At 35.0% G+C, this 57,671-nt stretch carries 56 protein-coding genes and 2 tRNA genes (2 of these 58 only partly in view); 30 read left to right on the top strand and 28 right to left on the bottom strand.

Going from position 1 to position 57,671, the window contains the following annotated elements:
• From nhaA to CA2559_RS05385, 4 genes are all read left to right on the top strand, one after another.
• Nucleotides 1-761, top strand: partial view of a Na+/H+ antiporter NhaA gene (nhaA, locus tag CA2559_RS05400; protein ID WP_013186838.1) — the 3' portion only. Its footprint begins 547 nt before the window's first position; the window shows 761 of its 1,308 coding nt (coding positions 548-1,308); its start codon lies beyond the left edge, outside the window; its stop codon occupies nucleotides 759-761.
• Between the two features lie 64 nt (nucleotides 762-825).
• Complete coding sequence (locus CA2559_RS05395; protein ID WP_041240925.1) at nucleotides 826-1,338, top strand: DUF2975 domain-containing protein; 513 nt, start codon at nucleotides 826-828, stop codon at nucleotides 1,336-1,338.
• A 1-nt stretch (nucleotide 1,339) separates the two neighbouring features.
• On the top strand, nucleotides 1,340-1,546 hold the full coding sequence (locus CA2559_RS05390) for a helix-turn-helix domain-containing protein (RefSeq protein WP_013186836.1): 207 nt from the start codon (nucleotides 1,340-1,342) through the stop codon (nucleotides 1,544-1,546).
• Between the two features lie 33 nt (nucleotides 1,547-1,579).
• The gene (locus CA2559_RS05385; protein ID WP_013186835.1) at nucleotides 1,580-2,617 is read left to right on the top strand and encodes a glycoside hydrolase family 113; all 1,038 of its coding nucleotides are present in this window, start codon (nucleotides 1,580-1,582) and stop codon (nucleotides 2,615-2,617) included.
• Nucleotides 2,618-2,642: 25 nt separating this feature from the next.
• Here the strand turns inward: CA2559_RS05385 and CA2559_RS05380 are convergent, their stop codons facing one another.
• Nucleotides 2,643-4,403 carry an aromatic amino acid hydroxylase gene (locus CA2559_RS05380; protein ID WP_013186834.1) on the bottom strand — a complete coding sequence of 587 codons (1,761 nt, stop codon included), beginning with the start codon at nucleotides 4,401-4,403 and terminating at the stop codon, nucleotides 2,643-2,645.
• A 164-nt stretch (nucleotides 4,404-4,567) separates the two neighbouring features.
• Between CA2559_RS05380 and CA2559_RS05375 the strand changes: the two genes are divergently transcribed.
• The 19 genes from CA2559_RS05375 to CA2559_RS05285 all read left to right on the top strand — a co-directional run bounded on the left by CA2559_RS05375 (nucleotide 4,568) and on the right by CA2559_RS05285 (nucleotide 19,993).
• The gene (locus tag CA2559_RS05375) at nucleotides 4,568-5,143 is read left to right on the top strand and encodes a TetR/AcrR family transcriptional regulator (protein WP_238524726.1); all 576 of its coding nucleotides are present in this window, start codon (nucleotides 4,568-4,570) and stop codon (nucleotides 5,141-5,143) included.
• 123 nt (nucleotides 5,144-5,266) lie between these two features.
• On the top strand, nucleotides 5,267-6,340 hold the full coding sequence (locus CA2559_RS05370) for a 2Fe-2S iron-sulfur cluster-binding protein (protein ID WP_013186832.1): 1,074 nt from the start codon (nucleotides 5,267-5,269) through the stop codon (nucleotides 6,338-6,340).
• Between the two features lie 10 nt (nucleotides 6,341-6,350).
• Entirely contained in the window at nucleotides 6,351-7,307 is a 957-nt protein-coding gene (gene paaA / locus CA2559_RS05365; protein WP_013186831.1) for a 1,2-phenylacetyl-CoA epoxidase subunit PaaA, read from the top strand.
• A 3-nt stretch (nucleotides 7,308-7,310) separates the two neighbouring features.
• Nucleotides 7,311-7,601, top strand: coding sequence for a 1,2-phenylacetyl-CoA epoxidase subunit PaaB (gene paaB, locus CA2559_RS05360; RefSeq protein ID WP_013186830.1), 291 nt, complete (start codon nucleotides 7,311-7,313; stop codon nucleotides 7,599-7,601).
• A 48-nt stretch (nucleotides 7,602-7,649) separates the two neighbouring features.
• The gene (locus CA2559_RS05355) at nucleotides 7,650-7,997 is read left to right on the top strand and encodes a four helix bundle protein (protein WP_013186829.1); all 348 of its coding nucleotides are present in this window, start codon (nucleotides 7,650-7,652) and stop codon (nucleotides 7,995-7,997) included.
• A gap of 44 nt (nucleotides 7,998-8,041) precedes the next feature.
• Nucleotides 8,042-8,797, top strand: coding sequence for a 1,2-phenylacetyl-CoA epoxidase subunit PaaC (paaC, locus tag CA2559_RS05350; RefSeq protein WP_013186828.1), 756 nt, complete (start codon nucleotides 8,042-8,044; stop codon nucleotides 8,795-8,797).
• Nucleotides 8,791-9,297 (top strand): 1,2-phenylacetyl-CoA epoxidase subunit PaaD, encoded by a 507-nt coding sequence (gene paaD, locus CA2559_RS05345; RefSeq protein ID WP_013186827.1) that lies wholly within the window; start codon nucleotides 8,791-8,793, stop codon nucleotides 9,295-9,297. The genes paaC and paaD overlap by 7 nt, the downstream gene beginning before the upstream one ends.
• A gap of 154 nt (nucleotides 9,298-9,451) precedes the next feature.
• On the top strand, nucleotides 9,452-10,237 hold the full coding sequence (locus CA2559_RS05340; RefSeq protein WP_013186826.1) for an enoyl-CoA hydratase-related protein: 786 nt from the start codon (nucleotides 9,452-9,454) through the stop codon (nucleotides 10,235-10,237).
• An 82-nt stretch (nucleotides 10,238-10,319) separates the two neighbouring features.
• Nucleotides 10,320-11,483, top strand: a complete 1,164-nt coding sequence (locus CA2559_RS05335; protein ID WP_013186825.1) for a 3-hydroxyacyl-CoA dehydrogenase NAD-binding domain-containing protein — start codon at nucleotides 10,320-10,322, stop codon at nucleotides 11,481-11,483.
• A gap of 82 nt (nucleotides 11,484-11,565) precedes the next feature.
• Complete coding sequence (locus tag CA2559_RS05330; RefSeq protein WP_013186824.1) at nucleotides 11,566-11,976, top strand: PaaI family thioesterase; 411 nt, start codon at nucleotides 11,566-11,568, stop codon at nucleotides 11,974-11,976.
• 48 nt (nucleotides 11,977-12,024) lie between these two features.
• Nucleotides 12,025-12,888, top strand: coding sequence for a KPN_02809 family neutral zinc metallopeptidase (gene ypfJ, locus CA2559_RS05325; RefSeq protein WP_013186823.1), 864 nt, complete (start codon nucleotides 12,025-12,027; stop codon nucleotides 12,886-12,888).
• 56 nt (nucleotides 12,889-12,944) lie between these two features.
• The gene (locus CA2559_RS05320) at nucleotides 12,945-14,159 is read left to right on the top strand and encodes a 3-oxoadipyl-CoA thiolase (RefSeq protein WP_013186822.1); all 1,215 of its coding nucleotides are present in this window, start codon (nucleotides 12,945-12,947) and stop codon (nucleotides 14,157-14,159) included.
• A 131-nt stretch (nucleotides 14,160-14,290) separates the two neighbouring features.
• The gene (locus CA2559_RS05315; RefSeq protein ID WP_013186821.1) at nucleotides 14,291-14,893 is read left to right on the top strand and encodes a short chain dehydrogenase; all 603 of its coding nucleotides are present in this window, start codon (nucleotides 14,291-14,293) and stop codon (nucleotides 14,891-14,893) included.
• Between the two features lie 52 nt (nucleotides 14,894-14,945).
• Nucleotides 14,946-17,456, top strand: a complete 2,511-nt coding sequence (gene paaZ / locus CA2559_RS05310; RefSeq protein WP_013186820.1) for a phenylacetic acid degradation bifunctional protein PaaZ — start codon at nucleotides 14,946-14,948, stop codon at nucleotides 17,454-17,456.
• A gap of 97 nt (nucleotides 17,457-17,553) precedes the next feature.
• On the top strand, nucleotides 17,554-17,856 hold the full coding sequence (locus CA2559_RS05305) for a GIY-YIG nuclease family protein (protein WP_013186819.1): 303 nt from the start codon (nucleotides 17,554-17,556) through the stop codon (nucleotides 17,854-17,856).
• 54 nt (nucleotides 17,857-17,910) lie between these two features.
• The gene (locus CA2559_RS05300) at nucleotides 17,911-18,663 is read left to right on the top strand and encodes an enoyl-CoA hydratase/isomerase family protein (protein WP_013186818.1); all 753 of its coding nucleotides are present in this window, start codon (nucleotides 17,911-17,913) and stop codon (nucleotides 18,661-18,663) included.
• Nucleotides 18,664-18,701: 38 nt separating this feature from the next.
• Nucleotides 18,702-19,022, top strand: coding sequence for a GIY-YIG nuclease family protein (locus CA2559_RS05295; RefSeq protein ID WP_041240924.1), 321 nt, complete (start codon nucleotides 18,702-18,704; stop codon nucleotides 19,020-19,022).
• A 29-nt stretch (nucleotides 19,023-19,051) separates the two neighbouring features.
• Entirely contained in the window at nucleotides 19,052-19,666 is a 615-nt protein-coding gene (locus CA2559_RS05290) for an acyltransferase (protein ID WP_013186816.1), read from the top strand.
• 3 nt (nucleotides 19,667-19,669) lie between these two features.
• Nucleotides 19,670-19,993: a GIY-YIG nuclease family protein gene (locus CA2559_RS05285; RefSeq protein ID WP_013186815.1), complete on the top strand. Its 324-nt coding sequence runs from the start codon at nucleotides 19,670-19,672 to the stop codon at nucleotides 19,991-19,993.
• Between the two features lie 39 nt (nucleotides 19,994-20,032).
• On the opposite strand, the gene CA2559_RS05280 is transcribed toward CA2559_RS05285, so the two are convergent.
• Complete coding sequence (locus CA2559_RS05280; protein ID WP_013186814.1) at nucleotides 20,033-20,506, bottom strand: Lrp/AsnC family transcriptional regulator; 474 nt, start codon at nucleotides 20,504-20,506, stop codon at nucleotides 20,033-20,035.
• A 159-nt stretch (nucleotides 20,507-20,665) separates the two neighbouring features.
• Here CA2559_RS05280 and CA2559_RS13925 point away from each other — a divergent pair, with 159 nt between their 5' ends.
• The 6 genes from CA2559_RS13925 to CA2559_RS05250 all read left to right on the top strand — a co-directional run bounded on the left by CA2559_RS13925 (nucleotide 20,666) and on the right by CA2559_RS05250 (nucleotide 28,083).
• Nucleotides 20,666-22,108 carry a dihydrolipoamide acetyltransferase family protein gene (locus CA2559_RS13925; RefSeq protein ID WP_013186813.1) on the top strand — a complete coding sequence of 481 codons (1,443 nt, stop codon included), beginning with the start codon at nucleotides 20,666-20,668 and terminating at the stop codon, nucleotides 22,106-22,108.
• A gap of 79 nt (nucleotides 22,109-22,187) precedes the next feature.
• Nucleotides 22,188-23,249, top strand: coding sequence for a branched-chain amino acid aminotransferase (locus tag CA2559_RS05270; protein WP_013186812.1), 1,062 nt, complete (start codon nucleotides 22,188-22,190; stop codon nucleotides 23,247-23,249).
• A 225-nt stretch (nucleotides 23,250-23,474) separates the two neighbouring features.
• Nucleotides 23,475-23,777, top strand: coding sequence for a GIY-YIG nuclease family protein (locus CA2559_RS05265; protein ID WP_013186811.1), 303 nt, complete (start codon nucleotides 23,475-23,477; stop codon nucleotides 23,775-23,777).
• Nucleotides 23,778-24,049: 272 nt separating this feature from the next.
• A complete protein-coding gene (locus CA2559_RS05260; RefSeq protein ID WP_013186810.1) occupies nucleotides 24,050-26,116 on the top strand; it encodes an alpha-ketoacid dehydrogenase subunit alpha/beta in 2,067 nt (688 codons plus the stop codon).
• Nucleotides 26,117-26,322: 206 nt separating this feature from the next.
• The gene (locus CA2559_RS13740) at nucleotides 26,323-26,583 is read left to right on the top strand and encodes a hypothetical protein (protein WP_148232779.1); all 261 of its coding nucleotides are present in this window, start codon (nucleotides 26,323-26,325) and stop codon (nucleotides 26,581-26,583) included.
• Between the two features lie 225 nt (nucleotides 26,584-26,808).
• The gene (locus CA2559_RS05250) at nucleotides 26,809-28,083 is read left to right on the top strand and encodes a DEAD/DEAH box helicase (protein ID WP_013186808.1); all 1,275 of its coding nucleotides are present in this window, start codon (nucleotides 26,809-26,811) and stop codon (nucleotides 28,081-28,083) included.
• Nucleotides 28,084-28,271: 188 nt separating this feature from the next.
• Here CA2559_RS05250 and CA2559_RS05245 read toward each other — a convergent pair whose 3' ends face one another.
• The 14 genes from CA2559_RS05245 to CA2559_RS05180 form a co-directional block, all read right to left on the bottom strand.
• Entirely contained in the window at nucleotides 28,272-28,664 is a 393-nt protein-coding gene (locus CA2559_RS05245; RefSeq protein ID WP_013186807.1) for a hypothetical protein, read from the bottom strand.
• A gap of 70 nt (nucleotides 28,665-28,734) precedes the next feature.
• Nucleotides 28,735-29,793 (bottom strand): hypothetical protein, encoded by a 1,059-nt coding sequence (locus CA2559_RS05240; RefSeq protein ID WP_013186806.1) that lies wholly within the window; start codon nucleotides 29,791-29,793, stop codon nucleotides 28,735-28,737.
• A 12-nt stretch (nucleotides 29,794-29,805) separates the two neighbouring features.
• Nucleotides 29,806-30,294: a hypothetical protein gene (locus CA2559_RS05235; RefSeq protein ID WP_013186805.1), complete on the bottom strand. Its 489-nt coding sequence runs from the start codon at nucleotides 30,292-30,294 to the stop codon at nucleotides 29,806-29,808.
• 20 nt (nucleotides 30,295-30,314) lie between these two features.
• Nucleotides 30,315-30,797 carry a hypothetical protein gene (locus CA2559_RS05230; protein WP_013186804.1) on the bottom strand — a complete coding sequence of 161 codons (483 nt, stop codon included), beginning with the start codon at nucleotides 30,795-30,797 and terminating at the stop codon, nucleotides 30,315-30,317.
• 200 nt (nucleotides 30,798-30,997) lie between these two features.
• Nucleotides 30,998-31,951, bottom strand: a complete 954-nt coding sequence (locus tag CA2559_RS05225; protein ID WP_013186803.1) for a hypothetical protein — start codon at nucleotides 31,949-31,951, stop codon at nucleotides 30,998-31,000.
• A gap of 130 nt (nucleotides 31,952-32,081) precedes the next feature.
• Nucleotides 32,082-32,969 carry a hypothetical protein gene (locus tag CA2559_RS05220; RefSeq protein WP_013186802.1) on the bottom strand — a complete coding sequence of 296 codons (888 nt, stop codon included), beginning with the start codon at nucleotides 32,967-32,969 and terminating at the stop codon, nucleotides 32,082-32,084.
• Nucleotides 32,970-32,971: 2 nt separating this feature from the next.
• Complete coding sequence (locus CA2559_RS13540; RefSeq protein ID WP_013186801.1) at nucleotides 32,972-34,303, bottom strand: hypothetical protein; 1,332 nt, start codon at nucleotides 34,301-34,303, stop codon at nucleotides 32,972-32,974.
• Nucleotides 34,304-34,841: 538 nt separating this feature from the next.
• Nucleotides 34,842-35,441 (bottom strand): hypothetical protein, encoded by a 600-nt coding sequence (locus tag CA2559_RS05210; RefSeq protein WP_238524725.1) that lies wholly within the window; start codon nucleotides 35,439-35,441, stop codon nucleotides 34,842-34,844.
• Between the two features lie 183 nt (nucleotides 35,442-35,624).
• Nucleotides 35,625-36,140 (bottom strand): OmpH family outer membrane protein, encoded by a 516-nt coding sequence (locus tag CA2559_RS05205; RefSeq protein WP_041240922.1) that lies wholly within the window; start codon nucleotides 36,138-36,140, stop codon nucleotides 35,625-35,627.
• A gap of 216 nt (nucleotides 36,141-36,356) precedes the next feature.
• Nucleotides 36,357-37,943 (bottom strand): hypothetical protein, encoded by a 1,587-nt coding sequence (locus CA2559_RS05200; protein ID WP_013186797.1) that lies wholly within the window; start codon nucleotides 37,941-37,943, stop codon nucleotides 36,357-36,359.
• Nucleotides 37,944-38,328: 385 nt separating this feature from the next.
• A tRNA-Leu gene (locus CA2559_RS05195) sits at nucleotides 38,329-38,412 on the bottom strand.
• Between the two features lie 69 nt (nucleotides 38,413-38,481).
• Nucleotides 38,482-38,554 (bottom strand) — tRNA-Gly (locus tag CA2559_RS05190).
• A 121-nt stretch (nucleotides 38,555-38,675) separates the two neighbouring features.
• Nucleotides 38,676-41,285, bottom strand: coding sequence for a DNA mismatch repair protein MutS (gene mutS / locus CA2559_RS05185; protein ID WP_013186796.1), 2,610 nt, complete (start codon nucleotides 41,283-41,285; stop codon nucleotides 38,676-38,678).
• A 119-nt stretch (nucleotides 41,286-41,404) separates the two neighbouring features.
• Nucleotides 41,405-41,977 (bottom strand): PepSY domain-containing protein, encoded by a 573-nt coding sequence (locus tag CA2559_RS05180; RefSeq protein WP_013186795.1) that lies wholly within the window; start codon nucleotides 41,975-41,977, stop codon nucleotides 41,405-41,407.
• A 105-nt stretch (nucleotides 41,978-42,082) separates the two neighbouring features.
• On the opposite strand from CA2559_RS05180, the gene CA2559_RS05175 reads away from it, so the two are divergent.
• Nucleotides 42,083-42,619 carry an RNA methyltransferase gene (locus CA2559_RS05175; RefSeq protein ID WP_013186794.1) on the top strand — a complete coding sequence of 179 codons (537 nt, stop codon included), beginning with the start codon at nucleotides 42,083-42,085 and terminating at the stop codon, nucleotides 42,617-42,619.
• Here the strand turns inward: CA2559_RS05175 and CA2559_RS05170 are convergent.
• The 12 genes from CA2559_RS05170 to CA2559_RS05115 all read right to left on the bottom strand — a co-directional run.
• Entirely contained in the window at nucleotides 42,616-43,716 is a 1,101-nt protein-coding gene (locus CA2559_RS05170; RefSeq protein WP_013186793.1) for a DUF4407 domain-containing protein, read from the bottom strand. The genes CA2559_RS05175 and CA2559_RS05170 overlap by 4 nt on opposite strands.
• 221 nt (nucleotides 43,717-43,937) lie before the next feature.
• Entirely contained in the window at nucleotides 43,938-44,552 is a 615-nt protein-coding gene (locus CA2559_RS05165) for a DUF4230 domain-containing protein (protein ID WP_013186792.1), read from the bottom strand.
• Between the two features lie 32 nt (nucleotides 44,553-44,584).
• Nucleotides 44,585-45,532, bottom strand: a complete 948-nt coding sequence (locus CA2559_RS05160; protein WP_013186791.1) for a GSCFA domain-containing protein — start codon at nucleotides 45,530-45,532, stop codon at nucleotides 44,585-44,587.
• A gap of 171 nt (nucleotides 45,533-45,703) precedes the next feature.
• Complete coding sequence (gene pgi / locus CA2559_RS05155; RefSeq protein WP_013186790.1) at nucleotides 45,704-47,341, bottom strand: glucose-6-phosphate isomerase; 1,638 nt, start codon at nucleotides 47,339-47,341, stop codon at nucleotides 45,704-45,706.
• A complete protein-coding gene (locus CA2559_RS05150; RefSeq protein WP_013186789.1) occupies nucleotides 47,341-48,201 on the bottom strand; it encodes a BadF/BadG/BcrA/BcrD ATPase family protein in 861 nt (286 codons plus the stop codon). The genes pgi and CA2559_RS05150 overlap by 1 nt, the downstream gene beginning before the upstream one ends.
• 104 nt (nucleotides 48,202-48,305) lie before the next feature.
• A complete protein-coding gene (gap, locus tag CA2559_RS05145) occupies nucleotides 48,306-49,301 on the bottom strand; it encodes a type I glyceraldehyde-3-phosphate dehydrogenase (protein WP_013186788.1) in 996 nt (331 codons plus the stop codon).
• 93 nt (nucleotides 49,302-49,394) lie between these two features.
• Nucleotides 49,395-50,381, bottom strand: coding sequence for a 6-phosphofructokinase (pfkA, locus tag CA2559_RS05140; protein WP_013186787.1), 987 nt, complete (start codon nucleotides 50,379-50,381; stop codon nucleotides 49,395-49,397).
• A gap of 199 nt (nucleotides 50,382-50,580) precedes the next feature.
• On the bottom strand, nucleotides 50,581-52,017 hold the full coding sequence (locus CA2559_RS05135) for an alpha-amylase family glycosyl hydrolase (RefSeq protein WP_013186786.1): 1,437 nt from the start codon (nucleotides 52,015-52,017) through the stop codon (nucleotides 50,581-50,583).
• A gap of 29 nt (nucleotides 52,018-52,046) precedes the next feature.
• Nucleotides 52,047-54,335 carry an alpha-amylase family glycosyl hydrolase gene (locus CA2559_RS05130; RefSeq protein WP_013186785.1) on the bottom strand — a complete coding sequence of 763 codons (2,289 nt, stop codon included), beginning with the start codon at nucleotides 54,333-54,335 and terminating at the stop codon, nucleotides 52,047-52,049.
• A complete protein-coding gene (locus tag CA2559_RS05125; RefSeq protein ID WP_013186784.1) occupies nucleotides 54,335-55,324 on the bottom strand; it encodes an alpha/beta hydrolase in 990 nt (329 codons plus the stop codon). Before CA2559_RS05125 ends, CA2559_RS05130 begins: the two co-directional genes overlap by 1 nt.
• Before the next feature lie 5 nt (nucleotides 55,325-55,329).
• Entirely contained in the window at nucleotides 55,330-57,159 is a 1,830-nt protein-coding gene (locus CA2559_RS05120) for a glycoside hydrolase family 13 protein (protein ID WP_013186783.1), read from the bottom strand.
• A gap of 54 nt (nucleotides 57,160-57,213) precedes the next feature.
• Nucleotides 57,214-57,671: the final stretch of a glycoside hydrolase family 65 protein gene (locus tag CA2559_RS05115; protein ID WP_013186782.1), read on the bottom strand. 1,849 nt of this gene lie beyond the right edge of the window; only the last 458 of its 2,307 coding nucleotides appear in the window; its start codon lies beyond the right edge, outside the window; it ends in the stop codon at nucleotides 57,214-57,216.

Genomic DNA, 57,671 nt, shown 5'->3' with positions numbered 1-57,671 from the left:
TTCATGTTGAATACTTAAGTGTTGCTATTGGCCTATTGCTCATATTATGGTTACTTAATTATTTACAAATATTCTCCAAGTACCTATTCTTAATATTTGGTCTTGCCATTTGGGTATTATTTTTAAAATCTGGTGTGCACCCAACTATTGCAGGAGTATTACTTGCGTTTGTACTACCTTCAGTTAGATATGTGAATTTAAAGGATGTTTTTTCAAACCTTAACAACAACTTAAAACGCTTAAAAGAAAGTGATCCTAAAAAGCATGTCCTTACAGAAGAACAACAGGTTGCTGTAGATGAGATTAATGCTGTAACAGATCAAGTACAATCTCCAATGCAACAATTAGAGCATGGCTTAAGTGGTTGGGTTGCAATTGTTATCATGCCATTATTTGCTCTTGCAAATGCTGGCATCACTATAAATTTAGATTCTCTTAGCGCTACGCATTTAATTTCACAAATAGGAATTTCAATGGTTGCAGGTAAGGTTATTGGAATTAGTCTCTTTAGTTACTTGGCTTATAAATTAGGGATAGCCAGACTTCCTGCAGGCATACAGTTTAAAGACATATTTGCAGTAAGTATTTTAGGAGGTGTAGGATTCACAATGTCATTATTTGTAGCAGAGCTGGCCTTTAGAGAAGACGATTTACTAACAGCCTCTAAATTGGGTATTCTTATAGGTTCATTTGGAGCAGGTATTGTTGGTTATTTTGCTTTAAGGATACAGCTTAAACGCAAGACAAAACAAACAGATTAACAACTTAAATTATTGTTTTTCGATAAATTGCATATATTTGTTATCGTTAATCGATAATTTAAATATGCGACTTACTACTTTATTCAAATCACTTATAGACATAGCTTATGTCTTAATGATACCTATTGTTATCTTTTTTCCTGGTACAATATTATATCTAATATTTTTCCCTCAACAAACTATTTTCAAAACCAATATACCAATTGAAAGTAACGGTATTCCCGCATTATATATCCTAGCTTTGTTTATAGGATTTTTAGAGTTTGTTTTATTTTTTGCAGGTTTTCATAACCTTAGACAATTGTCTAAGCATATTTTAAAGAAGTCATTAATTAGTAAAACTTCTGTAAATTATTTGAAACGAATTGGACAGTTTTTCTCTATCTCTGGAGGCTCATCTTTAGTGCTCTTATTTCTATTTAATCTTATAAAGGATTCTAAAGTTAGCATTGAATTCGGCATTTCAAATTATCAATTACTTTTATTTTTATTTATTATTGGAGTATTCTTTTTACTTCTCAATCAAGCTTTTGACAAAGCATTAAAGATAAAATCTGAAAATGATCTAACAGTTTAGTATGGCAATCATAATAAATTTAGATAGCATTCTTACTGCGCAAAATTTAAAAGGAAAAGAATTAGCTGAAGCTATAGGTATTACAGAAGCCAACTTATCTATTTTAAGGTCTGGTAAAGCAAAAGCCGTTCGCTTCTCTACACTTAACGCTATTTGTAAAACACTAAAATGCCAACCAGGTGACATTTTAAAATATACTGTAGATTAATTCGTCTTATATTTAGAGCATTAAAGCTTCTATATGCGTTATCATGTTTCAATTATAATTTTAGGGATTTTAAGCCTTATATGCATTTGGTCTTGCGAGAGCCAACCTAAAGACACAAAAAAGTCTGCTAAAATTAATGGTGTAAGCTTAGTGGCTTCTCGAGACGCAATAGATAGTTCTCATATTACACCTATTACTAATGTAAACGCAAATTACGCTTCTGTTATGCCTTTTGGGTTTATACGTAGTTTAGAGTCTGCAGAGGTTCTTTACAACACAGACAGACAATGGCGAGGTGAGCGCGTAGATGGTGTGACAGAAACCATAAAGCATCTTCACAATGCTAACATAAAGGTTATGCTTAAACCTCAAATTTGGATTTCTCGCGGAGAATTTACAGGAGATATGATGATGGCTTCTGAAGAACATTGGACAACGCTTGAAAACAGTTATGAAGGATTTATTTTATTATACGCACAGTTAGCTCAAGACACCAATGCAGAATGGTTTTGTATAGGTACAGAACTTTATAATTTTGTAAATGCTAGACCTAAATTTTGGTCTCAACTCATTAAGAAAATTAAAACTATTTATAGTGGTAATTTAACCTATGCAGAAAATTGGGATAAAGTAGACAAGGTTACATTTTGGAATGAGATGGATGCTATCGGTGCAGACGCTTATTTTCCAATTTCCGAAGATAAGACTCCAACTATAAAAGCATCAAGACAATCTTGGCAACCTTGGAAAACAACTCTCAAGAACTTAAGTGACACCTATAATAGGCCTATTTTATTTACAGAATATGGATACAGAAGTATTGATTATTCCGGAAATAGGCCTTGGGAATCACAACGTGAAGATGGCAAAATAAATCATGAAGCGCAGCTTAATTTAACTAACGCTTTATTTAAAGAATTTTGGAATGAGCCTTGGTTTGCAGGTGGTTTTATATGGAAATGGTTTCATAATCATTCAGAAGTTGGCGGTATGCAAAACAATAGGTTTACACCACAGAATAAACCTGTTGAAAAACTTATAAAAGAGCATTACCAGCAATACTCTAATTAATTAAGCTTAAAAAAATGATTGAAACCTAAACATGCTCTGGCGTTTCTAAAAGCTCTAAACCACCTTCAATTAAATGACTAACTTCTGGTCTGCGCTCTTTTAATTCATTTAAATATCTGAACACCTCTTTTGATAGAGTTGTGTTTCGCTCAACTTCTAATTCATAAATCTCTAAAGGTAGTAACCAATCTTCATTATGGTGTTTCTTCAAGATATCAAAAACAGCATCTGGTGAAAACTTAGTGGTTTCACCGTTGCGGTAATTCCTAATAGCCTCATACAACTCGATAAGTTCTTTTTGTTTTGCAGAACGTTCTGTTTTTATCGTTGTCGTTGTTGAAGGATTATGTGTGTTTACATTAAAAGATCTGTAATCTGCCATACCTGCAAAGGCTGAAACAATGTCTTTTCCAACGGCAAAATCAAAATCGCCATCCTCTGGACTAAACAATACCTCATCTTTATATTTCACGGTACAATCTGTAAATTGAATCAACATCAATTCACTTTTTAGGTTTCTTATACCTGTAACGTTCATACCTTCTACAGTAATGCCACTTTCAAACTCAAATTGAATGTGCTTACCGTCATAAAAATTATAAGCTTGTAAATCACGTGGACCCATATTTTCAATGGCGAGATTAATACCTTTTAATTTCCCTAAAGGCGATCGAAATCCATTGATATGGCGCTCTATACCATGACCTATCAATTCTTTTTCACGGTAAGATAATGCGGTTTCACCTTCGGTTTCAAAGTAAACAACTTCATTATCCTCATTCTGTATCATTCGCTTAAACACACCTGAGACTTGCAAGCCAGTACTCAATTCTATAGTACCTAATTGTTTGCTTTCAATAAGTTTTTTAAGGCCGCGCCAACCACCTTTTCTTACTGCCATTGTATTGGCAAACTCCTCTAAAACCTCTTGTAAATAAGCAAAATCTGGAGTTACAAATAGTTGCGGTTGTTGTTTTGTGATGTCAAAATCTTGGTATGCTGCATCAATAGAATATGGTATTTTTTTCACGGCATCTGTCATACAGTTCTTGCTTTCTCCAATAGAGGACAGCAAACCTGCGCCATATATCTTTGGGTCTTCGACTGTTCCAACAAGACCATACTCTACAGTCCACCAATGTAAATTTCTAATTAATGAAATTTCACTTGGCTCAACCTTTTTATTCTGAAGCTCCTCAACAAGTGCTTCAGCAGCATCAATTTGCTCTTGTGGTGTACCTTCTGCTTCTTTTAGTATAGAAACCGCTCTTACTGCTTCATACATCTCAATATCGTGAGCACTAGAAATTGCTTTACTTCCAATTTCACCAAATCGACGCAAGTACTCTGCATAATCTGGACTTGCGATAATAGGTGCGTGTCCTGCACCTTCGTGAATGATGTCTGGTGCTGGTGTATACTCAATATTTTCTAATTGTCTAATATCACTAGCAATCACTAACACCTTATAAGCTTGAAACTCCATAAAAGCGTTTGGTGGTATAAAACCATCAACAGCAACTGCTGCCCAACCAATATCTTTAAGGATACGGTTCATACCATACATACTAGGGATTTCATTTATAGAAATACCTGTTTTCTTTAATCCAGACAAATAACTTTCGTGTGCAACCTTACCTAAATATTCAACATTTTTACGCATTACATAACGCCATACTGCTTGATTAATAGCTGTATAATCGTCGTAGTTTTGAGGTTTTATAAATTGCTTTAAGTGTGGTGGCAATCTATCTATAAGTGGGTTTGTCTGTATGGTTTCGTTCATCCTGTCATTATTATGAAATCATGCAAAGCACAAAATACATTCAAAAGTAAGAGTTGTCGGTGTAACACACCATTTTTTACAGTGAAACCTTTAAATTTTAGAAGCATTAATTTGAATAATAATATGGAGCTAACTAACAAGTGTTAGTTTTTAGTATATTTGTAATGATGAAAGTATTAAATCGTAAATCTGAAATTCTTAAAGTAGCTAAAGACCTTATCACAGAGAAAGGCTACAATGCTGTATCTATGCGAGATTTGGCAAAGGCTTTAGATATAAAGGCAGCTAGCCTATACAACCATATTGCAAATAAGCAGGAAATACTTTCTACAATTATACTTGAGATTGCTGAAGCCTTTACTGTTGGTATGACTCAAATTTTTAATGAAGAGACCACTTCAATAAATAAATTACAGGATTTAATAGGTCTTCATATTGATATTAGCATAAACAATTCGGGCGCAATGGCAATGATGCATAACGACTGGAAACATCTTGAAGCAGATGAGTTAATACGTTTTGTAACCTTAAGAAATGCCTATGAAAATAATTTCAGAACTATAATTAAACAAGGTATTAACCAAGGAGAAATAATAAATAAAAACCCAGAAGTTATTGTGTTTTCTATGCTTTCTACACTTCAGACTATGTATTTATGGTATGAAAAACGTGGTAAAATGGATGTAAATATCCTTAAAACAGACATGGTTTCTGTGCTTTTAGATGGTATAAGAACTTAACCTTAACAGCATAATTACAACGGGAATAAATATAACAGAGTAGATAATACTTGCACATCTAACTAACGTTTGTTAGTTTTGGAATAATAATTGAACATAAAGACATATAATTTACACCTCTAAATGGCTAAATTTCATAATATAAGAGTTAAGGACATCTATAAAGAAACTGACGATTGTTCGGTGATTACTTTTGATGTACCTGAAGACCTACACAATGCCTTCAACTTTTCTCAAGGTCAACACCTTACATTAAAAGCTATTATAAATGGCGAAGACACAAGAAGATCATATAGTTTATGTTCTAGCCCAATAGATAAAGAATGGAAAGTAGCTGTAAAGAAAATTCACGGCGGCAAATTCTCTACATATGTAAATGATACCCTAAAATCTGGCGATATGCTAGAAATTATGGAACCAAGTGGCACATTTGGTGTAGACATAGATAACTCAAAACGCAAAAACTATTTAGTATTTGCAGCAGGAAGTGGTATTACTCCTATCTTATCTATGATGAAAACACATTTAGCACTAGAGCCAGAAAGTACATTCAAGCTATTCTATTTGAATAAGAATGCAAAATCTATTATCTTTAAGGAAGAGATAGAACAGCTTAGAAATCAATATTTTGGACGTTTAAACATCTTTTATTTTCTAACAAGAGAACAACGAGATATTGAATTATTTAACGGCAGGTTTACACCAGAGAAAATTCAACAAATAACACACACCTTTGTAGATATTCAAGATACTAATGAAGTATTTATATGTGGTCCTGAAGATATGATTTTTATGATCCAGGATGAGTTAGTGAAAGCCGGCTTACCAAAAGAATTAGTGCATTATGAATTGTTTGTCACAGGATTAAGTGATGAAGACAAAGCAAGAGCAGAACGTCTTGCACAACAAAGTGTTGAAGGAAAAGAAATTACTATTGTAGATGGTGGAAAAGAATTTCACTTTACAATGACTAAAGATTACGACAACATTCTCGATGCAGCACTTGGCGCAGGTGCAGATTTACCTTTCGCCTGTAAAGGTGGTGTTTGTAGCACGTGTAAATGTGAGGTAAAAGAAGGAAGTGTCGAGATGAAGATAAATTATGCATTAGATGATAAGGAAGTATCTCAAAATTTAGTACTAAGCTGCCAAGCTGTTCCAACAAGTGATAAAGTAACTGTCGATTTCGACGTATAAACAAAATATTATGAGCAACGCAGAAATAAAGAATTTAGAAGACATCTTTGAGCAACGCATTGCCAATGATGAAAAAATTGAACCAAAAGATTGGATGCCAGAAAAGTATCGCAAGACACACATCAGGCAAATGTCTCAGCACGCACATTCTGAAATCGTTGGAATGCTTCCTGAAGGTAATTGGATTTCACGTGCACCTTCATTAAGACGCAAGGTTGCGTTATTAGCAAAAGTGCAAGATGAAGCTGGTCACGGCTTATACTTATACAGCGCTTGTGAAACTTTAGGTGTGTCTAGAGAAGAATTATACCGTCAACTACATTCTGGTGAAGCAAAATATTCTTCAATCTTCAACTACCCAACATTAACTTGGGCAGATATGGGTGCAATTGGCTGGTTGGTTGATGGCGCAGCGATTATTAATCAAGTGCCATTGTGTAACACATCATATGGACCATATGCAAGAGCAATGGTGCGCGTGTGTAAAGAGGAAAGTTTTCACCAACGTCAAGGTTATGAAATTATGTTGACGCTTTGTAATGGAACACCAGAACAAAAGGAAATGGCGCAAGACGCTTTAAATAGATGGTGGTGGCCAAGCTTGATGATGTTAGGCCCAACAGATGATGCTTCAGTACATACAGAACAATCTATGAAATGGAAGCTTAAACGTAAAACCAACGATGAATTACGTCAGCAATTTATTGACCAAACTGTCCCTCAAGCAGATATTTTAGGGCTAACTATTCCAGACCCAGATTTAAAATTTAATGAAGAGACAGGAAGCTATGACTTTGGAGAAATTGATTGGGATGAATTCTGGCAAGTTGTAAAAGGTCACGGTCCTTGTAATAAAGAACGCATGAACGCCAGAGTTAATGCTTGGAATGAAGGCGAATGGGTGCGCGATGCAGCTGTTGCCTATGCAGAAAAACAAGAAAATAAAAAAGTAGCGAAAGCAAGTTAAGATATGAGCACTAAGAAAAATTGGCCCGTTTGGGAAATCTTCGTGAGAAGTAAAAATGGATTAGAACACCGTCACTTTGGAAGCCTTCACGCAGCAGATGCAGAAATGGCTTTAGCAAATGCGCGTGATGTTTACACAAGGCGTAGCGAAGGCGTAAGCATTTGGGTTGTAGAGAGTCAACACATTACAGCGTCTAATCCAGATAATAATGGTGAGCTATTCGAGCCAGCACAAGACAAAGTGTACCGTCATCCAACATTTTACGATTTACCAGACGACGTGAAGCATATGTAAGCTGACGAAAACTGAACTTGAAATTGAACTCGAAATTGAAAAGGCTATATGGAAAAGAAATATGATTTAAGTGAACGCCTAGAAGATTTTGCTGCAGAAATAGTTCAGCTTTATGATAAAAAACCAGTGTCATTTGCTAGAGAATATCTTGCAAAACAATTAATTCGGTCAGCTTGTTCTTCTGCTCTTAATTATGGAGAAGCACTAGGTGCTGGAACACAAAAAGACAAAATCAATAAACTAAGGATAGTTTTAAAGGAATTAAGAGAGAGTTTGAGAAACTTAAATATTCAGTTTAAAGCTAATCTTATTTCAGAAAAACAGGCATCACCTTTAGTTGATGAAAATGACCAACTTATAAGAATTATAGTAACTCGAATTAAAAATTTGGACTGAACTATTTCAAGTTCATTTTCAAGTTCGAGTTCAATTTCAAAACTATGAGCAATCAAACTTTAATAAATTATATCCTTGGCATCGCCGATAACTCACTCATCCTTGGGCAACGCCTAGGAACTTTAACTGGTCATGGACCAAGCTTAGAGACAGATATCGCTTGCACTAACATCTCATTAGACTTGTTCGGACAAGTTCGTGGCTACTACCAATACGCAGCCGATTTATCTGAAGAGGACAAAACTGAAGATGATTTCGCATTCCTCAGAAAAGAACGTGAGTATAAAAATGTGCTTTTGGTTGAGCAACCAAATCGCGATTTCGCTTACGTCATCGCAAGACAGTATTTGTTTGATGTTTTCCACATTTTACAAATGCAAGAACTTCAGAATAGTAAAGATGAAAACTTAGCTGCAATCGCTAAAAAGGGAATTAAAGAAGTAAGTTATCACGTGCGATTTTCTGGAGATTGGATGAAACGTTTAGGCGATGGAACTGAAGAAAGCCATAATAAAATTCAGGAAGCCGTGAATAATCTTTGGGGTTATACCAATGAATTATTTATGATGACTGAAGCAGACAAAGAAGCTGCTGAAGCTGGTATTGGTGTAGATGTTTCAAAACTAAAAGATACCTATTACAATCGCGTTGAGAATCTTCTAAAAGAAGCAACTATCGAAATCCCTGAAAGTAAATACTGGCAAAAAGGTGGCAAAGAAGGTATTCATACAGAACATCTTGGTTATCTATTAAGCGATATGCAATATATGCAACGCACCTATCCTAATATGAAATGGTAGCCGAGCAGCAACCACATATCAACAAAAAACTTATAGACATTCTAGAGTCGGTTTCCGATCCTGAAGTTCCAGTGCTTTCAATTTTAGATTTAGGTGTTGTTCGTTATGCAGATTTTGAAGACGACGGAAAAGTTTCAGTAAAAATCACACCAACATATAGCGGTTGTCCAGCAATGGATGTTATTGGTGACGACATTGAAAAAGCATTGACAGAAGCCGGTTATAAATCAAAAGTAAAATTGATTCTTTCTCCTGCTTGGACCACAGATTGGATGAGCGAGAATGGCAAGAGAAAACTCGAAGAGTACGGCATCGCGCCACCAATGGACGCCACAGCAGATAAAGCTGCGTTACTAGGAAATGCCAAGATTGTAAAATGCACAAACTGCGGAAGTACGAACACACATTTGGTAAGTCAGTTTGGCTCAACGGCTTGCAAAGCAATGTTTAAATGTGACGATTGCCAAGAGCCGTTCGACTATTTTAAATGTTTAACCTAATTCCTGCGTAGGCAGGAATCTCTATGTTAGAAACGAGAACTTTAAAATATAAGCTCGCCGTCATTCTGAATTCGTTTCAGAATCACATTATACTATTCAAAATTTGAAAAATAAGAGAACCTGAATCAAGTTCAGGTTGACAAAAAAAATAAATATGACCGACCAACCCATACTAAAAACCATAAACGGAAACGTTGCCACACTCACTCTAAACCGACCAAAAGGTTTTAATAGCTTTAATCGTGAGATGGCGTTGCTGTTTCAAGATGAACTAAAAGCTTGTGATAAGGATGACAGCATTCGTGCGATTCTAGTAACAGGAGAAGGCAAAGCATTTTGTGCGGGTCAAGACTTGAAGGAAGTTACAACTCCAGAATTAAATCCAGGTTTCAAAAAAATTCTTAAAGAACATTACAATCCAATTATTGAACTTATACGCAATATTGAAAAACCAATAGTTTGTGCCGTAAATGGCGTTGCAGCTGGCGCTGGTGCAAACATTGCTTTGGCTTGTGATATTGTCATTGCGTCAGAGCACGCTAGTTTTATACAAGCGTTTAGTAAAATTGGGTTGGTGCCAGATAGCGCTGGAACGTTCTTTTTGCCAAGGTTAATCGGCTTTCAAAAAGCTTCAGCATTAATGATGTTAGGTGATAAAGTTTCAGCTAAAGAAGCAGAAGAATTGGGAATGATATACAAAGTTTTTTCTGCGGAAGATTATTTTTCTGAAGCTGAAAAAACAGTACAAACCCTATCGCAAATGCCTACCAAAGCATTGGGAATGACAAAGCGTTTGCTCAACCAATCAATGACCAATACACTTACTGAACAACTAGAATTAGAAGGCAAGCTACAAATTGAAGCTGCCCAAAGTGAAGATTACGCTGAAGGTGTGGATGCATTTGTAAATAAGCGCAAACCAGAATTTAAAGGCAGATAAATAATAAACTCAAAATGATAAAAGTAAAATTATAAAGGCATAGAACTTTGAAATTTTACATTTTCAATTTTACATTTTCAAGATGATAAAGAACGTAGGAATCATAGGTGCAGGAACAATGGGAAGTGGTATTGCACAAGTTGCGGCCACCGCTGATTGTAAAGTCAAAATATTCGATTTAAATCAAGATGCTCTTGATAAAGCAAAAACAGCTTTAGAGAAAATATTAAATCGATTAATTGAGAAAGGTCGAATTGATGCTGTTGAAAAAAATCGTATTCAAGGAAACATCTCTTATGTTTCAGATATGAAATCATTTTCAGATGCTGATATGACTATTGAAGCTATTGTTGAAAATATCGACATCAAAAAGAAAGTGTTTCAGGAGTTAGAAAGTATAGTTTCTGAAAACTGTATCATTGCTTCAAACACCTCAAGTTTGTCGATTGCTTCCATTGCTTCATCACTAAATAAACCTGAACGTTGTGTTGGGATTCATTTCTTCAACCCTGCACCACTAATGAAATTGGTTGAAGTTATTCCTGCAATACAGACTTCAGAAGCAACGTTGAAAACTTCAGTAGATACAATTGAAAGTTGGAAGAAAGTCGTTGCAGTTGCAAAGGATACGCCAGGTTTTATTGTCAACCGTGTTGCACGACCATTTTATAGCGAGTCACTCAGACAATATGAAGAAGGCATTGCCGACTTCGCCACAATTGATTGGGCGATGAAGGAATTTGGAGGCTTTAGAATGGGACCATTTGAATTAATGGATTTCATAGGAAACGACGTTAATTATACAGTTACTGAAACTGTTTTTGAAGCGTTCTATTACGACCCAAGATATAAGCCAGCATTCACGCAAAAACGTTTCAGCGAAGCAGGATACCTCGGCAGAAAATCTGGTAAAGGTTATTATGATTATTCAGAAAATGCAACCAAACCAGAGCCAAATAAAGATTCAGAATTAGGGCAAAACATCTTCAATAGAACTTTAGTGATGCTTATTAACGAAGCTGCAGATGCCTTGTTTTGGAATGTCGCTTCAGCAAAAGATATTGATAATGCAATGACCAAAGGTGTCAACTATCCAAAGGGCTTACTCGCTTGGGCTAATGAAAAGAGCATCGATTGGTGCGTTACAGAATTAGACAAATTATACAATGAATACCACGAAGACAGATACCGTTGTTCACCGATGCTGCGTAGGATGAAGGATTCTAATCAGAAATTTAACTTATAATCCATTGTCAGTTCGAGCGGAGTCGAGAACTAAAACCAATTACACTAATACCAAATCCCTATTCCCAAATCCCTATTCCCAAATGCCTATTTCCAAAACCAAAATCCCAAATAAAATGCTAAGTCAAGACCACTTCTCAAGTTGGCTCGGCATAGAAATTATAAGTGTCGAAATAGGTCGCGTTAAGGTTGGAATGACCATTCGCAAAGAAATGCTGAACAGTATGGGAAAAGCACACGGCGGCATTTCATACAGTTTAGCCGATACTGCTTTTGGCTTTTCAGCAAACACACACGGAAAATATGCGGTAAGTATTGAAACTTCGATTAATCATATTGAAGCACTTGAAGAAGGCGATTACATCACTGCTGAAGCGGTCACAGATGTTTCAAAGAAAAAAGTGGGATTCAATATTGTCGAAGTTAAGCGAGGCGACCAACTTGTTGCGCTATTTAAAGGTGTCGTGTACAGAACGAGTAAAGATTGGGAATAAGCATTTAGAAAATTGTATTTTTAAAGGACTAACCATAACCGATTAAATATGAAATGGAAAGGTAGAAGAAAAAGTGGCAATCTCGATGACCGTCGTGGTATGAGTACCAAAGGTAAAGTCGCCGCTGGTGGTGGCGTGATTGCTGTTATTGTCATCTTACTCCAACTTTTTGGAGGCGAAACAGGACAACAGATTGCACCAATTGTTGAGCAAATCAATAATTCCAGAACGACGACTCAGCAAACCACTTCAAGAGAACTCACTTCAGCAGAACAAGAAATGGGCGATTTTATGGCAACTGTTTTAGCAGATACGGAAGATGTATGGAATCAGTTATTCAGACAAAATAATTTGGGCGATTATAAAGAACCACAAATGGTATTATTTACCGATGTTGTAAACACACGTTGTGGAAAAGCAAGTTCAGCTTCTGGACCATTCTATTGTCCTGGCGACCAAAAGGTCTATATGGATTTAGCATTCTTCAAAGAATTGCGAACGCGTTTTGGCGCCAAAGGTGGTGATTTTGCTATTGCCTATGTCACAGCTCACGAGATTGGGCATCACGTTCAAACCTTATTAGGAACATCGCGCCAAGTTCAACAAGCAAAACAAGGGCGTTCTCAGGCAGATGCCAATAAGTTATCAGTCGCTCAAGAACTCCAAGCTGATTTTTACGCAGGTTTATGGGCGCATTACAATAAAAAATATTTGGACGAAGGCGATATCGAAGAAGCATTAAGCGCGGCACAAGCCGTTGGTGATGATGCCATTCAAAAAAGAACCAGAGGTTATGTTCAGCCAGACAGTTTCACACACGGCACAAGCAGGCAACGTATGGAGTGGTTTATGAAAGGCTTCAGAAGTGGTGATATGAGTCAACACGATACGTTTAAGGCCATTTTAAATTAAATTATAATTAATACTGTCTTCGATTTCAAATTCGATTTCAGTTTCAAATTCATAAAATGAAAGAAGCATATATCATAGACGGAACACGCACACCAATCGGAAGTTACCACGGCACATTATCTGCTGTTAGGACAGACGATTTGGGAGCAATGGTCATCAAACACGTACTAGAAAAAAATCCAAACATCCCAAAAGACGCATTCGACGATGTTATAATGGGTTGTGCCAACCAAGCTGGCGAGGACAACCGCAACGTCGCAAGAATGTGTTCACTCCTTGCCGGAATGCCGTTTTCGGTTCCTGGCGAAACGGTGAACAGATTATGCAGTTCAGGTCTTTCGGCAATCATCCACGCTAACCGAGCTATAAAAGCTGGTGACGGCGACTTATTCATTTCTGGAGGTGTTGAGAATATGACGCGCGGACCATACGTGATGAGCAAACCCTCAAAAGCTTTTGGCAACGACAGTAAGATGTACGACTCAAGTTTTGGCTGGCGTTTTGTTAACCCAAAAATGCACGAAATGTACGGCACAGATGGTATGGGAAATACAGCTGAAAATCTTGTTGAGAAATACAATATCAGTCGTGAAGACCAAGATGCCTTTGCTTATAATAGTCAGATGAAAGCAACCAAAGCTCAAGAAAATGGGCGTTTAGCAAAGGAAATAATGACTGTTGAAATTCCCCAACGCAAAAAAGACCCAATACAATTCAGTAAAGATGAATTTGTAAAACCAACAACTACGAAGGAAATTCTTGGTAAGCTTAGACCTGCTTTCAAAAAAGAAGGTGGTAGCGTTACCGCAGGAAATTCTTCAGGATTAAATGATGGAGCGGCAGCAACAATCGTCGCTTCAGAAGATGCAGTAAAGAAATACAATTTAAAGCCATTGGCACGAATCGTTTCATCTGCCGTTGTGGGTGTCGAGCCAAGAATTATGGGAATCGGTCCAGTAAAGGCGAGTAATAAAGCCTTGGAAAAAGCCGGGTTAACTATGGAAGATATAGACATCATCGAACTCAACGAAGCCTTTGCGGCGCAAGCTTTAGCCTGCATTCGCGAATGGGGATTGGAGGACAACGACCCAAGAATTAACCCTAATGGCGGCTCAATTGCCATCGGTCATCCGCTTGGTGTCACAGGCGCGCGCATCGCCTATTCTGCCGCTTTGGAGTTGCAGGAAACCAACAAGCGTTACGCATTAGTCACGATGTGCGTCGGCGTTGGACAAGGCTATGCGGCGATTATCGAAAACGTGAATTTATAGAATTTGGGCGTTACCTAAAGGTCGGGCTTTCGCTACTCACTTTTTTAATGCCGCATTTCGACTGCGCTCAATGTGACATTAAGAAGAGTTCAAACAAACCGCTCAATCCCTAACGCAAAAAACAATACAAAATGAAAATCCTATTAGTTGGTGGTAACGGAACCATCGGAAGATATTTAAATACTACCTTATCTAAGGAACACGAAGTTATTGTCGCTGGTCGCTCAAAAGCTGATGTCATAGTCGACATCTCAGATTCAGAATCTATCAAGGCGATGTATGAGAAAGTCGATAACCTAGATGCTGTAATTTGTGTAGCTGGCGAAGCAAAATGGGAAGTGTTCGAAAATCTTTCAGAAGAAGATTTCTACATCGGTATTAAGAGTAAATTGATGGGGCAAGTTAATTTAGTTCGTATAGGTAAGGACTATTTAAATCATCGCGGTTCATTTACACTAACTACAGGAATTTTAGCAGATGAACCAGTATATATGACAAGTTCAGCAGCAATGGTAAATGGTGGCATTCATAGTTTTGTAAAAGCTGTTGCTCTAGAATTAGGAAATGGCTTGCGTATAAATGCAGTGTCATCAGATTTAGTAGAAGACGCCTACGAAAAATATCGGAGCTACTTTCCAGGAAACATTCCTGTTCCAATGAAAAAAGTAGCAATGGGCTATATTAAAGCCATTGAGAGTAGATTAAACGGACAAATCATTAGATTGCAAGGATAACTTCTCGACGCCGCTCGAGGCGACAAAACGGTTATACCTGAAAAATATTATTATGCAAAAAACACAACATTACATATTAGGCCAGTGGCAAGACGGTAAAGGCAACGGTAACCCAATCTACGATTCGGTGACTGGCGAGCACTTTACCAGCGTCACGACTGAAGGCTTAAACACAGGAGAAATTCTTCAATACGGAAGAGAAAAGGGAAATACGTTACGTAAAATGACCTTTCAAGAGCGTGGATTAATGCTTAAGAAATTGGCGTTTTATCTTCAGAAGAAAAAAAGAGCATTTTACGACATCAGCTACAGAACTGGAGCCACAAAAATTGACTCTTGGATAGATATTGAAGGTGGTTTTGGAAACTTATTCGCCAATGCTTCGCTAAGAAAGTTATTTCCAAATCAGTCATTTCACGTGGAAGGTGACCCAATCGATTTATCTCGTGGTGGTCGCTTTATGGCACATCATATTATGGTGCCTCGTGAAGGTGTAGCAGTTCACATTAACGCATTCAATTTCCCAGTTTGGGGAATGTTAGAGAAGTGTGCGTGTAATTGGATGGCTGGTGTTCCGGCAGTTGTATTGCCTGCTCCACAAACCGCATATCTCACGGAAGCTGTAGTAAAAGAAATCATCGCTTCAGGAATTTTGCCAGAAGGTGCATTACAGTTAATTAGTGGTACCGCTAAAGATATTTTAGATAATACGCAATCTCAAGATGTGGTGAGTTTTACAGGTTCTGCTAAAACAGGCCGTATGCTTAAAAACCACCCACAACTTATTGAAGAATCTGTACCATTCACTATGGAAGCCGATTCATTAAACGCTTGTATTCTTGGGGAAGATGCTAAACCAGGTACTCCAGAATTTAATTTGTTTATCAAGGAAGTCCGTAATGAGATGACTGTAAAATGCGGGCAAAAATGTACTGCGATTCGTCGTATCATCGTACCAGAAAATCTAATTGAAGATGTGCAAATCGCACTTGGTAAACAACTTGATAAAATCACTATTGGCGACCCAAGATTGAAGGAAGTTAGAATGGGTGCTTTGGTAACCAAAGAACAACGTGAAAGTGTTTATAGTCAAGTCAAAGAAATCACAAAAACCGCAAATATCGTTTACGGCGATTTTGACGAAGCACAGACTATAGGTGAAAACACCAAAGGTGGTTCATTCATCAAACCAATCTTACTTCGCGAAGATAATCCGTTGAAAAATGAAGCAGCGCACATTACTGAAGCTTTTGGACCAGTATCTACTTTGATGCATTATAAAGATTTGGACGAGGCCATTCAGTTGTCTAAAATGGGTAAAGGTTCGCTGGTATCTTCCATCGTGACAAACGACAATAAAATTGCTAGAGATTACACAGTTTCTGCAGCAACGCATCACGGTCGTATACTAGTCTTAAACAGAGAAAGTGCGAAGCAAAGTACAGGTCACGGTTCGCCGTTGCCTAACCTAATTCACGGTGGTCCAGGTCGCGCTGGTGGCGGTGAAGAAATGGGTGGAATGCGTGGTATCAAACATTATTTACAGCGTTGTGCCATACAAGGAAGCCCGACAACATTGACTGAAATTACTGGTATTTATCAACCAAATTCAGCTTATAAAGAATCGCCTAAGCATCCATTCGCTTACAATTGGGAAGACATTCAACCAGGAATGTCTTTGGAAACCCACAAGCGTACCATTACTGATACAGATATCGTAAACTTCGGAAACTTGACTTGGGACCATTTCTATGCACATACAGATATCACTAGTCTTGATGGCAGTATTTTCGAGCATAGAACAGCGCACGGTTATTTTGTGATTTCGATGGCAGCAGGATTATTTGTGTATCCAAACAAAGGACCAGTTGCCGCGAATTATGGCTTAGAGGAGATTAGATTTTTACGTCCACTCTATCATAACGATACCGTTTATGTGCGATTAACGTGTAAACAAAAAGTTGACCGAGAGCAAAAAGGTTCAGAATTACCTAGCGGCATCGTGAAATGGTTTGTTGAAGTTTTTGATGCCGAGCCAGATGAAGACCAAGAAACATTGGTGGCTATTGCGACTATTTTAACGATGGTTCAGAAAAAGCAAACGGTTTTTGAAGAGATTTCAGAAGAATTTATTCAGAATTCATTGAGTAAACTTACTGAAGATGCTAAGCCAAAATGGGGAATAATGACACCACAACATATGGTAGAGCATTTAGAATGGAGTTATAAAGTGGCTTCAGGAGAGATTCAGGATTTTGAAATTGCCACACCAGAAGAGCATCTTGAAAAAGTGCACGATTCGTTGTACAACTATAAACCATTTCCGCAAGGTCATCATATGCCTTTAATGAAGAAAGGTGAGTTGATGCCTTTAGAACACGATAACCTTGACGTTGCAAAACAAGCACTGTTAGATGCTCGTGAAGCTTATGTGAAATACTTTAAACAAAATGCAAAGGCTATTACAAAGAATGCCGTTTTTGGGCATTTAGATAGATTTGAGTGGACGCTTTTAGAGCGAAAGCATTTGAATCATCATTTCAATCAATTTAATATTTTATAGCGATGTCAATCCGCATTTATTGCGGATTCGCTTCCAGATTAACTAAATCGTCAACCGTAAATGTCCACAAGAGTTCATATGTATTACACTTATATGTATGACTCACAAGAGAAATCATCTATTCTATGTCGGCGTAACTAATGACATTAAGCGTCGCACCTTTGAACACAAGAGTGGAACTTATGGTTCGCATACTGGTCGATATAATATTGACAAGTTGGTGTATTTTGAAGAACACCAATGGATTCAGGAAGCTATAAAGCGTGTGAAAACGATTAAAAAGTGGAAGCGCGAATGGAAACAGAATATTATTACAGAGTTAAATCCTGAGTGGCGAGATTTGAGTGCTCAATGGGATTTAAGTATTTTTGAAGAACCAAACCAAGAAACGAATAACTAGGTATAAACCGAAAGCGCATCTAGTGCGCTTTGACATACCATTAAAAACAACACCTTGACTAGTCCATACGTAAAACAACATACAGAAAACGGAATTTCAACTATAGAATTTTTTCATCCGGCACACAATAGTTTGCCAGGTGATATTCTTGCCAAATTAGCGAACACAATCACTGAAGCAGGCCAAGACGATAACGTTCTTGTCATCATCTTAAAAAGTGGTGGCGACCGAACTTTTTGTGCTGGCGCAAGCTTTAAGGAATTAATATCAATTGAAGATGAAAAGACAGGCGAAGAATTCTTTATGGGCTTTGCTAATGTGATAAACGCTATGCGTAAATGTCCAAAATTCATCATTGGTCGCGTACAAGGTAAAACCGTTGGTGGTGGCGTTGGCCTTGCTAGCGCGATGGACTATTGTATGGCGACAAAATTTGCCTCTATCAAGTTAAGTGAGCTGAATATTGGTATTGGACCATTTGTGGTCGGACCAGCTGTTGCACGTAAATTAGGTGTCAGTGGAATGTCTCAAATTGCTATTGATGCTAATACCTTTTATAGTCCAGAATGGGCAAAAGATAAAGGCTTATTCACACACGTTTACGATTCAACTGAAGAATTAGATGAAGCCGTTCAAGCCACCGCAGAGCATTTATGCACTTACAACCCTGAAGCAATGAAAGAAATGAAGAAAATCTTTTGGGATGGTTGTGATGATTGGGACACCTTATTAAATGAGCGCGCGAAAGTTTCAGGACGACTTGTATTATCTGAATTTACAAAGGAGAAATTGAAGCGGTTTGCTTAATGCTTCCTGCGTAGGCAGGAATCTCTGACTCGATAACTATGTCCAAATGGACCGTCTACATAATGACAAATAAACCTAACGGAGTTTTATACATAGGTGTTACAGATGACATACATTCACGAGTTGTTGAACATAAAGTAAAATTCTATCCAAAGTCTTTCACAGCAAAATATAACTGTGATAAATTGATTTACTTTGAAGAGTTTAGTGAAGTAGCTGAAGCTTCAAAAAGAGAACGTCAATTTAAAAAGTGGAAAAGAGAATGGAAAATTAATTTAATAGAAGAAATGAATCCAAGTTGGACTGATTTAAGCCTTAATTGGAATTTAGATTTGAATAAACATAGAACTAACCAATAAAAAGTTTCCTGCCTCCGCAGGAAGTTATTATGATATATAGCTTCAAAAACCACATCCCAGTAATTCACGAATCCAGCTTTGTACATCCGCTTGCGGCTGTGACTGGTAATGTGATTATCGGTAAAGATTGTTATATTGGTCCTGGTTGTGCGATTAGAGGCGATTGGGGCGAAATTATTTTAGAAGATGGTGTGAATGTACAGGAGAATTGTACTGTGCATATGTTTCCTGGGAAATCTATCGTTTTAAAAGCAGGCGCACACGTAGGACACGGCGCGATTATTCACGGTGCAAACCTTGGTCGTAATTGCTTAATTGGAATGAATAGTGTCATTATGGACGACGCTGAAATTGGTGATGAGAGCATAGTTGGTGCAATGGCATTTGTTAAAGGTGAAACGAAGATTCCTGCACGAAGTTTAGTTGTTGGCAATCCTGCTAAAATTATTAAAGAAGTGTCTGATGAGATGATTTCTTGGAAAACAGCCGGAACAAAACTCTACCAACAACTACCAGCAGATTGTCACGAAAGCTTGAGAGAAGTTGAGCCTTTACGGGAGATTCCTAAAAACCGTCCGAAGCAGGAGGATTTTTATAAAACTTTGAACACATTCCTGCGTAGGCAGGAATCTCCTGACAATTAAGTAATGACCAAATGGTATGTCTATATAATGGCAAGTAAGTTCGATGGTATTTTGTACATCGGCTACACCAATGATTTAGATAGCCGAGTTCTTGAACACAAACATAAAGTAAACCCGAAATCCTTTTCCGCTAGATACAATTGCGATAAACTGGTCTATTTTGAAGAATTAGAAGATGAGAGTCTAGCCAGTACCAGAGAAAGACAAATGAAGAAATGGAAAAGAGAGTGGAAAATAAATCTCATCGAAGAAATGAATCCAAGTTGGACAGAATTGAGTCTGAATTGGAACTTGGACATCGGAAAATCTAGGCTGTTTCGAAAGTAGGTTCTCCTAACTCAGAGATTCCTGCCTGCGCAGGAATTGTTAATTCAACACACTCAAATCCAACTCATTCGTATGCTTTCCAGTACTCAATGTGATAAAACTCTGCACACTTCCTAAGTACGGTATCAACGTTAACTTTGAGACAATAAAAGTTTCGTAAGCTTCAATATCTTTTACAACAAGTTTCAGCAAATAATCAAAGGTTCCACTAATACGGTGGCACTCTACCACTTCTGGAAAATCATTTATTTGGCTTACAAATTTCTCTAAAAAGCTACGTGTATGGCCTTGCAAGGTAATGGCAATAAATACGGTTTGCTTAAGCCCTAATTTCTTGGCATTCAACTTTGCAGCATAACCATCAATTAGACCTTCTTTTTCTAATTTCTTGATACGTTCAAAAATAGGCGTGGTAGTTTTTCCTAAAATTTCAGCTAGACTTTTAACGGTTCTGTTAGAATCTTCTTGAAGTAATTTCAGTAACTTTTTATCTGTACTATCTAGTTTAATCACAATGAACTTCTATTTAGTTTGGTTTAAAATTCAATATTAAGAATAAAAACATATTTAATTAATATTAGGCAGAATTTTATTCTATTACAAATAGATTGTTTAGTTGATACCTATAGACTTCATTAAGATTAATTAAATTTGTTAGAATTCAAGAAACTTATGAGCGAGACTGCATTTAAAGTCCCTAAAATGGGCGAAAGTATTACAGAAGGTACTATCATAAATTGGGTGGTTCAAGAAGGTGATGCTTTTGAAGAAGGTGATATTTTAGTTGAAATTGCTACAGACAAAGTAGATAATGAAGTGCCTGCACCATTTTCGGGTGTTATGATTTCTCACAAAGCTCAGGCTAATGATGTTGTTGCGGTAGGTTCTGAGATTGCAATACTTGAAGAAGGTTCTTCGGGTTCTAAATCTGAAGAGAAATCGAAATCGAACTTGAAGTCGAAAGAAAAAGAAGCTAGCTCAAAACCATCAATTAAAGTTGAAGCTTCATCAAAATCGTCAGCTAAAAAACCTCTTCAAAAAACCGCTTCAGTAGGCATTCAGAATAATACATTCTATTCGCCTCTAGTCATTTCAATCGCCAAAGAACATCATATCTCATTTGAAGAATTGGCTCGAATCGAAGCAACAGGAAATGATGGCCGATTACGAAAAAGTGATGTTTTTAAATATATAGATGCTGGAAGACCTTATCAATTCTCTGTCATTCCTGCGAAGGCAGGAATCTCTGGCGATATAGGTTCACAGTTCGAAAGTATCGGTCAACAAATGATGCAATTGGGTCAGGAATTAAACGAGACTTTAGCAGAATTAAAAGTCTTAAAAGAACAACCAGCTGTTGAGCAACCAAAACCGTACACAATTCCGCAGTTGAAATTGGATAAAGGTACTGGCAAGATTGTCGAGATGGATCGTATGCGCAGTATGATTGCAGACCATATGGTGTATAGCAAACATACGTCGCCACACGTAACAGCTTATGTTGAAGCTGATATGACTGATATTGTGAATTGGAGAAACGCAAACAAGGTAAAATTTCAGGAAACGTATGGCGAGAAACTTACGTTTACGCCATTATTTGTTGAAGCTGTCGCCAATGCGATTACCGAGTTTCCAATGATTAATGTGTCTGTTGATGGGAGGAACATCATCGTTAAAGAACATATCAACGTTGGTATGGCAACCGCTTTACCAAGTGGGAACCTTATCGTTCCGGTTGTGAAAGATGCAGATAAAAAGAACTTACAGGAACTCGCTACAGACGTTAATCGAATGGCGAATCTCGCCAGAGAAAACAAACTTGGTGGCGATGACATAAAAGGAAGCACATTTACGATAAGTAATGTGGGAACTTTTGGTAGTGTGATGGGAACACCAATCATTAACCAACCGGAAGCGGCGATTCTAGCTACTGGAATTATCAAAAAGCGACCAGAAGTTATTACAAAAGACGGTAATGATACTATCGAAATCCGTTCGATGATGTACTTGTCATTATCCTTTGACCATCGCATAGTGGATGGTTTTCTTGGCGGAAGCTTCTTAAAGAAGATAGCTGATAATTTGGAGCAGTTTGATACTAATAGAGAAATTTAATTGATCTCGACTCCGCTCGAACTGACATCCGTTGTCACATCGAGCGTAGACGAGATGCTTTTCATAATCATATAGAATAATGAAAACTTTAGACATAAAAATAACCAAAGCAACAACTTCAAAATTGGAGACTGTTGACATTAACAATATCCCATTAGGAAAAGCCTTTACAGATCATATGTTCATTTGTGACTATGAGGATGGCGTTTGGAAAGACGCAAGAGTTGTTCCTCTAGACACCATACCAACACATCCAGCAGCAATGGCATTACATTATGGTCAGGCGATTTTTGAAGGTATGAAGGCAACGGTTGATGCAGATGGAAATCCGCAGTTGTTTAGACCAGCAGATAATGCAAAACGACTAAATTTTAGTGCTCGCCGCATGGGAATGCAAGAGATACCTGAAGAAATTTTTGTTGAAGGTTTAAAAGCACTTGTAAATATTGAACGTAACTGGATTCCAAAACAAGACGGTAGCACATTATATTTAAGACCATTTATGTATGCCGATGAGCCACATATTGGTATGCGCGCCGCCACACATTACAAGTTCATAATTATAGCCACACCAGCAGGACCATTTTTTAAAGAACGCATAAAACTTTGGGCAGAAAAGCAATACATACGTGCTGCAGCAGGTGGTACTGGCGAAGCTAAAGCGGCTGGAAATTATGCAGCGGCAATACGACCTACAGAGATAGCCAAGTCTAATGGCTACAATCAAGTTTTATGGCTAGATGCACACGAGCACAAATACATTCAGGAAGTTGGGACAATGAACATCTTTTTCAAGATTGATGGTAAGTTTATTACACCAAAACTTGATGGTTCTGTTTTAGACGGAATAACTCGAAAAAGTGTAATGACGTTGCTTAAAGATTTTGGATTTGATTTAACTGAACGTCGCATCACTATTGATGAAATAATTGAGGCAGAAAAAAATGGTACGCTTGAAGAAGCTTTCGGTACAGGAACTGCTGTAAATATTGCAATGATTGAAAGCATAGGTTATGATGGAGGAACAATTCATGTCTCTGATGATAATCCTATAGGCGAGAAAGTAAACAATACCTTAGATGGCATTAAAACAGGTAAGGTTGAAGATAAATTTGACTGGATGTTGAAGGTGACAAAATAACATTTTGTCATTCTGAACTTGATTCAGAATCTCTTACAACCTTTAAGGTTCAGTTGAAAATAGAGAATGTGAAAGATTCTGTGTCGTAGCACGGAATGACAAATGAAGATGAAAACAGTTGTCATTCTGAACTTGATTCAGAATCACTAATAACCCACAAGGTTCAATTAAAAATATGAAACCTAAAAAGTTCAATCTTAAGCACGGAATGACAAGTGAGACAAAATGTTAAAAGGACAACATCAATATTACGTTTATATTTTAAGTAACAAGATGTATGGTGTTCTTTACATAGGAATGACCAACAACCTTGAACGTCGAATGATTGTGCACAAGAACAAATTGGTTGAGGGCTTTTCCAAACAGTATAATTTGACGAAGCTGATGTGTTTTGAGCAATTTCAATATGTGAATGATGCTATCAAAAGAGAGAAGCAGTTAAAGAATTGGAAGCGTGATTGGAAAATTGAATTGATTGAAGAACATAATAAAGATTGGCACGATTTAGCAATTGATTGGGATTTTTAGCAAGCGATAGATTCCGTGTCAAGCACGGAATGACAAAACAAAAACACTCTTGTCATTCTGAACTTGATTCAGAATCACTAACAACCTTTAAGGTTCAATTAAAAATATAGAATGTGAAAGATTCCGTGTCAAGCACAAAATGACAAAACAAAAACACTCTTGTCATTCTGAACTTGATTCAGAATCTCTTACAACCTTTAAGGTTCAATTGAAAATATAGAATGTGAAAGATTCCGTGTCTTAGCACGGAATGACAAACTTAGGAATAGGAAATGAATATGAGCATAGATAAAAACACACTAAAACAAGCGTTTAAAAATGTTGCGACTGCAAAGACGATGACAGAATTGTATGAGGAAAACTTTAAAGTCGTTTCCAAGTACGTTCACGCCACATCACGTGGTCACGAAGTCATTCAAAATGCTGTGGGAATGCAATTACTGCCACAAGATTATGTGTTCCCGTATTATCGAGATGACTCTATTTTGCTCAGTATTGGGATGACACCCTACGATTTAATGCTTCAGGTCTTGGCAAAGAAAGACGACCCATTTTCTGGTGGTCGCACATACTACTCACACCCAAGTTTAAAGGATGCTGATAAGCCAAAAATTCCACATCAAAGTAGTGCAACAGGTATGCAGGCGATTCCTGCTACTGGTGTGGCTATGGGAATGTGGTACCGCGAAGACCAGAATCTAGGTTATGACTCAAAGACGTCTGAATTGCCAATAACAGTCTGTTCTTTAGGCGACGCCTCAGTTACCGAAGGTGAAATCGCCGAAGCTTTTCAAATGGCCGCTTTAAAACAACTGCCTATCCTCTATTTGGTTCAAGATAATGGTTGGGATATATCAGCAAATGAAGCTGAAACAAGAGCGCAAAATGCTTACGAATATGCAGCAGGTTTTCACGGTTTGGAAGCGGTCACTATAGATGGAACTGATTTTGAAGAAAGCTACAGTACCATTCAAAAAGTCATTAAAACAATGCGTGAAGAACGCAGGCCGTTTTTAGTGCACGCTAAAGTACCATTACTAAACCACCACACGTCTGGTGTACGAATGGAGTTTTATCGTGATGATTTAGACGAAGCAAAGACTCGCGATCCATACCCGAAGCTTCAAAAATTATTATTGGATAATGGGTTTATTGAAAAGGACTTAACTGCAATTGAAACTGAAGTTAAATCTGAAGTTGAAGAAGCTTATCAAAAAGCATTAAAAGCCGAAGACCCAAAACCAGAAGATTTATTTACACACGACTTTGCTCCTACGCCAATTACTGAAGAGAAAGGCGAACGCTCACCGCAAGGCGGCGATAAAGTCGTGATGGTGGATTGTGCCCTATTTGCAGTTGAAGAATTAATGCGCAAACATCCTGAATGTTTGATGTACGGTCAAGATGTTGGTGGCCGTTTAGGTGGTGTGTTTAGAGAAGCGGCAACCTTAGCGCAAAAGTTTGGTGATAACCGTGTTTTCAATACGCCTATTCAAGAAGCATTTATTATAGGTAGTACTGTAGGTATGAGCGCCACTGGTTTAAAACCAATTGTAGAAGTCCAGTTTGCCGATTATATTTGGCCAGGACTCAATCAGCTATTTACAGAGGTTTCACGAAGCAATTACCTCTCAAATGGTAAATGGCCAGTGTCAATGATATTACGTGTGCCTATTGGCGCCTACGGAAGTGGTGGTCCTTATCACAGTTCTTCTGTAGAAAGTGTGGTGACTAATATTCGCGGTCTTAAAATTGCTTACCCAAGTAACGGTGCCGACTTAAAAGGTTTGATGAAAGCTGCTTATTACGACCCAAACCCTGTTGTTATTTTTGAACACAAAGGATTGTATTGGAGTAAGGTAAAAGGCACAAAAGGTGCAACCTCATTAATGCCAGATGAGGATTACGTGCTACCATTTGGAAAGGCGAATGTCCTACAAGAAATCTGGAAACAGGAAGAGAAAGAAACCATTTCTATAATCACTTATGGAATGGGCGTGCATTGGGCTATGAATGCTTCTGCAGAACTTGGATTGCAAGACAGTATTGAGGTTGTCGATTTAAGAACACTTCATCCACTTGATGAAGATACCATAATGGCTTCCGTTAGAAAATGTGGCAAGTGCCTAGTGGTTACTGAAGAGCCTAGCGACAATACTTTTGCAAGAGCGCTTTCAGGAAAAATACAAGAGAAATGTTTCCAATATTTGGATGCACCAGTAATGACCATTGGTAGTGAAAATATGCCTGCGATTCCTTTGAATTCTGTATTAGAAGAGACGTTTATTCCTAGTACGGAGAAGGTGAAGGTGAAGATTGAGGAGCTTTTAGACTATTAAATAATATATGTAATATGGAGTATATGATAGACTTTCAGTTAAAAGGAAGATATCTCATTAATCGGTTTGGTACTCCAATAATTTTGATATCATTTTTACTATTTGGCTATTATATTTATAGTGCTAGTTTTTCAGAATTTAATTTTACTGAAAATATAATATTCATTTTTGTAGTACTTAGTTTATTATCCATAGGTATTTGGTGTATGAGCTATAATACTTTTAAGCGCTCCAAGATGACATTTATAAAACAAGGTTTTATCATTAAAAGTGACATTGGATTTATCCCATTGCATTTTAATGAAGTTGAACGTTTTGACAGTATTAACATTAAGGATAAAAATCAAAAGATTCAATTTGTAATCGTATGCAATGACGGACGTAAATTTAAAATTAGAGCTCATAAAGATATATATGAAGGTCTCATTGCTACATTTCCAAGCAAAGAAGGTTCGTATAGTTTATAGTAATTAAAGTCTAATAAGTTATCAATTTTTGAATTCTTGGGAGGTTTTAGACGATTTGAAATTTTTGTATCTCGTCCCTCATAACTTCTCTAAAGTATTACTACTATTCATTTAGTCTGTTCTCGTAGTTATAAACACTACCTTTGTGCTTTAAACTTACCCTAAACTCTAAGATATTTAATGCATACTTGCCAAAATACTTAGCAGTCTCAAAACATTTGAAGTATGACATTTGAAGATCTAAACATAATTTCCCCTATTTTAAAATCTCTTGATGAACAAGGCTATGAGAAGCCTACCTCTATTCAGGCACGTTCAATTCCACTTATACTAAAAGGTGAAGATGTTTTAGGAAGTGCACAAACCGGAACAGGTAAAACAGGTGCTTTTGCAATTCCTATTATTCAGCATTTAGCAAACGATTTAGAAAATGCTAAAGGTAAGCGTAAAATATTATCACTAATAGTTACACCAACTAGAGAGCTTGCAATACAGATAGGTGAGAATTTTTCTGCCTATGGAAAATATACATCATTAAAAAGCACAGTCATTTTTGGAGGTGTACCTCAACGTGCGCAAACTAATAAGCTTAAAAGCGGTGTTGATGTTTTAATTGCGACACCAGGAAGATTGTTAGACCTTATGGACCAAGGTTATATTTCTTTAAAAGACGTTAAGTACTTTGTTTTAGATGAAGCCGACAGAATGTTGGATATGGGCTTTATTCACGATATTAAAAAACTACTAACAAAACTTCCTAAGAACAGACAGTCTTTATTTTTCTCTGCTACAATGCCAAAGAATATATTGACACTATCTAATCAAATTCTTAAAAACCCTAAAAAAGTTGAAGTAAATCCAGTTTCATCTACTGCAGAAACTATTCAACAGTATTTATACACCACCAACAAAACCAATAAAGGAGACTTGCTGCTTCATATTTTAGAAGATCCTAAGATAGACCAAGTTCTCGTTTTTTCTAAAACTAAGCACGGAGCAGACCGTACGGTACGTAAACTCTTAAAGAAAAAGATAAAAAGTGCTGCCATACACGGAAACAAATCTCAAAATCAAAGACAAAAAGCATTAAAAGCATTTAAAGATGGCAACATAAGGGTAATGGTTGCTACAGATATTGCAGCTCGAGGAATTGATATTGACAAATTAGAGTACGTGATTAACTACGACATTCCTAATGAACCAGAAACTTATGTTCATAGAATTGGCCGATGTGGTCGTGCAGGAGAAGATGGTATAGCTATATCTATTGGTGAGCCAGAAGAAATACAGTTCATAAAAGACATTGAAAAGCTAATTAAGCAAAAAATTACGGTTATAAAAGACAATCCTTTTCCGCAGACAGACAAACCTATGACAACTTCTGAGAAGAAAGCTGCTGAAAAAGAGAAGCAACGTATAAAACAGGAATTTTTTGCAAACCGAAAGAAGAATAAAGGCTCTCAAAAAGGTGGCGGAAATAATAGACGTAAGAAAAAATAAAGCCCAAAACCTCATGATTTAAAAATTTTAAAGTTTTTAAGGCGCAGATTAAAGTTATTCTGCACTACCTATTAGATAAATACAAAACAAGCTTAACGTAAGAATTTGGTATTGTTTGTAGTAGCATTTGACTACTCAGTTACTTTTACAATTAGTAAATCAGAAATACCTTTTAAAGAAACTTTTTCTTATTTAAAAAATTTGATATAATAATCGATAATAGGCACTTCTATAGATTCTTCGTATTCATACTCATAATGAAATAACTCAGTTTCGGCTTTTATAATGCTTTTGGTGTCTATTAATCTTTGACAGGACTCTGCTAACTCAACATCACTTTTAAATACAGACCCTATTCTTAATCTAAACATATTTAAAGCATCTTTTTCTAGAAGTAGAACTCCTATAAGTGCAATAGTTTCAATTTCATTGCTAGGTGATTTTTTTAAAATCTCTCTTTCTGCATTATTGATGACCTTCTTGGTTTTAAAATAATGCTGAAGAATAAACTTTTTTTCAAAGGTTATCATTTCATCTAAAAATTTACTTTTATTTTCCTCGATTGAGAGTTTTAAATTCATTTATTCAAATTTTAAACTTTTTATAAAAGGTATTTCTTTTTAAATGTTTTCATTGCTCTTTGATAACGCTTTAATTTTTTTCAGGTTCGTACGGCGCAATAGCTTTTAGAATATTGTCTGGATGGTTATAATGGTGCACATTTACATTAGGGCTTAAAGATTTATCTCTCACTTTAATTTGTGCATAATTAGATAGGTCTCCAGAACTATAATAGTAGGATTGGTCATCTAACCAAACGTAATTATTATCTGGCAATACGTACATTCTTACATTATTATCATTTAAAGACCTGAAAAAGAATGGTGTACTATTAATCAACGAGATGTCCTGTGCCTCTATATTTTCTAGATTACTATAAAATTGCTTTAAATCTATAGGAGCGAAAATTTGTTTTTTTAAATCTATTATACACCAAAAATTTTCTAAGATATCTGAATCTTCCTTATAGCGTTGAAAATTAATTCGAGCAAAATCTCCTATTTTTATACTACGTTGAAGACTAATTGATCCATTAAAAAATCCCCAAGATTTGTCTTTAACTACCTTGTTATTTTTAACTTCAGAAAGCGTAAGATACCCATTGTTTAAAACAGATAGAGATTGGTTTTTATCTATTCTTAAATAATGTGATGGAAGCGCTAAATTACCTGAAGAACTATAAATACTCGTGACAAATAAATCTTCTGAATTCAATGTTTCGCGATTCTCAATAGTTTCATGAACAACTGACTTAGGGATGAAATAATCGTATTTATCAACTAAATTATTTGCCTTGATACTATCTACAACACTATAGTTAATTTCATATTTATAGGAAACCAGTGTCACGATATTCATATTTTCATCAGCTTTATCAAAATACTCAGGAACTAATGCGATGGTTAATAGCCTATTATTATTTATATCTAATATGAAGTTCTCTTTTATGTTACCTTTTTTAAATGGTAAAACAGCATCTATATTGTAAACATAAGCTGTACTATCCTTAACTAAGACATATGCGTTATTTGAAACCGGCAGAATAACTTCTTCTACATTATGAGAAATAAGATCTGGATTTATGATGAGATGCTGAGCCTGTATTGTAAATGTTATAATTAAAAGACCAACTACATTTAAGAATTTCATAGTTAGTGATTTTTAATTACTACAGGTTTTAAATTTGCTAAAAGGTGTTTCAAAATCTACATCTAGGTCAATAGCTTTTAGAGTAAGATTGCTATAATTGTATTCCATAGCTTTTTCCTTTTGAGCTTCCTCAACCTCACTTACCGATGAAGCTTTCCAATATATCTTACCTACAATACTTTTTTGACGTACCACGCCAGCTTCGACCAGCATTTTAAATGTTGGGTGCTCTAATAGCTTTTCTTTAAAAGCTGTTACAGTTATGCTGCTAGATTCATTCAGGTAATTCTGAAAACACGTATTTTTTTCTGGCTTGTAATAATCATAAAACATATACCGCACGCCTTTATAAGTAACAATATTTGAGCCGCCAAAAACATAGTCTCGTTCCATCCTATCTGTGCACTCACAGTTATCGTATGGGTTATGTATGTCTTGTGCCTGCATCACCGTGGCAAACACTAATAGAAATGTTAAGGTTACAAACTGTATTGTTTTCATATTTGTATTGGTTTTAAAATTTATTTGTTATCGCTTAATTTATTGATACACTCAACTTCCCATTTTAATAAATAAAACAAATCTTCGAACGTTTTATAGGTTTTTAAAGCATTTTCTTTATTTGTTCCGAAATTAATTGTTCCTAGATCTTCATTTGATATAACAGTATATCCTGCTGTAAATAAATCGGAAATATAAATTTTATACTCTCCATTAATACAAGTAAGGGTCATCTTGTTAGTTAATTTATCCTCAAAAGCAACCGTAACTGATTTGTTGTCTTTCGTATCATAAAAATAAAATATATCCCTAACCGCTTCACCAAAGAAAATTTGTTTTGGCTTTAATAGTGTATCGTTTATCGGAACGGTATTTTTAAAACCAAATTTATTTATCCAACTAATTTTTTCTCTAATGGTCTCATCATTTTGTTGTTCTTGTGCATTGCATAAAATTGAAAAGAATAAAAGAAAAGTTGTAGATAATACTTTGGTTGACTTCATAGTTAATGATTATAAAATTCATCAACTTTTATGCACCCCTTTATTATCTTAATATTACAATTCGATATTAATATGTTTAAATAAATCGGTTGTTTTATCTTTTGGGTCATTATTAATGCATAAAAATCACATATGCTCATTAACATCATAATCAGCTTATTTGGTGTTATTTATCTTTTTTTAATACTTATATAGAATACTTACCCTTTTACAAAACTTGGGTAATATCCTGAATTATTTAAATACTTTTTAAAAGCTTCTAAAAATTGTTCGAGACTTTTCTCATTTTTAAAATCAATTGATGGAGAGTAATATTTTTCAGTATGATGAGTTAAGCGTCTTTTAAAATCAAATACTAAACCTCTTTTTTTTCTTTTATAAATTGTTCTATCTATTTCACCATAAAATGTTATATCATAATAACTACCTTTCTTTATGTTAATTTTAACCTTATTTAACTGAGCTAAATAGATTTCATGAACTTCATAAGCTGGACCTTCTCGATAGCTTTCGTTTTTGCCTAATTTCAACATTCCCGTAGATTTTGATAGCTCAAAATCTTTAGGAGACGAATATGATTTGTTTTTGAAATAAAAATCAGTTAAACCTTTGGGTGTTGCTAACTGTTTTTTTGCAAGACGAATTTCTTTAAAACCTTCATCTTCAGTTAGTATTCTTTTAGCTTCAGAGCGATAAAGAGTGTTTTTAGAGTTGTTCAAATAAGTTTCATAAGATTGTATAGTGTGATTAGATGTGGCTTTTAACCAATTTCGTTCATCTAGCTCTTTTTTTCTTTCAGCTTCTAGTTTAGCTTCTTCTATTTTATTATCAATTTTAACGATGTATGATAAAATCTCATTTTTTAGCGCTTCTGATGAATCATAGTTAGAAAATTTATTTAAATACTTTTTTGCATTGATATAATCTTCTGCGCCATAAGAGCTTTTAACTTTTAAAGCTAAAACACGAGCGTTGGTTGCACCTAATATCTCTTCAACCTTATTCAAGTTATTTAAAGAAGATTGATAATTGTTTAACTCATAATTTTTTTCAGCTTCTATATAATAAGCCCTTGCTTGATCATTTTTAGTTTGAGCGAAAATATTGGTGATTGAAATTAATGTGAGTGCTGTTAATATGATAATTTTTTTCATCTTTATAACTTAATTAATAATCATGTGACTTTGGCTTATTTACGAAGTGGTACGCAAATATCATTCAGCCGTAATGGAATACAAACGTTTTTGTAAACAGTTAGTTTTGAATTCTACTGGTATATTTTGTTTATAGCTTAGTGATAAATTTGGGCTTTTTTTTATTATCAGTAGAATTTACATATGCTTCAAGGCCTTCAAAAAATGCTACAGCATCACAATTCGGATTTAAAGTAATTAAACGATTTCCATAAGGACCCCAAATATAATAATCCCCTTTTTTTCCTCCTCCTGTCAGTTCTATTTCACCTTCTAGATATAAGTTATCTGTAAAATATTCTATTTTATTTTTCATAGTTCGCCATTGACTCTTTATTTTAATTACATAAGGTGTTACAGTTGCTGAATAATTATATTTATACAAAGCATGTCCTTTATCCTTATGACCATTTTCTTTAATAAACTTTTCTATCCCTTCAGGCGTCGCTAAGAAGAGTCTTTTTATTTTTTTCTCGGCCTCTATTCTAAAAAGAATATTATTTTCATTTGATAAATAGTTTTTAAAGCTATTAAAGTTATTCTCTGAAAGCGCTTTCTCCCAATTCCCTTTATCTATAGCTTCAGCTTGTTTACTTTCATTTTCGGCAATAATTTCTCTTTCTTTTATACTTAAAGCCTCCTCTAATTTATTATCAACTTTAACGATGTATGATAAAATCTCATTTTTCAGCGCTTCTGATGAATCATAGTTAGAAAATTGTTTTAAATACTTTTTTGCGTAGTCATAATCTTTTGCTTCATAAGAAATTTTAACTCTTAAAGCTAAAACACGAGCATTGGTTGCACCTAATATCTCTTCAACCTTTATCAGATTAGCTAATGAAGATAGATAGTCTTTTAACTCATAATTTTTTTCAGCCTCAATGTAATAAGCTCTTGCTTGATCATTTTTAGTTTGAGCGAAAATATTGGTGATTGAAATTAATGTGAGTGCTGTTAATATGATAATCTTTTTCATATTTATAGTTTAATTAGTAGTAATGTGCCTTTGAACCCTGTATTTATTTTCCATTCGTTAGTGTATAAAACATTGTTATTCGCATCATAAACCGTGAATGAAGCTGTGTTTTGTCCTGCGCTTCCTTGATTTAACGCTTCAAAGCTTATTCTGTTTACTCCTTCTTCTAAATCTAAACTTAAATTTTCATCATAAGATCTGAGAGTCACATTATTTGCTTTCGTTTTTCCATTATGTTTTATATTTATTCTATCTCCATCTATTTCACCGTGGTCATAGTATGAAATAGTAATCCTCTTGGTTAATACTTCTTTTTGACCTATGTATTGGTTTCCTGTTGCAGTCGCAATACTTTTTTGAACATTTACTTCTTCCTCTGTAGACCCTTTTCCACTCCAGAAATCATCTTTTGTTTTCTTTTTAGTCCCACCACTCCAAAAATCATCATTTTCAGCTTTTTCTGCGACTACCTCTTCTTCTCCACTCCAAAAATCATCATCACTTTCAGTTTTTTTTAATTTCTTTTGCTTCTTATAGCGGTCGTAAGTTTTTATGATGTCTATCATTTCCAGCTCTGGCCATTCTAATGTTTTAAGATCTGCCCTTAACTTTATGTGTTTAATCTGTTTCCAAACATCCTTAATTTTTTTAATACGTTGTTTTTGTGCGTTTTCTGAAAGTTTATTAAAGCTAGTTTCTGTAATATTTAAATCAATATCTGGTCCAATACTAGGATCGCTATATGACCATTTGAAAAACTCATTCCAAGTAGAAGGACTTCCAGCAACAGTGGGCTCTCTATATTCACCTTCTTTTGCAATTAGTAAATCAACATCTTTAACGATGTAATCAAACAACATTACGACAGGAACAATTTCTTCAGGAACATTAACTTGTCCAACTTTATAGGTGTTTGTAGAATTTCCATCTCCCGCAACGCCAGAAATCTTAACATCTACTTTAGATGGTCTTATATTTAAGAAACGTTTTTGTAAATCTGGATAATCTTTAAGATCGTCTAAAGACAAATTTCTTATCCTATTATTTACTTTAACGGTATAGCTTTTTTTTCTTTTCCACTGAAATGCATACATTTCCATAGGTTCGCCTAAGTAGTCCCAAATTTTCAACTTTAGGGTAAACTCCTTTAGGAAATTTTTATCATCTGCAGCATCAAGTGTCGCTCTGTTCATTATACCTAACACAGATATATCTCCAATAAAGCGTCCTTTAGAATCTTTTTTTAGCTCTGCATGGTTATAAGCATCATACACTTGAGAACTTGTAGTGAAAAAAGATAGTAATAATGCAATGATTAAGGTAGATTTTCTCATAATTCCTTAATTTTGTTTTTAGAATTTGCTGTTATATGTAATGCCAATAAAATGGCCTATTTTAAATTTTTGGTTTGTGGGTATGTCGTTTGTGCCTATGTCTTCAGGTGTTTTAAATTTAAGGTATTGTATTTTTAATGGTTGGTGTGCTTGAATTTAGGTCGTAATCAATGTTTCTAGAAATAGAGTCATTTTGAGTATTTAAACAAAGTCAAGCAATAAAATGCCAAATAATATTAGATGTTTTATCTATATACCAAATTAAAGCTAACAAGATGAGCCTAAAACTATAAAGAAACAATACCCATTTATAGGTATATTTTTAATACGTTTTAAATTTCAGCTCATTCATGAAAACTAATGCAGTTTAGTTGCTTTAATTTGAATAAAGCACAAGACGACTCCTTATACTCTGTAATTATAAAGCTGTTTTATTAAATCAAGTTTAAAAATTAAGCTACAAAAAACTCACCTTAACTAGCAGATTTTCTAGCTATTGGCTTACTTTTTCAAAAAATGATGGTATTGTAGTCAGTTTTTATTTCTCAACAAAGTTCATAAACTTGTCTTTGAAGCTTTGATAATCTTTTAATGAAGTAGAACCAATGAGTGAAATTTCAATTTCAGAACTTAAACAACCAAGTCTATGACTAAAAAACTCTCGCCACATAGTATTGGTTAGAATGGAACTTGCTCTGTCTGAAACTATTTTGAAGATGATACTAGAATTTGATTTTCTATGTGTTTTAATTTCAAAATTATCTCTTAAATCAAATACAGAAAACATCTTATAAGAGTTAGATGTTTTAGTTGAATCGTATAATTTGGCAAAGGAACCTTGATCGACATCAAACAGTATAAAATAATTTTCTGGTTTAGATGCATTATTTTTAGCTAAGGAAATAAGCCTATTTTTTGCCCATTTAGTGTCTAATTGGTAATAATAGACTTCAGATTCTGGATCACTAATTTTTAGTAATTCATCCTTTACTTCTGAATGGTCTTCGCAGGCTTCTTGTTGAATATGATACACACAAAATCCTATGTTGTGAGCTGAGTTTTTAAAAGAAATCCAGACTTTACTGTTAGTCGTATCAATTTGAGAGTATCCTTCTATCGTAAAAAACGAAATTACCAAGTAGATAATAATAGAGTAACTTTTTAGTTTTATCATTTTAGAATGTAATAATCTTCAAAGAATATTTTAAAACTAGTTGAGCTAAAAAAGCTGTTATCACTCGGTTTGGTACAATTAGTTTTTTTAAGGAATATTAAATTTTTCTCACAACTACCGTCTTTTTATACCGCTATTGTTTAGTAATTATTGTGTCTGGATGTACTTAATTAATTCTTGTTTCACGTCATTAAAAATATCTTTACAATCTGCTTCAATTATATTATAACCATGTGATGAGTCTATTACAAAATCTAAATTTTGTTTTTCAGCAATATATAATACAACTTTATGTACGTTAACAGACATTTTTCTATTTAAATTAGATTCAAATTTCTCTAATTGTTCAATTGCTAACTTTTGTTGTTCAGAAATTTTTTCCCTTTCTCTATTAATTTCTTTGGCTCTTTCAATATTTGTTTCTTCTGATTGTAATTCAGCCTCACTTTCGTATTTATTTATAGTCGCTTTTAGCTTATTATACATATCATCTAACTTAGTTTGTAATCCGTCACTTAACTCTTCAATATCTTTAACATATTCATCTTTACCAGGATATTCTTCAATTAGTTTATTGATGTCTATTTTAGCAACGTTATTCTGTGCATTTATGATGTTAGGTAACCAAAATGTTAAGGTCAGTACTAATAGTATAATTCTCATTTTTATGTTTTTCATCTTTAAAGTTTAAATCTATTCATTATTTTGAAAATTTAGTATAACGGTCTTGATTATGAGAAGTAGCGCTGAAAAGTGCGTTATGTTTTTGGTTGTAATCAGTCAAATATAAAAATTAGCAGACTTCGGAAATATGCCCGAATCATTCTGTTTTTTTTTTACAATTGCCTTTTTGTTTTTATAAAAAGTTAGCAAACGTAACTATTGTCTAATTAATTCTAAATTGTAGGTTCCAGCAGTCCCATAAAATATTGTGTCATCCACGGTAATAACATCAAATGGTAATGCAAGTCCAAAGTAAATATCTGTAACTGTTAAAATTCCATTATAGAAAATTGTGTAATTGTCATCGGGATAGGACATCCAACCATTCTGATTAGGATATTGATAAAATTCAGCTGATGTGCTATTTCCTAATGCATTAAAAGTAATTCTGTCACTTTGTACTAACGCACCATCACTTATATTATACCAATGCATAAGCCAATCTCCTTGATAGTTAAACTCTTCAATCGAAACGCTTGCGCTTATTGTTCTATTTTCAATAAAGCCTTCTTTGCTAAATTCAACATCAAAACTAAAACTTTCATCATTTCCCGACAACGATTTAAATTTTACATTTTGACCATTTAGTGATTCTAACTCAACATTAGAATTTGAAATATTTGTTATTGTTATCTGGTCAGTATTATCGTCAAAATCAATATTTTCAGATGTTTCTTGAAAATTTATCGGACTTCCGAAAAGAGCTGTAAGTTGATTCCAAAAACCGTTTAAAGTATTTAAAGAAGTAATGAAAAATCCTGTTTCTTCTGATATTCCATTATCATTTGAACTTATACTCCTAAAATCAGGCATAACATTTAGACTAGATTGTGATTCACTAGTAAACTCATCTGTAATCACTGAAAATGTTGCTTGAGTTAATATCCAGTTTGCACCAATAAAAGACCTTAAACTTGATTTAAACATTATAAAAGATGGTCTTACTTCTGTCATATAAATATATGCAGCTGTTCCTAACCCTAGAAATGTCCCAACTGCAGATAAACCAAAAGATGCAGGTGCTAGATATGCAGAAGCACCAGCCAATGCCAATATTTGTAAAAATTCTTTTGAACTATTCTTTAGTGCAATTGCACTACTACCTAAATTTGCAGCTCTACAACTGTAAATTGATTTAAATCCAACTGTTGGGCAATCTGATTGTGATGTTCTTGACAGTGCTGTTAGACCATTTAAATTAGAGGCTATCTCATTTTTAAAAACTTCTTTATTCGCCTCATAGAACATAGCTGTTTGCCTTTTTTGTTCATCGTTCAATGAATTATATAATGCTAAAACTTCTGTGTTGTACGACTCTGCTTCTGTAATTTCACTTGCAATAAATGGGTCGCTATTATCCAAATTGCCTATGTCTGCACTAAAATCATCAAATACGTCTTGAATTATTTCATCTGTATTTAAAACTTGTGTTTCTGTAACGTTCAATTCAACAGTCCCTAACGAAAGTGATAACGAGTAAGTCCCTTCTTCTATCTCAGGAATTGAAAATATTAGAGAGTTATCATCAAATTTCACTAATGTAATTTCACTATTACCAAATGTAGCTTGATAAGTATTGTCTGTTAGTTCCAAATTATTAACTGTAACTGAAACAACCTCAAATGTTTTGACATTGTTACTTTCTACAGTGAGGTTTTGCTCAATTGGTTCTGTTGGGGAATTGTCATCTTTGGAACAACCGAAAACAATGATTGACATTAAAATTAGAAGTGCTTTTTTCATTTGTAATGAATTTAAGTTTCAAAATTAACTTTTGAACGTACTAATTACAATACCTAAATATGGGTATTTTGGCACTTATACTTGCTAACGGTCTTCTTTACTGTATTAAAGCGGTTTATATTCTTAATGAACTGTAGTTTTCTATCAAGAACACCGTTTGGATTTGTACGCCAATAGACATACCACCATTTATTAGGCTCAACAGTAGCTTTACCATCCTTTTTTGGAATATAAAGTTTTGGATCTGAATATCATTTTTTACCCACAGTAACAGTTATATTACTAGGTACGTCTAGGTACGATTTCAATTTTGTAATGCATTTTAAGTGGTTTCAGGAAACCCTTAAAAACAAGAAAAGCCTTGTATAACAAGGCTTTATCTAAGTACTCGGGACGGGACTTGAACCCGTACGAACTAATGTTCATTGGATTTTAAGTCCAACGTGTCTACCAATTCCACCACCCGAGCGTAAACTCTAAAATTTACGAATGCTTTAAAAATATCGGCGTTCAAATATCGACATTTTTTTGGTAACTGAGCGAAAAACGGGATTCGAACCCGCGACCTCCACCTTGGCAAGGTGGCGCTCTACCAGCTGAGCTATTTTCGCGATTGTTATGAACGTACTAACTCAACTTGTTGAATTAGCGGTTGCAAATTTAATAACTTTCACTTAACAACAAAGGATTTCAGGAAAATAATTTAAAGAAATATTTAAGTCCTTATTTTTATTAATCATTTCCTTTTGGGACAAGCATTCTTTTAATCTCATTTAACTTCATTAATGCTTCAACTGGCGTTAAAGTATTTATGTCTACTTGTATGATTTCCTGCTTTATATCTTCTAATAAAGGATCGTCTAACTTAAAGAAGCTTAATTGTGGTTCTTGCTCTGTTGCTTTTTTTATCTGTCCGCTTAACTCTTCAGAAGAATGACTTTTCTCTAATTTCTTTAATATTTTATTTGCTCGATGCAATACCTGTTGTGGCATTCCTGCCATTTTAGCTACGTGAATTCCGAAGCTATGTTCGCTACCTCCTGGAACTAGTTTTCTTAAAAAGAGTACATTATCTTTTAATTCTTTTACAGACACATTATAATTCTTAATGCGCTCAAAGGTTTCTGTCATCTCATTTAACTCATGATAATGAGTTGCAAATAGTGTCTTAGCCTTTGCTGGGTGTTCATGTAAGTATTCACTAATTGCCCAAGCTATAGATATACCATCATATGTACTTGTACCACGACCTATCTCATCTAAAAGCACTAAACTACGATCTGAAAGATTATTAAGAATACTCGCAGTTTCATTCATCTCGACCATAAATGTACTTTCACCCATCGAAATATTATCACTTGCGCCTACTCTAGTAAAAATCTTATCTACTAATCCTATTTTGGCAGCTTTAGCAGGCACAAAACTTCCCATTTGAGCTAATAATACAATTAGTGCCGTTTGTCTTAGGATAGCTGACTTACCACTCATATTTGGCCCAGTTATCATAATCATTTGCTGATCATCACGATTAAGCAAGATATCGTTAGTTATATAGGGTTCTCCAAGTGGCAACTGTTTTTCAATAACGGGATGCCTTCCTTCTGTAATCTCTAAACTATAGTCTTCTGTGATTTCTGGCAAACAATAGTTTTCCTGCATAGCTTGTGTAGCAAAACCACAAAGACAGTCTATTTCTCCTATAAGATGTGCATTTTGCTGTACTGGTTTTATGTAGTCTGAAATCCAAGTAACTAATTTAGAGAACAACTCTTGCTCTATTTGCACAATCTTCTCTTCTGCTCCTAAAATTTTAGCTTCGTATTCTTTTAATTCTTCAGTAATATACCGCTCTGCATTTACCAAAGTTTGTTTTCTAACCCAGTTTTCTGGAACCTTATCTTTATGAGAATTTCTCACTTCAATATAATATCCAAAAACATTGTTGCTTGCTATTTTTAATGATGTAATACCAGTAGCCTCTGTTTCTCTCTGAAGCATTTTATCTAGATATTCTTTTCCAGAAAAACGTATATCTCTAAGCTCATCCAGCTCTTTGGAAAATCCTCTAGCTATAGTACTACCCTTTAGTATATTAACTGGTGCTTCTTCATTTAAGGTTTCTGTTATTTTTCCTCGCAATAAATCACAAGACTGTAAATTATCACCTATAACTTTTAGAGCATCGTTTTCAGATTTAAGGGCTAATGTCTTAATAGGCACAATAGCATCTAATGAGTTTTTAAGTTGAATAACTTCTCTTGGGCTTACTTTAGCGGTAGCTACTTTAGAAATGAGACGCTCTATATCTCCAATCTGTTTTATATGAGACGTGACATCACTCAATAATGTTTTTTGCTTAAGGAAATAGTTTACAACTCGGTGACGTTTTTTTATTTTTTCAGCGTTTTTTAATGGCAGTGCCAACCAACGCTTTAATGTTCTACCTCCCATAGGAGATGTTGTTTTATCTATAACATCTAATAAAGTTACAGACTGTAAAGATGTGCCTTGATAAAGCTCTAGATTTCTTATAGTAAAACGATCCATCCAAACATAGGCGTCTTCTGCAATGCGGCTTATGCTTGTAATATGTTTTAATTTATGATGTTGTGTTTCACTTAGGTAATATAATATAGCTCCAGAGGCTATGATACCATCCTCTAAATGATCTACACCAAAGCCTTTTAATGATTTTACACCAAAATGTTGATGTAGTGTTTCGTGGGCATAGTCTGTCTTAAACACCCAATCTTCAATATAAAATGTATGAAAATCTGACCCAAAGATTGCTGTAAAATCTGCTTTCTTTTGTTTTGCAATAAGTATTTCACTAGGCGCAAAATTTTGCAGTAATTTATCTATATATTCTGAAGAGCCTTGCGCTGTAAGAAATTCGCCTGTTGAAACATCTAAAAACGCTACACCCATTTGCTTTTTTCCAATGTAAACTGAAGCAAGGAAGTTATTAGAATTGCTCTGTAGCACCTCATCATTTAGTGCAACACCTGGCGTAACAAGTTCTGTAACGCCACGTTTAACAATACTTTTAGTAGCTTTTGGATCTTCTAGTTGGTCACAAATAGCCACACGTTCTCCTGCTTTTACTAATTTGGGTAGGTAGGTATTTAATGAATGGTGTGGAAATCCTGCAAGCTCTGTACGCTCGCCACCGTTATTTCGGTTAGTGAGCACTATATTTAATATGCGTGCTGCTTTTACAGCATCTTCCCCAAAAGTTTCGTAAAAATCGCCTACGCGAAATAACAATAAGGCATCAGGATACTTTGTCTTGATGCTATTATATTGCTGCATTAATGGTGTGACTTTCTTTGCTTTGGCCATTAGATTTAAATGCTGTGATTGACTTGCGAAAGTACCAAAATTGAAAGGTATACCCGAATGAAGTTTTAAACAATTACATATAGGTTGTTATCAACTCTAAATGTGTAAAGTGAAAAAACCTAAGGTGTTCGTTTTGACTTACGCATTCGCTTAGGTCCATACCACAACCAAAAACCAGTAACAGTAAATAATAAAAGTGATATGCTCATAACAGACGAGTAAATTAGCTTGAGGATGTTAGAATTAGTTTTAAATACAACATCTAAAATTGAGCCGTCGTGAATGTTTTCAATAACATCGGCACGCCTTGGTGATAGCGAGAGTACTTTTCCTGTTGCACCATCTAATTGTACACCCCAATAATGTTCTTTAAATACAAATTTTACAACACCTTTGCTTGGTCGTGAATCTATACGATCTAAATCCAAATTTATAGAACTACTAACAGAGTCTCTTAATACATTAAAAGCAATATCCTGTAATTGCTCCATAGGCAACCAGTTATTTATAGTAGTGGTTGCTCCCATTTTAGTTGATGGTAATATGAGGTTGCCACTATTTTTCTTCCACCCTAAAAGTAAAGCAGTAATAGAAACTACAAAGAAAAACACAAACAGAAGTGCACCCAACGTACGATGTATACTTCTAAAGTTTCTTAAAAGTTTTGCTTGCTGTTTTCTTTTTTCGCTCATAAGTTGGCAAATATAAGGTATTGGGTAATGCTAAAATTTTGAAGGTGAAAATTTCATTTGTCATTGCATTGTAACAACGTTAGTTTCGTTTGTAACTTTGCAGTTATGAAACACAGAAAGCTTAAAAACGCAGAACTAGATCGTAAAACGGTTGAAGAATTTAAAGACGCTACAAAAACACCACTTATTATCATCTTAGATAATGTAAGAAGCTTTCATAATGTAGGTTCTGTATTTCGTACAGCAGATGCATTTTTAATTGAAAAAATCTATTTATGTGGTATTACTGCACAACCACCACATAAAGACATTAGAAAAACTGCCCTAGGTGCTACTGAAACTGTAGTTTGGGAGTATGTAAACGATACAGTTGCTTTGGTAGAGCGCTTAAAAGAGGACCACGTAAAAATACTGGCTATTGAACAAGCCGAAGACGCTATAATGCTAAACACATTTAAACCAGAACCAAACACTACCTATGCAGTTGTATTTGGAAACGAAGTAAAAGGCGTGCAGCAAGATGTTGTATCACAAAGTGATGCTGTTATTGAAATACCACAATTTGGCAGTAAACACTCTTTAAATATTTCTGTAAGCGTTGGTGTTGTTATGTGGGACCTTGCAATGAAAATTAATAATTAAAACACTTTAGTCTGGCTTTTATAAAATGCCTCTTGCTGTTGTTTCATAAGCTCTCTAGCTCGTTTCATTTTATAGGCGTATAATTCTTCTTCTGTGCTTATATCTCCGTACACACGATCATTTAAGATATGATCTGCTTTTATCAAGCTTGCTCGTTGTTGTGCTTTTTGGGTTGCCCAAGACTTAAGCTCATCTTCGGCTTCACTAAGCTTTACATCATATTCTCCTCTAGGCGCTAATAGTTTTGCTATAATTGGCGCAGTTTCAATACATAGAAATAGCAAAAAAATAAAAAATGATGGTAACCAAGGTAAGGTATCAAGTGCTGTAATGCGTGCCATAAGACCATCAAAATTTTCAACTATTGGTTGTGTGTCTGCTACTTTAGTATCGTAATTAGTTTTGAGAGTGCTTATTTGTGCCTCTAAAGCTTCTATTTTAGAAGCGTTGGTCGTCTTTAAAGCTTGTAAATCTGCTAGAGCTGCATCGTGTTTATCGCGCTTTTCTTTATAAACTGGACCTTTTCCTAGTTTTTGGGTTCCAGAGGTGCCTTCTGCTTCACTTATATAAATATCATAAAGTGCATTAACCTCATTTTCTTTTGTGGCTATTTCAGACTTTAAAGCATCTATTTCATTTGTAATAGCATCAACTTCTGGAGAAAATTGTGTGGCTATCTGATTTTGATTTTCAACAGTAAATGCATTTTTCTGCTCTAGTATGACACGATCTATTTCCTTTTCAAATATCTTAAGCTCTAAAGGCTTGGCAATAACTATTGCTATGATTATTGCCAAAATAAGTCGAGGTGCTGCTTGGAACAACTCATTACTAAAGCGTCCTGTTTTCTTAATTGTTGAAACTATATAGCGGTCCAGGTTAAATATGAGCAAACCCCAAACTAAACCGAACCCTATTGCAGCAAAATAATTATCAAAGACCGTATAGAGTGCGTACGCAGAAGCTAAAAAAGCCATCACTGCTGTGAAAAATACTGTTGCGCCAATACCGGCATATTTATTTTGCTCGCCTTTAGAACACGTTTCTAATAAAGAATTATCTGCTCCAGAACATAGGATGAAGAAGCGTTGTAACATAATGATTGATTTTGATTGATGATATCTATGAGTATATCATAACGCTAAAACGTAACAGATTGTTATATAGAAATTAGTGAATAGTGAATAGTGAATAGTGAATAGTGAATAGTGAATAGTGAATAGTGAATAGTGAATAGTGAATAGTGAATAGTGAATAGTGAAAATAAATTTAATTATTTATAAATAGGGAATTCTCATTGCCCTTAGTATAACTTACTTTATAATTTTATCCGCTGTAACTCTTCTGAAGAATTAATGGGTGTTGCATCATACTCTAACGTCCAACCCATAGAGTTTGTAAGGATATATATTTTTTGAAGTTCAGAAATTAGCCTGTTCTCTGCATTTGTCATAAGTTCAGACTTAGATATTTTTCTGCGCAAATCATCTTCTATACGCTCTTTTACGATATTAAAATCTCGTTCTGTAAATTGGTTTAAGTAATCTTGAGAAACATCGTAATATTTAATGTTTGGGTTTATATCCAACTCTGGTTCTGGAATAAATAAGATGATTACTTTCTTTTTCTCTGCATTGGTAGTCACCACCATTTTACTTAAATCATAGCTCACCTTTGCTTTTGCATCAATTATTACCAATGCTTTTTTATAAGCTTTAACCAAGCCGTATAATAAATCTTTAGAGTCGTTATATGAAAATACCTGAGCGTAATTTCCTTCTGTTACCACAAGCTTTCCTACATTTTGCAATTGTGTTTGTATAAGTGCCGTACTTGCTTCTAGCTGCTCGCGCTCATCTTTTTGATGCTCACAGTACCTAATTCCAAATACAATAACCAATGCCAAAACAGCACCTAATAAGATTTTACGCATGTTTGCAATTTTCTATTAAAGATACTGAAAGATTAGAACTTTATTTGAGGACAATCCTTTTGTAGTGCCTCAATTTTTTCCTGAAGGTTCTTAATGAATTTTTGATGCGCATCTGAGCTCGGATTAAATGGTCTATGAGCTAAACCTCTTAGAATGTCATTTATGCGATTTAAAGTATCTTTCCCTTCTTGAGAAAACCAAGCTGCTATAAACTGATCCCATATATAGTTAACAGCAATCTGGCTTAGGTGCAGCATATCTTCACTATAAAATCGGTAGTCTCTTAGCTCATCCATCATAATTTCATAAGATGGAAAGTAGGCTGTATTATTAGTTGCTGAAATTGTTTTATGGACAGCAGAAATTAAATGCGCTTTACTTTGAGTGTTCTCCACAAAGCCGTCTTTAATATGCCTAACAGGAGAGACTGTAAGTATAAGTTTTGCCTCTGGATTTATGGCTTTAATAGTTGCTGAAATAGATTTTAAACTTACTACAAGTTCATCTACACTAGCTAAAGTCTTTTTGAAATTTTTCTGTGGTACTTTATGACAATTGTTTACAACCTCCGTTGAGTGTTGTTGCACATAACCCCAAGCTGTCCCTAAAGTAACAATAATGTGTGAGGCGCCTGTAAGCGAGTGCTTTAACGTTTTAGAAGCAAGGTTTAGATTATTAATTAATTTCGATTGAGATGCATCACTTAATACTGAATGTGCATCATAACAATGCCAACGCTCATTAAGTTGAAATACATCATCTTCAGAATAGGATTTATCTTTTAAAGAACTTTTAATAAGACGCTCTAAAACCAATGGATGAAACGTAATACCAAACGGATTTAATGTGTTTTTCAACTTAAAATAGTCAATCTTCTTTCCAATATTTTCAACAAAACAACTACCTAATAATACTAAGCTTGAGTTATAATTAATTTTAGGAGATTGTTCTTGTATTGGTATTTTTGTTTGAAGCTGCATTTTAAGAAATTATCTAAGTAAAGAGCATTTATAAAGGATTGAGCTTTTCGAAACTAAATTAAAATTAGCATCGGGCACCCTCACAAAGTTACTGAAAAGCTAATCGATATAAACAAGTAAGGCTCAACGTTAAAAGTTGAGCCCTAAGTAATCATTTTAACCTAAGAAGCTCTAAGATTTATAACGCTTTAATAGTTTACTTGTCGAGGCGTCATGCGTGTGTTTTAAACCATCTGCTTTTAAATCTTCTAATATTGTATTAGCTAATTGCTTACCTAACTCGACGCCCCATTGGTCATAGCTAAAAATATTCCAGATAACACCTTGCACAAAAAGTTTATGCTCATACATAGCAATTAAGCTACCTAAAGATTTAGGTGTTAATTTATCAATTAGAATACTTGTGGTTGGTCTGTTACCTTCAAATATTTTAAAAGGTGTTAGCGCCTTAATTTCAGATTCTGAAAGACCTTTGTTTTTTAATTCTGAAACAACTGTTGTCTCATCTTTTCCCTGTAACAAAGCTTCTGTCTGGGCAAAGTAGTTTGCCATTAGCTTATCGTGATGTTCTGTATTACCGTGTAAGGAAGTTTTAAAACCAATAAAATCACTAGGTATTAATTTTGTGCCTTGATGAATTAATTGAAAGAATGCGTGCTGGGAATTTGTTCCTGGCTCTCCCCAAATTATGGTACCAGTTTCGTAATCTATCTGTTTTCCATTTCTGTCTATCCCTTTACCGTTACTTTCCATAATACCTTGTTGTAGGTAAGGTGCTAGCTTTTGCAGGTATTGAGAATATGGAATAATAGCTTCACTCTCTGCTCCATAAAAATTGTTATACCAAACTGTTAGCAAAGCAGTGATAACAGGAATGTTTTCTGAAAATTCTGTATTCCTAAAATGAGAATCCATGTCTTTTGCACCATCTAAAAGCTGCTTAAAGTTGTTAAAACCTACAGCTAAACTTATTGAAAGCCCTACACTACTCCATAAACTAAAACGGCCACCAACCCAGTTCCACATTGTAAAACTGTTTTTTTCTGAAATTCCGAAATCTTTAATGGCGGTAGCATTTGTAGATACTGCTACAAAGTGTTTGGCTATTGCAGATTCTTCGGCGTTTTTTAAAAACCAACGCCTTGCCGTATTGGCATTGGTAAGTGTTTCTTGTGTTGTAAATGTTTTTGAAACTATGACAAATAAAGTGGTCTCAGGATTTAAGTGTTTTAACGTTTCTGAAATATGGTCTCCATCTACATTACTAACAAAATGTACGTTAAGGTGATTTTTATAAAACTGTAACGCATCAACCACCATTTGTGGTCCTAAATCACTTCCTCCAATACCTATATTTACAACATCTGTTATAGGCTTTCCGGTATGCCCTTTCCAATCGCCGTTTATAATACTTTTAGAAAACGACTGCATATGGTCCAGATTATCCTGAACATCTTTAGAAATAGATTCTCCGTTTACAGAAACTTTGGTCTTAGCATCTCTTAACGCTGTATGCAATACTTCCCTATCTTCTGTCTGGTTTATTTTTTCTCCTGAAAATTGCGCTTCAATAGCGTCTTTAAGCTTCACCTCATCTGCTAAGTTTAAAAGCAGTTGTTTAGTTTCTGCAGTTATTCGGTTTTTTGAATAATCTACATACACATCTTTCCAAGCTATTGAAAACTCTTCGGCACGCTGAGGATCTTTAGCAAACCAATCTTTCATTTTTTCAGCTTTAATGCTTTCAAAATGATCTTTTAGTGCTTTCCAAGCGTTTGTTTCTGTAGGGTTTATAGATGGGAAATTCATTATAATATATTGTCTTTATAGTATTGTATAAGACCATCAATAGGTCTTCTAATTATTGAACCTAACTCAAGTTGATAGGGCTCAAAACATTCTCTTATGATGTCTTCTGAAAAATGAGCTATAGATCCTATAAAGTGAATAGGCACGTGTTGTGCTTCTTTAAAACAAAGAATGCGACGCTCTATAAATTTGAGCATGCCTTCTTCTATTAATTTATAGAAATAAGCATTTAAATCTCCTACTTCACTGGTAAATATAAACTCTGCAAAAGAGGCCAAATACATATTTGGGTTCTCTTTTTTGTAAAGGTTCATTTTAATAACATCTGAATTTAAATCGAACCTAGCAGCAAATTCTTTTTTAAGTTTTTTAGGCATTTTATTGTAGTAGTAATCTCTTATTAGGCGTTTGCCAAAATAATTACCGCTAGCTTCATCCATAAGAATATACCCTAATGAGTCCACCGCCATATGGATGTCTTTACCATCAAAGTAACAGGAATTAGATCCTGTACCTAAGATGCACACAATGCCTGGTTTTGTTGTTGCAGCATACACTGCAGCAGCCATATCTTCATTAACTTCAATCTCCTTAGCTGCGTAAAAGTAATTTTGTAATGTCTCTTTTAGGTTTTGCTTAGGCGTTTTGGTACCACAACCTGCGCCGTAAAAGTGTACTGTTTCTACAATGTCACATATAGATTTAAGCTCACTATTTTCTTTTAGCCTTTCTTCTAAAACCTCTTGTTTAAAGACTGCTGGATTTAAGCCAAGTGTTCTTGTCTTAAGCTTTACATCGCCTTTGGAATCTAATAGAATCCAGTCGCATTTTGTTGAGCCGCCATCTGCTATGAGTACCATAAATAAAATTTAATTAAAGATAGGTGTTTGTAAAATTGAAAAGAGTCCAGCATCTATTAAACTAATAATTTAACAGCACCAGACTCTTTTAAATATTTATGAAATTATAATGACGCTACGTGTAACGATAAATCTACCAATTTAGAAGAATATCCGTACTCGTTATCATACCAAGCAATTAATTTAAAGAATTTATCATTTAAAGCAATTCCTGCATTTGCATCAAAATTACAAGTATTGGCATCGCTTACAAAGTCTTGAGACACCACATCATCTTCAACATAATCTATAATACCACGGTAATCTCCAGTAGATGCTTTTTTAAATGCTATCTTAATATCTTCGTAAGTAGCTGGTTTTTCTGTACGTACGGTTAAATCTACAACAGACACATCTGTTGTTGGCACTCTAAACGCCATACCTGTTAGCTTACCTTTTAAAGATGGTATTACTTTAGTTACCGCTACTGCAGCTCCTGTAGATGTTGGTATAATATTAGCCATTGCAGAACGCCCTAATCTGTAGTTTTTCTTTGATGGCGAATCTACAGTGAATTGTGTAGATGTTGTTGCGTGTACTGTAGTCATTAACCCTTCTACAATACCAAACTCATCATCTATAACCTTAGCCATTGGCGCTAAACAGTTTGTAGTACAAGATGCGTTAGATACAATATTATCTGATGGTTTAACATCTTTGTGGTTTACACCCATTACAAACATAGGCGCTGTTTTAGATGGTGCAGAGATAACTACTTTTTTAGCACCTGCTTTTAAGTGTGCATCTGCGTTATCTAAATCTGTAAATATTCCTGTACAATCCATTACAACTTCTGCACCTACTTCATCCCATTTTAAGTCTTCTGGATTGCGCTCTGCTGTTACACGAATTGTATTACCATCTACAACTAAGTTGCCGTCTTTAACCTCAACAATCCCTGGAAATTTTCCGTGAACTGAATCATATTTTAATAGGTATGCTAAGTGATCAACGTCTAATAAATCGTTTATTGCTACAACTTCTACATTGTCGCGTTGTGTTGCTATTCTAAATGCTATTCTACCGATACGGCCAAAACCGTTTATTGCTAATTTTGTCATAGTAATGCCCAACGTATTGGGTAACTTTTTAATTAATAATTTCTTTTCTATATAACTATTTCGACAATGCCTGTCACAAGACATCTTATTGTATTATGTCGAAGTAATATCTGCCACTCTAATTAAATCTAAATCTATTTTATTGCGTCCTGCAACAGCTTCCTTAAATGGCACAGATGTAACTTTACCGTGCACTGTTCCTATCATAATGTCTCGCTCTCCTGCCAATAATGCATCTACGGCACCAATACCTAACCTGCTTGCTAAAACACGATCATAACAGCTAGGCGTACCACCACGTTGTATGTGTCCTAAAACAGTAACTCTAACTTCGTAATCTTCTAGGTTGGTTTCAATAAACTCTGCGAGTTCAAAAATATTCTTACCTATTTTATCTCCTTCAGAAACCACAATAATGCTGGAGGTTTTCCCAGATTTTTTACTTCGTTTTAAAGACTCTAACAATCTATCTGTTCCTAAATCTTCTTCCGGAATTAAAATCTCTTCTGCTCCTGCACCAATACCTGCATTTAAGGCAATATCTCCTGCATCTCTTCCCATAACCTCAACTAAAAACAAACGGTTATGAGAGTTTGCGGTATCTCTAATTTTATCTATAGCTTCAACAACAGTATTTAATGCAGTATCGTAACCAATAGTATGATCTGTTCCATTAATATCATTATCTATAGTACCTGGCATTCCTACTATTGGAAAATCATGTTCTTCATTAAAGACAACTGCACCATTAAATGTACCATCACCTCCAATTACCACCAAGGCATCTACGCCTTGAGATATAAGATTTTCGTAAGCTTTTTGACGTCCTTCTTTTGTCCTAAATTCTTTAGAACGTGCCGATTTTAAAAAGGTGCCACCTCGATTTATAATATTTCTTACTGAACGTGCATTAAGAACTTCAAAATCATTTTCTATAAGACCTTGGTAACCTCTATAAATACCAGAACATTTAATATCGTGAAATGCACAAGAACGTACAACTGCTCTTATTCCTGCATTCATTCCTGGAGCATCGCCACCACTTGTTAGGACAGCAATATGATTCAATTTATCTTTCATTATGTTAAATGTATTGAGAATAAAAGGAAACGCCTAATCTTACTCTTGACTAAAACGTTTTCGGTTGATAAATAGTTAGTAATGAGCATCTCTTTTTAGAGATAAAGGATTTAATTCTCTTAAAATTACAAGAATAAAAAAACCTGTAACATATATTAAGCGATATATTACAGGTTTAACCGAGACATAATATGTTAGATTATTTATTGGTATATATAACGTATTGATTTCCTTTTAATGTGTGTTCCTGATCTTTAGCTAGCGTAATTTCTTTTCCTGTCATTTCATCTACATATACACCTTCTAATTGTACAGTAAATGTAATTGGGTTATTAGATACATTTGCTAAATATACCAATTGATCTTCTGCTTTCTCTCTTTTAAAAGCAATGATAGCATTTGGCTTAGATGTTTCTAAAATAGATATTGTTGCAGCATCTTTACCTCCATGAAGCGCTTTGTTTTCTGTCTTAAGTTGCCCTAATTTTTCTAACAATGGCCACATATTAGCTTTTGTTTTTGGTATACTATCCTTTTCAAAAAACTTTAACCTGTGATCTAGATCGTATTCTTGACCACTATAAATTAGTGGCATTCCAGGCATTGTGTATGACAACGCTGTCATTGCACTTGCATTAGAACCCATACGCTCCTTAATAGTTCCATTCCAAGAGTTTTCGTCGTGGTTTGTTACAAAATTCATTAAGATGTCATTGTCTTCGTAGTCGGTTTCAACTTTAGATATGTAGTCTTTAAAAGCAGACGCATCCTTTTCTCCAGATGCAATTGCGTTCATCATATGATGACCATCCCAAGCGTAAGCCATATCAAATAAATTAGCTTTTAATAATTCTGGCTCCCAAGCTTCAGCTAACATAAATACATCTTTAGTATCACGAAGTTGTGGTATAGCTTGCTCCCAAAAATCTAATGGTACACTACCAGCAACATCACATCTAAAGCCATCTACACCTTCTTCGGACAACCAATATTTCATATCTGAAATCATTTCGTTACGTAAGTTCTCATTACTGTAATCTAGGTCTGCAACATCTGCCCAACCAACTGGCTCTCCATCTTCGTTTAATGGATCTGTAATTTCTCCTTTAGCGTTTTTAGTATAAAATTCTGGATGATTTTTTATCCAAACGTGATCCCAACCTGTATGGTTTGGCACCCAGTCTAAAATTACATACATATCATTATCATGTGCCGTTTTAAGAAGTGCTCTAAAATCTTCTTTGGTACCAAACTCTGGATTTACCTCTGTAAAATCTGAAACAGCATAATAACTACCTAACATTTTTTCACGCTCTGCCTCATCTTCAATAAGGCTTGCAAAATCGCCTCCAGTAGCTTTACGTTTAGTTTCTGAAATAGGAAATATTGGCATTAACCAAATTACTTTTACACCCAATTGCTTTAGCTCAGGAATGTCTTTCGTAAAGGCGTTAAAAGTACCTTCATTAGAATACTGTCTTATGTTAGCCTCATAGATAATTGCTGTTTCCAGCATTTCATCATTAACTGGCGCAATCTCTTTAGGAGTTTCTACTGTCACCTCTTCTTGTTTAGGCTCTGACTTACACGCTACAAACGCAAGTCCTATTAGTAAAGCTGAAATATATGTTTTCATTGTTTGTGTGTTTTATTTAGGGTCTTAAGTTATTTTTCGAAAAAATTAAATCCGTTTGCTTCAACTGTTATGGTATTACCATCTACGTTTATATCTTGAGCTTTATTTGTTTTATTAAAAACAACATATACTTCTTCTGTAAAATAGTTTCGCTCAATAATCATCACCTCTTTATCTGCTCTTAAAATTTTGGTTTCTCCATATTGAAGTGCCATTGAGTTTCTACGCTTATTAACTAATGATGTTACAGTGTTTTTAAGCTGAGTTTCTTGATTGTTTAAGTTTTCAAACTTCATCCTACGTCTGTTATCTGGGTCATTACCACCAATACTACCATACTCATCTCCGTAATAAATTACTGGAATACCTGGTACAGATAGGTTGAAGGCCTGCAACTGTGCCAACTTTTTGTACGCCGTAGTGTCACTCATAGTAATTTCACGTGTCCAACCTGCTTTTTTTGCATCTTCTTCAAAACTTACGTCTCCAGAAGCATAACTTATAAAGCGCGCCTTATCTTGGTTACCTGAAATATTCCCCATTAAATGATGACTTCCATAATAATTTAAGCCTTGTTGCAAGGTATTTGCTAAACGCTCAAAAGAGGTTTCATTTTTAGCAAAGGTTGATACTTCTGCATCGTATAGGTTAAAATCGAATTGCGCATCTAGCATTCCTGTGTTTATGTAACTATTAATTAGCTCATAACTACCGTAGGTTTCTCCTATTTGATAAATAGGTCTGTCTGTGCGTTCTTTAACTTTACGTGTTAGCGTACGCCAAAAGTCTAATTGAATGTGCTTTGTGGCATCGTGACGAAAGCCATCTAAATCATAATTTGTAACCCAATAAGCTGCAGAATCTGTCATAGTTTCTACCACTTCTGGCTTGCTAAAATCAAGTGTTGGCATAAACGTATCAAACCAAGTTGTTAATCTATGATCATCCCAACGTTCTGTATTTAGCGTACCATCTGGCAAGTATAACTCTGTTGCCCATTCTGGATGCTCTTTATACAATGGATGTTCTTCATGAACGTGATTTGCCACATAGTCCAGCAAAACATTCATATCTTGTTTGTGAGCTTCTTCAATAAGCTCTTTAAACAAGGCCTCATCTCCAAAGCGGTAGTCTATTTTTGTATTGCTAATGGGCCAATATCCGTGATATCCAGAAAATTTGGTTAAAGGTTCTGGCCACAAACCATATGCGCCTTCGGGATTTTGTGTTATTGGTGACAACCACACAGTATTAATTCCTAATTCTTTAAAATAACCGTCTTTTATCTTGTCTAAAACACCTTGTAAATCGCCACCATAATAATTGGCTTTTGGTAAAATACTGTCGTTATCAACTTTTTTAGTATTGGTTAAATCGCCGTCTTTAAAACGATCTACCATTAAGAAATACATAATCTGAGTGTGAAAATCTGTACGTTCTAATTTAGATGCATCACTTATAACACTACTATTTTCAAGAGGTACTAAAATATCATTACCTCTTCCGTTTATATTAGATGCATACACTCTTATAAGATGACGCCCTTTTAAGCCTTTTGGGATTTTTATATAGATTTCATCTGAATCTGTTTCTTCATACGAACCATCAATAAGTTGATTGTCTAAATATGCTAAAACAGTGTTGTAGTTATTTTTAATCTTTACTGTGAAAGCAGACACATTATTCTTTCCCGTAGAAAGCTCTGGCTTTAACGCATTCTTATTGCCAATAGAAATAACAGAGTTAGTGCCGCCCATACCATTATCAACAGTTTCTGTATCATCTGGATTATTCATTTCCTTACCATCTGCGATAAGAACATATTGATGATTTCCAGGATTAAAAATTTCACTATATGTCCATTCTCCATTTGCATAGCGCATTGGTTGTGTGCCCCAATTTGTAAATTCTCCCTTTAGCTGAACAGTTTGAAACTGATTTTCTTCAGCTTTAAATGAAATTGTTTTAGATTCTTTAGCGCTTTTAAATAACGGTATATCATTAGCTACACCATTTGACCACACTCTTAGATTGCCCAATGCTGGTGCGTTTGCTAAGGTTTTTAGTTTGAGTGTTGTCTTGTCTTTATCTATGGAAGTTTCAAATCCTTTAGTGGTACTTGTTGAATCTATTTCAGAAACATTTAAAAAATAATCTGTTAGCAATACAGATGTACTATCTACGTCTAAACGTATTGGCGTTGCCATACCTTTAATAACAGAAGGCTGTCCTAATGCTTTTCCTTTAGTGTTACAAGACACAGCTAATAGTCCTAATAATACTAAGCTAAAGGGCACTATGTGTTTTACTCGAATCATTATAATGTGAATTTAAGAGGAATGTGTAATCGTTTTTGCCAGGATACCTCGCTATGATCTGTGCCTTTAAAAAACATATTTTTAAAATTATCTTCTGTAAAACCTGCTTCTTTAAACACAGCATCTACTCGAGTTGCAAATGGAGGATATAGTGCATCTAGAGTTTTGTCTCCGTAATCAAAATAAAATTTATGTGTTTCTAGACTTGGTAATTTAGTTTCCAGATAACTAAAATAAGCTTCAGGTAACGGATTGCCTTCAAACGGCATTGCGCCAGGCCAATGTGTAGACATGCAAATTGCGCCTCCAAATATTCTAGGATATTCTGTAACTGCATACCACGAAATTAATCCGCCCATACTGCTTCCAGCTATTACTGTATGCTCAACACCTGTTTTTGTAGAAAACTGAGCATCTATTTGTGGTTTAACTTCTTCAACTAAAAATTTTAAATAGTTATCTGAATTAGAAACGAACTCTGTTTTAGACACATCGTTGTTTTTTGCCATAACCACTACAGAATCATACGCTGTACTTGGAAGTTGCTCTAAAGGTTTTTGCGGAAAGTAATCACTATGCCTAAATTCTGGAATACTGTGCACGCTTACAACAATTGTATTTTTTACTGAATCTTGTTGTATTAATCTGCTTAAGGTTTCATCTACTTTCCATTCCTGTTTGTTCCAAGTTGTGGTACTATCAAAAAGATTTTGACCGTCATTCATATATAACACAGCATACGTGCTGTCTTTGGAATAGGATTTTGGCACCCAAACATCAACCGTTCTTGGGACTACAAATTGAGACGGAAAAGAATCTACCCTAAATAGCTTGCCTTCTTTTAAAACTGCGCTATCTAAAACCTTAAAAACAAACTCTTCTGCAATTTGTTTTTCTTTAACTGCCTCTTTTTTTACCTGTAACGTCATTTCCTTACAGCCAAAGACAGTTAATACAAGACCAAAAATTAAAAGGAAATTTGACTTCATTGTTTTTAGTTTAAGCTTATTACTAATGGAGATTTTCCCTTAACCGTTAAGGGATCATCTAAATTTAGTGTGTTTTGAGAAAATAACTCCTTACCTGTTGTAGCATTCTTAATACCTTCAGTAAAACGACTTAAATCTAAAGTCTGTTCTTCTGGATTATTATTTAATACAACCATTACAGTTTGATCTTCTAAACTTCTGAAATATACATAGACGTTATTTTCTGGAAGGTAATGCAATAACTCTCCTGTATGTAACGCTGGTGTTTCTTTTCTGAAATTGAAAAGTGTTTTAGAGAATGAATGATATGCCTCTTGCTCTTCTGTACGGCCATCTTTTGTAAAGGCGTTGTTAGCATCTGTAGCCCAACCACCAGGAAAATCTTGTCGTATAGCACCATCTCCTTTTCCTTTGTCGCCACGCATTCCTATTTCACTACCGTAATAAATTTGAGGTGTTCCTCTTGTGGTAGCCACTAACGTCATTGCTAGTTTATAATGGTCTAGGCTCCCATTGTAAATTTCGTTTATACGTCCGGTATCATGGTTTTCTGCAAAAACCATAAGATTGTCTATGTCTTGGTATAAAAAGTCATTCACAAAATTATCGTACGCTTTAATCATTCCGTCATTCCAGCTGGCGTTGTCTTCTTTAAACATTACACCAATTGCATCATGAAGTGTAAAATCCATGACACTTGGACAATGAGAATTAAAATTTTGCAAGGCTCCTATTTTGCTGTCTTTTTGCCAATATGCTATTTGGGCTTGATTATGTAGCCAAACTTCTCCTACAATATTAAAGTTAGGATATTCATCTGTAATAGCTTTTGTCCAATTTGCGATGCCTTCTTTATCATTATATGAATAGGTATCTACGCGAAAACCATCTAACCCAGAATACTCTATCCACCAAATGGCATTTTGTATTAAATAGGTTAACGTTTTAGGATTGCTTTGGTTTAAATCTGGCATTGTACTCGTAAACCAACCATCTTCACAGTAACGTATATCTATTGCAGACGCGTTTGGATCGTACTGTGTTGTCATCCTGTAGTTTGAGTTGGCATAGCCATCTAAAGGAAAATCTTTGCCTTTATTGTCTTCAAATTGATGAATCCAGCTTTGTTCTGGTAAATCTTTAATTAACCAATGTTCTGCACCCCAATGATTGGTCACATAATCCATTATTAATTTCATATCGCGTTGTTCCATCTCGGTTGCCAAGCGCTTATAATCCTCATTGGTTCCATAACGTGGATCTATCTTATATACATCGCTTTGTGCATAGGTGTGATAAGAATATTTTGCGTCGTTATCTTCTAAAAGTGGTGTGCTCCAAAGTGCAGTAACTCCAAGATCTTCTAAATAATCTAATTGATTAATTACACCTTGTAAATCGCCACCGTGACGGCCACCTTGTTCTGCTCTGTTTACTTTTTCTGTAACACTTGGCATACTGTCATTACTTGTATCTCCATTGGCAAAACGATCTGGCATTATTAAATACACCAAATCACTTGAATTAAAGCTTTCTCTTTCTTTTGAGTTTGCATCACGTTCTTTTAAGGCAAAAGCCTTAGTGAAAGATTTTGAACCTTTCTTTTTGAACTTAAATGAATATTCTCCAGCAGAAAGCCCTTCAAAATTTACATTAACAAACAGATAATTAGGGTTTTCTGTACGCTCCACATTTACAATAGTTATGTCTTTAGAGGACACCTCATAATCTGAAATGTTTTCACCATAACATAACAGTTGGACTGATGTTAAATTCATATCTGCCCACCAATTTGGTGGCTCCAACCTTTCTAACTGTGCAAACGTTGTTTGCATGCTTAGAAGTAAACAAATAGCTATTATTAACCGATTCATATAATGTGTTTTAAATTATGCCTTTACAGGTTGTGATGGTGAAATTTTTAACGCTTCTCCATTTAAGATAATGCTTAAGGTTGAGTTGCCTTCTACCTCAAACGTGCTTCCTTTTTGAGACACATTTACCTTAACCACTTGGTTTCTGAAATTAACTTTAAAGGAATATGCATCCCATTCTTTTGGGATCCTTGGTTCAAAAGATAGCGTATCGTTTACAACACGCATACCACCAAATCCTTCAACAATACTCATCCACGTTCCTGCCATACTTGTAATATGGCAACCTTCTTCTACTTCCTTATTATAGTCATCTAAATCTAAACGAGATGTTCTTAAATAAAATGTATATGCTTGGTCCATTCTATTCAATTTTGCTGCTTGTATACTATGCACGCAAGGTGATAATGAGGATTCATGGACTGTAAGTGGTTCATAAAAGTCAAAATGACGCTCTAATTCTTCTTCTGTAA

Source organism: Croceibacter atlanticus HTCC2559 (assembly GCF_000196315.1).
GTDB lineage: Bacteria > Bacteroidota > Bacteroidia > Flavobacteriales > Flavobacteriaceae > Croceibacter > Croceibacter atlanticus.
Note: the sequence above shows the minus strand (reverse complement) of the source record. Positions and strands in the feature narration are given on the sequence as shown.

What these genes read in the sequence shown, in the direction of transcription:
- CA2559_RS05395 (WP_041240925.1), top strand. Translation starts at nt 826, where the DNA reads ATGCGACTTACTACTTTATTCAAATCACTTATAGACATAGCTTATGTC.
- CA2559_RS05390 (WP_013186836.1), top strand. Translation starts at nt 1,340, where the DNA reads ATGGCAATCATAATAAATTTAGATAGCATTCTTACTGCGCAAAATTTA.
- CA2559_RS05385 (WP_013186835.1), top strand. Translation starts at nt 1,580, where the DNA reads ATGCGTTATCATGTTTCAATTATAATTTTAGGGATTTTAAGCCTTATA.
- CA2559_RS05380 (WP_013186834.1), bottom strand. Translation starts at nt 4,403, where the DNA reads ATGAACGAAACCATACAGACAAACCCACTTATAGATAGATTGCCACCA.
- CA2559_RS05375 (WP_238524726.1), top strand. Translation starts at nt 4,568, where the DNA reads ATGATGAAAGTATTAAATCGTAAATCTGAAATTCTTAAAGTAGCTAAA.
- CA2559_RS05370 (WP_013186832.1), top strand. Translation starts at nt 5,267, where the DNA reads ATGGCTAAATTTCATAATATAAGAGTTAAGGACATCTATAAAGAAACT.
- paaA (WP_013186831.1), top strand. Translation starts at nt 6,351, where the DNA reads ATGAGCAACGCAGAAATAAAGAATTTAGAAGACATCTTTGAGCAACGC.
- paaB (WP_013186830.1), top strand. Translation starts at nt 7,311, where the DNA reads ATGAGCACTAAGAAAAATTGGCCCGTTTGGGAAATCTTCGTGAGAAGT.
- CA2559_RS05355 (WP_013186829.1), top strand. Translation starts at nt 7,650, where the DNA reads ATGGAAAAGAAATATGATTTAAGTGAACGCCTAGAAGATTTTGCTGCA.
- paaC (WP_013186828.1), top strand. Translation starts at nt 8,042, where the DNA reads ATGAGCAATCAAACTTTAATAAATTATATCCTTGGCATCGCCGATAAC.
- paaD (WP_013186827.1), top strand. Translation starts at nt 8,791, where the DNA reads ATGGTAGCCGAGCAGCAACCACATATCAACAAAAAACTTATAGACATT.
- CA2559_RS05340 (WP_013186826.1), top strand. Translation starts at nt 9,452, where the DNA reads ATGACCGACCAACCCATACTAAAAACCATAAACGGAAACGTTGCCACA.
- CA2559_RS05335 (WP_013186825.1), top strand. Translation starts at nt 10,320, where the DNA reads ATGATAAAGAACGTAGGAATCATAGGTGCAGGAACAATGGGAAGTGGT.
- CA2559_RS05330 (WP_013186824.1), top strand. Translation starts at nt 11,566, where the DNA reads ATGCCTATTTCCAAAACCAAAATCCCAAATAAAATGCTAAGTCAAGAC.
- ypfJ (WP_013186823.1), top strand. Translation starts at nt 12,025, where the DNA reads ATGAAATGGAAAGGTAGAAGAAAAAGTGGCAATCTCGATGACCGTCGT.
- CA2559_RS05320 (WP_013186822.1), top strand. Translation starts at nt 12,945, where the DNA reads ATGAAAGAAGCATATATCATAGACGGAACACGCACACCAATCGGAAGT.
- CA2559_RS05315 (WP_013186821.1), top strand. Translation starts at nt 14,291, where the DNA reads ATGAAAATCCTATTAGTTGGTGGTAACGGAACCATCGGAAGATATTTA.
- paaZ (WP_013186820.1), top strand. Translation starts at nt 14,946, where the DNA reads ATGCAAAAAACACAACATTACATATTAGGCCAGTGGCAAGACGGTAAA.
- CA2559_RS05305 (WP_013186819.1), top strand. Translation starts at nt 17,554, where the DNA reads ATGACTCACAAGAGAAATCATCTATTCTATGTCGGCGTAACTAATGAC.
- CA2559_RS05295 (WP_041240924.1), top strand. Translation starts at nt 18,702, where the DNA reads ATGTCCAAATGGACCGTCTACATAATGACAAATAAACCTAACGGAGTT.
- CA2559_RS05290 (WP_013186816.1), top strand. Translation starts at nt 19,052, where the DNA reads ATGATATATAGCTTCAAAAACCACATCCCAGTAATTCACGAATCCAGC.
- CA2559_RS05285 (WP_013186815.1), top strand. Translation starts at nt 19,670, where the DNA reads ATGACCAAATGGTATGTCTATATAATGGCAAGTAAGTTCGATGGTATT.
- CA2559_RS13925 (WP_013186813.1), top strand. Translation starts at nt 20,666, where the DNA reads ATGAGCGAGACTGCATTTAAAGTCCCTAAAATGGGCGAAAGTATTACA.
- CA2559_RS05270 (WP_013186812.1), top strand. Translation starts at nt 22,188, where the DNA reads ATGAAAACTTTAGACATAAAAATAACCAAAGCAACAACTTCAAAATTG.
- CA2559_RS05265 (WP_013186811.1), top strand. Translation starts at nt 23,475, where the DNA reads ATGTTAAAAGGACAACATCAATATTACGTTTATATTTTAAGTAACAAG.
- CA2559_RS05260 (WP_013186810.1), top strand. Translation starts at nt 24,050, where the DNA reads ATGAATATGAGCATAGATAAAAACACACTAAAACAAGCGTTTAAAAAT.
- CA2559_RS13740 (WP_148232779.1), top strand. Translation starts at nt 26,323, where the DNA reads ATGAGCTATAATACTTTTAAGCGCTCCAAGATGACATTTATAAAACAA.
- CA2559_RS05250 (WP_013186808.1), top strand. Translation starts at nt 26,809, where the DNA reads ATGACATTTGAAGATCTAAACATAATTTCCCCTATTTTAAAATCTCTT.
- CA2559_RS05245 (WP_013186807.1), bottom strand. Translation starts at nt 28,664, where the DNA reads ATGAATTTAAAACTCTCAATCGAGGAAAATAAAAGTAAATTTTTAGAT.
- CA2559_RS05240 (WP_013186806.1), bottom strand. Translation starts at nt 29,793, where the DNA reads ATGAAATTCTTAAATGTAGTTGGTCTTTTAATTATAACATTTACAATA.
- CA2559_RS05235 (WP_013186805.1), bottom strand. Translation starts at nt 30,294, where the DNA reads ATGAAAACAATACAGTTTGTAACCTTAACATTTCTATTAGTGTTTGCC.
- CA2559_RS05230 (WP_013186804.1), bottom strand. Translation starts at nt 30,797, where the DNA reads ATGAAGTCAACCAAAGTATTATCTACAACTTTTCTTTTATTCTTTTCA.
- CA2559_RS05225 (WP_013186803.1), bottom strand. Translation starts at nt 31,951, where the DNA reads ATGAAAAAAATTATCATATTAACAGCACTCACATTAATTTCAATCACC.
- CA2559_RS05220 (WP_013186802.1), bottom strand. Translation starts at nt 32,969, where the DNA reads ATGAAAAAGATTATCATATTAACAGCACTCACATTAATTTCAATCACC.
- CA2559_RS13540 (WP_013186801.1), bottom strand. Translation starts at nt 34,303, where the DNA reads ATGAGAAAATCTACCTTAATCATTGCATTATTACTATCTTTTTTCACT.
- CA2559_RS05205 (WP_041240922.1), bottom strand. Translation starts at nt 36,140, where the DNA reads ATGAGAATTATACTATTAGTACTGACCTTAACATTTTGGTTACCTAAC.
- CA2559_RS05200 (WP_013186797.1), bottom strand. Translation starts at nt 37,943, where the DNA reads ATGAAAAAAGCACTTCTAATTTTAATGTCAATCATTGTTTTCGGTTGT.
- mutS (WP_013186796.1), bottom strand. Translation starts at nt 41,285, where the DNA reads ATGGCCAAAGCAAAGAAAGTCACACCATTAATGCAGCAATATAATAGC.
- CA2559_RS05180 (WP_013186795.1), bottom strand. Translation starts at nt 41,977, where the DNA reads ATGAGCGAAAAAAGAAAACAGCAAGCAAAACTTTTAAGAAACTTTAGA.
- CA2559_RS05175 (WP_013186794.1), top strand. Translation starts at nt 42,083, where the DNA reads ATGAAACACAGAAAGCTTAAAAACGCAGAACTAGATCGTAAAACGGTT.
- CA2559_RS05170 (WP_013186793.1), bottom strand. Translation starts at nt 43,716, where the DNA reads ATGTTACAACGCTTCTTCATCCTATGTTCTGGAGCAGATAATTCTTTA.
- CA2559_RS05165 (WP_013186792.1), bottom strand. Translation starts at nt 44,552, where the DNA reads ATGCGTAAAATCTTATTAGGTGCTGTTTTGGCATTGGTTATTGTATTT.
- CA2559_RS05160 (WP_013186791.1), bottom strand. Translation starts at nt 45,532, where the DNA reads ATGCAGCTTCAAACAAAAATACCAATACAAGAACAATCTCCTAAAATT.
- pgi (WP_013186790.1), bottom strand. Translation starts at nt 47,341, where the DNA reads ATGAATTTCCCATCTATAAACCCTACAGAAACAAACGCTTGGAAAGCA.
- CA2559_RS05150 (WP_013186789.1), bottom strand. Translation starts at nt 48,201, where the DNA reads ATGGTACTCATAGCAGATGGCGGCTCAACAAAATGCGACTGGATTCTA.
- gap (WP_013186788.1), bottom strand. Translation starts at nt 49,301, where the DNA reads ATGACAAAATTAGCAATAAACGGTTTTGGCCGTATCGGTAGAATAGCA.
- pfkA (WP_013186787.1), bottom strand. Translation starts at nt 50,381, where the DNA reads ATGAAAGATAAATTGAATCATATTGCTGTCCTAACAAGTGGTGGCGAT.
- CA2559_RS05135 (WP_013186786.1), bottom strand. Translation starts at nt 52,017, where the DNA reads ATGAAAACATATATTTCAGCTTTACTAATAGGACTTGCGTTTGTAGCG.
- CA2559_RS05130 (WP_013186785.1), bottom strand. Translation starts at nt 54,335, where the DNA reads ATGATTCGAGTAAAACACATAGTGCCCTTTAGCTTAGTATTATTAGGA.
- CA2559_RS05125 (WP_013186784.1), bottom strand. Translation starts at nt 55,324, where the DNA reads ATGAAGTCAAATTTCCTTTTAATTTTTGGTCTTGTATTAACTGTCTTT.
- CA2559_RS05120 (WP_013186783.1), bottom strand. Translation starts at nt 57,159, where the DNA reads ATGCAAACAACGTTTGCACAGTTAGAAAGGTTGGAGCCACCAAATTGG.